The sequence below is a fragment of the Rhodococcus aetherivorans genome, from assembly GCF_011058165.1.
In the GTDB taxonomy this organism is placed as follows: Bacteria; Actinomycetota; Actinomycetes; order Mycobacteriales; family Mycobacteriaceae; genus Rhodococcus; species Rhodococcus aetherivorans.
The window spans coordinates 1-53,827 of record NZ_JAALEG010000033.1 but is presented as its reverse complement, the minus strand read 5'-3'; the positions used below and the strand labels follow the sequence as shown (position 1 = coordinate 53,827).

Annotated in this window: 49 protein-coding genes, 1 tRNA gene and 2 pseudogenes; 40 read left to right on the top strand and 12 right to left on the bottom strand. The window is 70.6% G+C overall.

The window, feature by feature from the left end; translation table 11 throughout:
* The first annotated feature begins 109 nt into the window (after window positions 1-109).
* Window positions 110-946 (top strand): sulfurtransferase, encoded by an 837-nt coding sequence (locus tag G6039_RS14980; RefSeq protein WP_029542891.1) that lies wholly within the window; start codon window positions 110-112, stop codon window positions 944-946.
* A 10-nt stretch (window positions 947-956) separates the two neighbouring features.
* On the opposite strand, the gene G6039_RS14975 is transcribed toward G6039_RS14980, so the two are convergent.
* From G6039_RS14975 to G6039_RS14965, 3 genes and pseudogenes are all read right to left on the bottom strand, one after another.
* On the bottom strand, window positions 957-1,781 hold the full coding sequence (locus G6039_RS14975; RefSeq protein WP_029542894.1) for a shikimate 5-dehydrogenase: 825 nt from the start codon (window positions 1,779-1,781) through the stop codon (window positions 957-959).
* 140 nt (window positions 1,782-1,921) lie between these two features.
* Window positions 1,922-2,587 (bottom strand): annotated as a pseudogene (locus tag G6039_RS14970) (HNH endonuclease family protein); the annotation flags it as partial.
* Between the two features lie 81 nt (window positions 2,588-2,668).
* Window positions 2,669-2,995, bottom strand: coding sequence for a hypothetical protein (locus tag G6039_RS14965; RefSeq protein WP_006940172.1), 327 nt, complete (start codon window positions 2,993-2,995; stop codon window positions 2,669-2,671).
* A gap of 189 nt (window positions 2,996-3,184) precedes the next feature.
* Here G6039_RS14965 and G6039_RS14960 point away from each other — a divergent pair, with 189 nt between their 5' ends.
* From G6039_RS14960 to G6039_RS14930, 7 genes are all read left to right on the top strand, one after another.
* Entirely contained in the window at window positions 3,185-5,989 is a 2,805-nt protein-coding gene (locus tag G6039_RS14960; protein ID WP_029542896.1) for a DEAD/DEAH box helicase, read from the top strand.
* A complete protein-coding gene (locus G6039_RS14955; protein WP_029542898.1) occupies window positions 5,986-6,744 on the top strand; it encodes an SWIM zinc finger family protein in 759 nt (252 codons plus the stop codon). Before G6039_RS14960 ends, G6039_RS14955 begins: the two co-directional genes overlap by 4 nt.
* A gap of 189 nt (window positions 6,745-6,933) precedes the next feature.
* Entirely contained in the window at window positions 6,934-8,439 is a 1,506-nt protein-coding gene (locus G6039_RS14950) for a CoA-acylating methylmalonate-semialdehyde dehydrogenase (RefSeq protein WP_006940176.1), read from the top strand.
* A gap of 12 nt (window positions 8,440-8,451) precedes the next feature.
* Complete coding sequence (locus tag G6039_RS14945) at window positions 8,452-9,606, top strand: isobutyryl-CoA dehydrogenase (protein ID WP_029542900.1); 1,155 nt, start codon at window positions 8,452-8,454, stop codon at window positions 9,604-9,606.
* On the top strand, window positions 9,603-10,664 hold the full coding sequence (locus G6039_RS14940; RefSeq protein ID WP_029542902.1) for an enoyl-CoA hydratase/isomerase family protein: 1,062 nt from the start codon (window positions 9,603-9,605) through the stop codon (window positions 10,662-10,664). Before G6039_RS14945 ends, G6039_RS14940 begins: the two co-directional genes overlap by 4 nt.
* A 1-nt stretch (window position 10,665) precedes the next feature.
* Window positions 10,666-11,574, top strand: coding sequence for a 3-hydroxyisobutyrate dehydrogenase (gene mmsB, locus G6039_RS14935; RefSeq protein ID WP_006940179.1), 909 nt, complete (start codon window positions 10,666-10,668; stop codon window positions 11,572-11,574).
* Window positions 11,571-12,347, top strand: a complete 777-nt coding sequence (locus G6039_RS14930) for an enoyl-CoA hydratase (protein WP_006940180.1) — start codon at window positions 11,571-11,573, stop codon at window positions 12,345-12,347. Before mmsB ends, G6039_RS14930 begins: the two co-directional genes overlap by 4 nt.
* 54 nt (window positions 12,348-12,401) lie before the next feature.
* Here G6039_RS14930 and G6039_RS14925 read toward each other — a convergent pair whose 3' ends face one another.
* Window positions 12,402-12,929 carry a MarR family winged helix-turn-helix transcriptional regulator gene (locus G6039_RS14925; protein ID WP_006940181.1) on the bottom strand — a complete coding sequence of 176 codons (528 nt, stop codon included), beginning with the start codon at window positions 12,927-12,929 and terminating at the stop codon, window positions 12,402-12,404.
* A 189-nt stretch (window positions 12,930-13,118) separates the two neighbouring features.
* Here G6039_RS14925 and G6039_RS14920 point away from each other — a divergent pair, with 189 nt between their 5' ends.
* The gene (locus tag G6039_RS14920) at window positions 13,119-13,664 is read left to right on the top strand and encodes an arsenate reductase/protein-tyrosine-phosphatase family protein (protein WP_006940182.1); all 546 of its coding nucleotides are present in this window, start codon (window positions 13,119-13,121) and stop codon (window positions 13,662-13,664) included.
* Here G6039_RS14920 and G6039_RS14915 read toward each other — a convergent pair.
* From G6039_RS14915 to G6039_RS14905, 3 genes are all read right to left on the bottom strand, one after another.
* Entirely contained in the window at window positions 13,649-14,797 is a 1,149-nt protein-coding gene (locus G6039_RS14915) for a sulfotransferase family protein (RefSeq protein ID WP_006940183.1), read from the bottom strand. The genes G6039_RS14920 and G6039_RS14915 overlap by 16 nt on opposite strands.
* Window positions 14,798-14,858: 61 nt before the next feature.
* On the bottom strand, window positions 14,859-15,662 hold the full coding sequence (locus G6039_RS14910; protein WP_029542907.1) for an SDR family oxidoreductase: 804 nt from the start codon (window positions 15,660-15,662) through the stop codon (window positions 14,859-14,861).
* Window positions 15,659-16,825 carry a hypothetical protein gene (locus G6039_RS14905; protein ID WP_043797220.1) on the bottom strand — a complete coding sequence of 389 codons (1,167 nt, stop codon included), beginning with the start codon at window positions 16,823-16,825 and terminating at the stop codon, window positions 15,659-15,661. Before G6039_RS14905 ends, G6039_RS14910 begins: the two co-directional genes overlap by 4 nt.
* 83 nt (window positions 16,826-16,908) lie before the next feature.
* On the opposite strand from G6039_RS14905, the gene G6039_RS14900 reads away from it, so the two are divergent.
* The 8 genes and pseudogenes from G6039_RS14900 to G6039_RS14870 all read left to right on the top strand — a co-directional run.
* On the top strand, window positions 16,909-17,823 hold the full coding sequence (locus G6039_RS14900; RefSeq protein WP_043797219.1) for an IclR family transcriptional regulator: 915 nt from the start codon (window positions 16,909-16,911) through the stop codon (window positions 17,821-17,823).
* 213 nt (window positions 17,824-18,036) lie between these two features.
* On the top strand, window positions 18,037-18,954 hold the full coding sequence (gene cysD / locus G6039_RS14895; RefSeq protein ID WP_029542913.1) for a sulfate adenylyltransferase subunit CysD: 918 nt from the start codon (window positions 18,037-18,039) through the stop codon (window positions 18,952-18,954).
* Window positions 18,954-20,789, top strand: a complete 1,836-nt coding sequence (gene cysC / locus G6039_RS14890; protein ID WP_043797218.1) for an adenylyl-sulfate kinase — start codon at window positions 18,954-18,956, stop codon at window positions 20,787-20,789. Before cysD ends, cysC begins: the two co-directional genes overlap by 1 nt.
* Window positions 20,786-21,901: a 3'(2'),5'-bisphosphate nucleotidase CysQ gene (locus tag G6039_RS14885; protein WP_006940198.1), complete on the top strand. Its 1,116-nt coding sequence runs from the start codon at window positions 20,786-20,788 to the stop codon at window positions 21,899-21,901. The genes cysC and G6039_RS14885 overlap by 4 nt, the downstream gene beginning before the upstream one ends.
* A 53-nt stretch (window positions 21,902-21,954) precedes the next feature.
* Window positions 21,955-22,950, top strand: coding sequence for an MBL fold metallo-hydrolase (locus tag G6039_RS14880; protein WP_043797217.1), 996 nt, complete (start codon window positions 21,955-21,957; stop codon window positions 22,948-22,950).
* 13 nt (window positions 22,951-22,963) lie between these two features.
* Complete coding sequence (locus G6039_RS14875) at window positions 22,964-23,344, top strand: limonene-1,2-epoxide hydrolase family protein (protein WP_006940201.1); 381 nt, start codon at window positions 22,964-22,966, stop codon at window positions 23,342-23,344.
* A gap of 211 nt (window positions 23,345-23,555) precedes the next feature.
* Window positions 23,556-23,774, top strand: a complete 219-nt coding sequence (locus G6039_RS30610) for a YbfB/YjiJ family MFS transporter (RefSeq protein ID WP_231385889.1) — start codon at window positions 23,556-23,558, stop codon at window positions 23,772-23,774.
* Window positions 23,762-24,655 (top strand): annotated as a pseudogene (locus G6039_RS14870) (MFS transporter); the annotation flags it as partial. The gene G6039_RS30610 and the pseudogene G6039_RS14870, both read left to right, overlap by 13 nt.
* A 169-nt stretch (window positions 24,656-24,824) precedes the next feature.
* Here G6039_RS14870 and G6039_RS14865 read toward each other — a convergent pair.
* A tRNA-Arg gene (locus G6039_RS14865) sits at window positions 24,825-24,900 on the bottom strand.
* A 244-nt stretch (window positions 24,901-25,144) separates the two neighbouring features.
* On the opposite strand from G6039_RS14865, the gene G6039_RS14860 reads away from it, so the two are divergent.
* Complete coding sequence (locus tag G6039_RS14860; protein ID WP_043797215.1) at window positions 25,145-27,535, top strand: phosphoketolase family protein; 2,391 nt, start codon at window positions 25,145-25,147, stop codon at window positions 27,533-27,535.
* A 79-nt stretch (window positions 27,536-27,614) separates the two neighbouring features.
* On the opposite strand, the gene G6039_RS14855 is transcribed toward G6039_RS14860, so the two are convergent.
* Entirely contained in the window at window positions 27,615-28,325 is a 711-nt protein-coding gene (locus G6039_RS14855) for a DUF305 domain-containing protein (protein ID WP_029542924.1), read from the bottom strand.
* A gap of 1 nt (window position 28,326) precedes the next feature.
* Complete coding sequence (locus G6039_RS14850; RefSeq protein ID WP_006944388.1) at window positions 28,327-29,160, bottom strand: DUF3105 domain-containing protein; 834 nt, start codon at window positions 29,158-29,160, stop codon at window positions 28,327-28,329.
* A gap of 180 nt (window positions 29,161-29,340) precedes the next feature.
* Here G6039_RS14850 and argS point away from each other — a divergent pair, with 180 nt between their 5' ends.
* The 8 genes from argS (at window position 29,341) to prfA (ending at window position 39,757) form a co-directional block, all read left to right on the top strand.
* Complete coding sequence (argS, locus tag G6039_RS14845; RefSeq protein WP_043797213.1) at window positions 29,341-31,053, top strand: arginine--tRNA ligase; 1,713 nt, start codon at window positions 29,341-29,343, stop codon at window positions 31,051-31,053.
* Window positions 31,050-32,471 (top strand): diaminopimelate decarboxylase, encoded by a 1,422-nt coding sequence (gene lysA / locus G6039_RS14840; protein WP_006944385.1) that lies wholly within the window; start codon window positions 31,050-31,052, stop codon window positions 32,469-32,471. Before argS ends, lysA begins: the two co-directional genes overlap by 4 nt.
* Entirely contained in the window at window positions 32,468-33,793 is a 1,326-nt protein-coding gene (locus tag G6039_RS14835; RefSeq protein WP_006944383.1) for a homoserine dehydrogenase, read from the top strand. Before lysA ends, G6039_RS14835 begins: the two co-directional genes overlap by 4 nt.
* Window positions 33,790-34,884, top strand: a complete 1,095-nt coding sequence (gene thrC, locus G6039_RS14830) for a threonine synthase (protein ID WP_006944382.1) — start codon at window positions 33,790-33,792, stop codon at window positions 34,882-34,884. The genes G6039_RS14835 and thrC overlap by 4 nt, the downstream gene beginning before the upstream one ends.
* Window positions 34,885-34,919: 35 nt before the next feature.
* Window positions 34,920-35,849: a homoserine kinase gene (gene thrB / locus G6039_RS14825; RefSeq protein WP_029542933.1), complete on the top strand. Its 930-nt coding sequence runs from the start codon at window positions 34,920-34,922 to the stop codon at window positions 35,847-35,849.
* Window positions 35,850-36,205: 356 nt separating this feature from the next.
* Window positions 36,206-38,191: a transcription termination factor Rho gene (rho, locus tag G6039_RS14820; RefSeq protein WP_080688446.1), complete on the top strand. Its 1,986-nt coding sequence runs from the start codon at window positions 36,206-36,208 to the stop codon at window positions 38,189-38,191.
* Between the two features lie 141 nt (window positions 38,192-38,332).
* A complete protein-coding gene (gene rpmE / locus G6039_RS14815) occupies window positions 38,333-38,566 on the top strand; it encodes a 50S ribosomal protein L31 (protein WP_006944378.1) in 234 nt (77 codons plus the stop codon).
* Window positions 38,567-38,677: 111 nt separating this feature from the next.
* Window positions 38,678-39,757, top strand: a complete 1,080-nt coding sequence (prfA, locus tag G6039_RS14810; protein ID WP_006944377.1) for a peptide chain release factor 1 — start codon at window positions 38,678-38,680, stop codon at window positions 39,755-39,757.
* 24 nt (window positions 39,758-39,781) lie between these two features.
* Here prfA and G6039_RS14805 read toward each other — a convergent pair whose 3' ends face one another.
* Window positions 39,782-40,252 (bottom strand): hypothetical protein, encoded by a 471-nt coding sequence (locus G6039_RS14805; RefSeq protein WP_006944374.1) that lies wholly within the window; start codon window positions 40,250-40,252, stop codon window positions 39,782-39,784.
* Between the two features lie 119 nt (window positions 40,253-40,371).
* Between G6039_RS14805 and prmC the strand changes: the two genes are divergently transcribed.
* From prmC to G6039_RS14740, 13 genes are all read left to right on the top strand, one after another.
* The gene (prmC, locus tag G6039_RS14800) at window positions 40,372-41,292 is read left to right on the top strand and encodes a peptide chain release factor N(5)-glutamine methyltransferase (protein ID WP_029542938.1); all 921 of its coding nucleotides are present in this window, start codon (window positions 40,372-40,374) and stop codon (window positions 41,290-41,292) included.
* A 36-nt stretch (window positions 41,293-41,328) separates the two neighbouring features.
* Window positions 41,329-41,991, top strand: a complete 663-nt coding sequence (locus G6039_RS14795) for an L-threonylcarbamoyladenylate synthase (protein ID WP_029542940.1) — start codon at window positions 41,329-41,331, stop codon at window positions 41,989-41,991.
* Window positions 41,992-42,009: 18 nt separating this feature from the next.
* Window positions 42,010-43,215 (top strand): MraY family glycosyltransferase, encoded by a 1,206-nt coding sequence (locus tag G6039_RS14790; RefSeq protein WP_006944360.1) that lies wholly within the window; start codon window positions 42,010-42,012, stop codon window positions 43,213-43,215.
* A gap of 62 nt (window positions 43,216-43,277) precedes the next feature.
* The gene (locus G6039_RS14785; RefSeq protein ID WP_206531054.1) at window positions 43,278-43,694 is read left to right on the top strand and encodes a Cg1360 family ATP-synthase-associated protein; all 417 of its coding nucleotides are present in this window, start codon (window positions 43,278-43,280) and stop codon (window positions 43,692-43,694) included.
* 259 nt (window positions 43,695-43,953) lie between these two features.
* A complete protein-coding gene (gene atpB, locus G6039_RS14780) occupies window positions 43,954-44,802 on the top strand; it encodes a F0F1 ATP synthase subunit A (RefSeq protein WP_170914067.1) in 849 nt (282 codons plus the stop codon).
* An 89-nt stretch (window positions 44,803-44,891) separates the two neighbouring features.
* On the top strand, window positions 44,892-45,143 hold the full coding sequence (locus G6039_RS14775) for an ATP synthase F0 subunit C (protein ID WP_003935756.1): 252 nt from the start codon (window positions 44,892-44,894) through the stop codon (window positions 45,141-45,143).
* A gap of 10 nt (window positions 45,144-45,153) precedes the next feature.
* Complete coding sequence (locus G6039_RS14770) at window positions 45,154-45,714, top strand: F0F1 ATP synthase subunit B (RefSeq protein ID WP_006944352.1); 561 nt, start codon at window positions 45,154-45,156, stop codon at window positions 45,712-45,714.
* A gap of 5 nt (window positions 45,715-45,719) precedes the next feature.
* Window positions 45,720-46,559 (top strand): F0F1 ATP synthase subunit delta, encoded by an 840-nt coding sequence (locus tag G6039_RS14765; protein WP_006944350.1) that lies wholly within the window; start codon window positions 45,720-45,722, stop codon window positions 46,557-46,559.
* A gap of 64 nt (window positions 46,560-46,623) precedes the next feature.
* Window positions 46,624-48,267 carry a F0F1 ATP synthase subunit alpha gene (gene atpA / locus G6039_RS14760; RefSeq protein ID WP_006944348.1) on the top strand — a complete coding sequence of 548 codons (1,644 nt, stop codon included), beginning with the start codon at window positions 46,624-46,626 and terminating at the stop codon, window positions 48,265-48,267.
* Window positions 48,268-48,315: 48 nt separating this feature from the next.
* Window positions 48,316-49,299 (top strand): F0F1 ATP synthase subunit gamma, encoded by a 984-nt coding sequence (locus tag G6039_RS14755; RefSeq protein ID WP_006944337.1) that lies wholly within the window; start codon window positions 48,316-48,318, stop codon window positions 49,297-49,299.
* 4 nt (window positions 49,300-49,303) lie between these two features.
* Window positions 49,304-50,755 (top strand): F0F1 ATP synthase subunit beta, encoded by a 1,452-nt coding sequence (gene atpD / locus G6039_RS14750; protein WP_006944336.1) that lies wholly within the window; start codon window positions 49,304-49,306, stop codon window positions 50,753-50,755.
* Between the two features lie 6 nt (window positions 50,756-50,761).
* On the top strand, window positions 50,762-51,127 hold the full coding sequence (locus G6039_RS14745; protein ID WP_006944335.1) for a F0F1 ATP synthase subunit epsilon: 366 nt from the start codon (window positions 50,762-50,764) through the stop codon (window positions 51,125-51,127).
* A gap of 47 nt (window positions 51,128-51,174) precedes the next feature.
* Window positions 51,175-51,597 (top strand): DUF2550 domain-containing protein, encoded by a 423-nt coding sequence (locus G6039_RS14740; RefSeq protein WP_037200752.1) that lies wholly within the window; start codon window positions 51,175-51,177, stop codon window positions 51,595-51,597.
* A 19-nt stretch (window positions 51,598-51,616) separates the two neighbouring features.
* On the opposite strand, the gene G6039_RS14735 is transcribed toward G6039_RS14740, so the two are convergent.
* Window positions 51,617-52,189, bottom strand: coding sequence for a cob(I)yrinic acid a,c-diamide adenosyltransferase (locus tag G6039_RS14735; RefSeq protein WP_006944333.1), 573 nt, complete (start codon window positions 52,187-52,189; stop codon window positions 51,617-51,619).
* 56 nt (window positions 52,190-52,245) lie between these two features.
* Between G6039_RS14735 and murA the strand changes: the two genes are divergently transcribed.
* Window positions 52,246-53,508, top strand: a complete 1,263-nt coding sequence (murA, locus tag G6039_RS14730) for a UDP-N-acetylglucosamine 1-carboxyvinyltransferase (protein WP_006944332.1) — start codon at window positions 52,246-52,248, stop codon at window positions 53,506-53,508.
* The last annotated feature ends 319 nt before the right edge of the window (window positions 53,509-53,827 follow it).

Below are 53,827 nucleotides of genomic sequence, written 5' to 3'. Positions count from 1 at the left end.
CGGGTGGGCGCGGGAGCATCTGACACGGGCGGCATTCTGCCGCAGTGGACGCCGCCGCACCTCCCGTGTCGCGCGGCGCCCACCGCGCGGGCGTGCCAGGATCGGAGCCATGGTTGCGAATCCCGTGCTGATGACCGTGCGCGAACTGGCCGATCTCGTCGAGGTGGGCAGGCCGCCGGTTCTGCTGGACGTGCGCTGGTCGCTCGACGACCCGAACGGCGAGGACCGCTACCACGAGGGTCACATCCCCGGAGCGGTGTACGTCGACCTCGAGACCGAGCTCGCCGATCCGGGCTCGCCCGAGCGAGGCCGTCACCCCCTGCCGGACGTGGTGCGGCTGCAGGACCACGCGCGACGGTGGGGGATCGACGACGGCGACACCGTCGCCGTCTACGACGACACCGGGGGCCTCGCCGCCGCCCGGGCCTGGTGGCTGCTGCGCTGGGCGGGCCTTCGGGACGTGCGCCTGCTCGACGGCGGGCTGTCGCTGTGGACGGCGGCGGGACATGGCCTCGCGGCCGGGCCGGGGGAGGCCGTGAAGCCGGGATCGGTGACCCTGCGCGGCGGCCGGATGTCCACCGTCGGCATCGACGAGGCGGCCGAGTTCCCTTCGCGGGGAACCCTGCTCGATGCGCGGGCCGCGGCGCGGTACCGGGGCGACGAGGAGCCCGTCGATCCGCGCGCCGGCCACATCCCCGGCGCGGTCAGCGCCCCCGCCACGGACAACCTCCGCGAGGACGGCACGTTCCGGACCGCCGAGGAACTCGCCGACCGCTTCGCGACCGTGTGCGGGGACGGTCCCGTCGCCGTCTACTGCGGATCCGGGGTGACCGCGACCCATCAGATTGCGGCGCTCGCCCTCGCCGGGATCGACGCAGCCCTGTTCCCGGGGTCGTGGTCGCAGTGGTGCCGGGACCCGGCCCGGGAGATCGCCACCGGGGCGTGAATGCCGGGGCTCAGGCCGCGGATCGGGAGAACTCCGACGCGCGGCGCACCTGCTCGGGCGTCGGAGTCACGCCGGTGTACAGCGCGAACTGCTGCGCCGCCTGCAGGGCGATGACCTCGGCGCCGGTGATCACGGGCAGTCCCCGCTCCTGGGCCGCGCGGATCAGCGGCGTCTGCGGGGGCATCGCCACCACGTCGAACACCGTCGTCGCCGCGCCCACCGTGGCTTCGGGGAACGGCAGCTGCCCGGATTCCGGCCCGCCCGCCATCCCGATCGGCGTGGCGTTGACGAGCAGGCCCGGAGCGAGCTCGCCGAGCTCGGGCCGCCAGTCGAACCCGTACTGCTGCGCGAGCGGGCGACCGGTCTTCTCGTTGCGGGCGATCACCGACACGTTCGCGAACCCGCTGTCGCGCAGGGCCGCCACAACCGCCTTTGCCATCCCGCCGCTGCCGGCGACGGCGGCCGGCAACGCGGGGTCGACCTCGTGCTCGCGCAGCAGATCCACCACCGCCTGGTAGTCGGTGTTGTAGGCGTGCAGCACCCCGTTCTCGTTGACGACGGTGTTCACCGACTCGATGGCCCGCGCCGAGTCGTGCAGCTCGTCGATCAGGGGAATGACCGCTTCCTTGAACGGCATCGACACCCCGCACCCGCGGATGCCGAGGCCGCGGATCCCGGCCACTGCCGCCGGCAGGTCGGTCGTCGTGAACGCCTTGTACACGAAGTCCAGGCCGAGTTCGTCGTAGAGGTAGTTGTGGAAGCGGGTGCCGATGTTGCTCGGGCGGCCCGACAGCGAGATGCACAGGCGGGTGTCCTTGGTGATGCGCGAAACCATGAGTGCCACGCTAGTTCCCTGCGCCCGGATGCGGGGCACGGCGCCGGAGGGCGGCAGCCGCGCGACCACCGGGCGTCCGCGCGGGCAATTCGTGGATGGGTCCGACCGACGAGCGGGCGATCGCCGCGACGACGGGCTCGGCACGCGGAGATCGTCGACGCCAGCGCCCGCCGGTCGGCCACCGTGATCGGCAGCCCGTAGCGCACCGCCACCGACAGGTACTTGCCCGCGAACCAGCAGCGATACGCCGCCGCCGGCGGCAGCCACTCGGCCGGGGTGTGATCGCGCTTGTCCTCGTTCGCCGGGCCGTCCACCGCGATCAGGTTGTAGGCGACGTCGTTGGCGAACTGCCGGCGCCGTTCGGCCGGCCAGGCCGCCGCCCCGAGGTCCCACGCCGCCGCCAGGGGGTAGATGTGGTCGATCTGGACGGCCCGGCCCTCGGCGCGACGGAATTCGAGCCGCGCCCCGGTGTACGGGTCGGTCAGCGTGCCCGACAGGACGACACAGTCGCCGGTGCCGGGCCGGAACGCCACGTCGCGCAGATCGCGGGCGAGCACGTTGTTGCGGGTGTCGCACCCGTCGCGGCCGCCTGGTCCCGGATGGTCGTCGGACCACGCCTCCCCGAACACGCACCCCTCGCCCGGTCCGCACCCCCGCTCGTACCCCGGCACCTGCGGCCGGTGCGGCACCACCGCCGCCCGCGCCAGCAACTGTTCGAGCTCGCCGCGGCCGGGGCTGCCCGGTGCCGGTGGTGCGTTCGACTCGATCCGGTCCCAACCCCACGACACGGCGATCGCGACCGCCACCACCAGCCCCCAGAACGCTGCGCCCCCTCGCACGCGGACATTCTCACCGACCGCACCGACAGCGGCGGCGCCGGTGCCCGCTCAGCCGTCGGTCGTCAGCGGAAACCGCGTCGCGTGGATGGACTCGATGGTGCGGCCGTCGTGCCCGACGATCCACGACCCCCCGTGCTGCCTGCACTCGGCGATCCGGTCGAACACGGTCAGCAGGAAGAACACCGCCTGCTCCGCGGTGGCGGTGGCGGCGAGCCGGTGGGACTCACCGTGTTTCGTCCCGTCGAGCCACACGCCGCACTGGCCGTCGAGCCGCATCGTGGTGATGTGCTCGGAGTCGACGAACGCGTACTTGACCTGCTCCCAAGGGGTGTGGGCGCTGTAGGCCTGTTCGAGGACCTGGATCATGATCGACATCGCAGTCTCCTGGTGGGTGCACCTGCAGCCCAGTGTCCTCCGGGGAGCGAGCCCGATCCAGGGCCGATCGTCACCGGCGCTCGGCGCACGCTCGGCACGACCGTCCCGCGCGGGCCCACCCGCCACGACGGCGGGCGTGCGCCCCAGCCCGTCACGACGGTGTCGGTCGCGGCTGGCACCATGGTGGGCATGCTGCACGGGCTGTGGTCACCGGGAGCGGGCCTGATGCTGTGGCGCGACGGCGACGACCCGCCCGACGACACACCCGCTGTACTGCGACGATGGATCGACCGGCCGTTCCGGCACCGCGTCGAGCTGCGTCTGCCCGGCGACGACGCTCCGCGGCGGATCCCCGCGGTGGCGGTCGCGCCGCCCGACGCCGCGGAGCTGCTGCTGGCGCTGCCGCGGCACGCCGAGGGGGTGGCCGGGGACCTGCGCTACCTCGCCCACGTCGCCCGCGGCATCGAGCGCTGGGCGCAGGCCGGGCGGGTGGCCCCGGAACTGCACCGCGCCGACGGGCAGTGGTGGGCCCGGTGGCGCCTGCTCGGCGGCGACCGGATCCGGGCCTGGACGGCCGAGCTGTCCGCCGCGATGCCGCCGGTGCAGCGGCAGGCCGGCCGGCCCGCGGCGCTCCTCGACGACCTCGCCACCGAGCTCACCGATCCGATCACCCGGGCGTTGATCGGCAACGTGGGTACCTCGCTGCATCCGCTGATCGCCGCCCTGGCCGAGGGGCAGCCGCACCACAGCGGCTCCCAGCGCATGGCCGAGGCGCTGGACGAATGGCGGGCCTCGCTCGCCGGAAACGAGCCCGACCTGGTGCTGCGGCTCGTCGAACCGGACGACGAGGAGGACGGCATCGGCGCCGACACGCTGTGGCGGCTCGAGGTGTGCCTGCGGTCGGAGGGGCAGGCGCCGGTGCCGGTGCCGGTGGACGGCTCCGACGCGCAGCTGCTGCAGATCGGGATCCGCAAGCTCGGCGCCGCCCTGAAGGCGTATCCGCGGCTGCAGGACGTGCCGCGCGACCCGGACAGCCTGGACCTGCTGCTGCCGACGGGGGTCGTGACCGACCTCGTGGAGCACGGTGGCCGTGCGCTGGGTGAGGCCGGCGTCGCGTTGCTGCTGCCGCGCGCGTGGGCGCGGCTCGAGCCGTCGCTGCGGCTGCAGGTGTCCTCGCCGGTCGCACCCGTCGCCGCCGAGGACGACACCGTCGGCATGAACGCGCTCGTCTCGTTCGAGTGGCAGCTTGCCGTGGGCGACATGCTGCTCACCCCCGCCGAGATGGAACGGCTGATCGCGGCCAACAGCGACCTGGTCAAGCTGCGCGGCAAGTGGGTGCAGGCGGATCCGATCGCGCTCGCGCGGGCCGCCCGCTACGTCGCCGGCCAGGGCGCGACGGACGCGACGCTGGCGACGTTGTTCGGCAGGTTCACCGGCGACGAGCCGCCCCCGGTGGAGGTCACCGACGTCGCCGCGACCGGCTGGGTGGCGACCCTGCTCGACGGGCAGGTCCGGCCCGAACCGGTGTCGCCCCCACCCGGCCTGCACGCGACCTTGCGTCCGTACCAGCAGCGCGGCCTGGAGTGGCTGGCGTTCATGAGCGGCCTCGGGCTGGGCGCGGTGCTGGCCGACGACATGGGCCTCGGCAAGACCGTGCAGGTGCTCGCGCTGCTCGCCCACGAACGGGCGGGCGGCGACGACGTGCCCCCGACGTTGCTGGTGTGCCCGATGTCGGTGGTGGGCAACTGGCAGCGCGAGGCCCAGCGGTTCGTCCCGGGCCTGCGCGTGCACGTCCACCACGGCCCGGCGCGGTTGCGCGACGCCGCGCTGGCCGCGGCGGTCGCCGACAGCGACCTGGTGATCACGACGTACGCGCTCGTCGCGCGTGACGTGGCGCCGTTGAGGTCGCTGCGCTGGGGCCGGGTGGTGCTCGACGAGGCCCAGCACGTGAAGAACGCCGCGACCGCGCAGTCCCGCGCGACGCGGGCGATCCCCGCGCGGCACCGCGTCGCGCTCACCGGCACCCCCGTGGAGAACCGGCTCGAGGAACTGCGATCGATCCTCGACTTCGCCAATCCCCGCCTGCTGGGTTCGCCGTCGACGTTCCGGGCCCGGTTCGCCGTCCCGATCGAGCGGGAGCGCGACGCGGCCGCCGCCGCGCGGCTGCGGGCGTTGACGTCGCCGTTCGTGCTTCGCCGCGTCAAGACCGATCCGTCGGTGATCTCGGACCTGCCGGAGAAGTTCGAGCAGACGGTGCGGGCCAACCTGACCGCCGAGCAGGCGGCGCTGTACCGGGCGGTGGTCGACGAGATGATGCGGCAGATCCGGGACAAGGAGGGCATGGCCCGCAAGGGCGCGGTGCTCGCCGCGCTGACCCGGCTCAAGCAGGTGTGCAATCACCCCGCGCACTACCTGGGCGACGGCTCCGGGGTGCTGCGGCGGGGCCGGCACCGTTCGGGCAAGCTCGGGCTGGTGGAGGACATTGTCGAGTCGATCCTCGCCGACGGCGAGAAGGCGCTGCTGTTCACCCAGTTCCGGGAGTTCGGTGAGCTGATCGCCCCGTATCTCGCCGAGCGGTTCGACACCACGGTGCCGTTTCTGCACGGCGGGGTGTCCAAGGGCCGGCGCGACGCGATGGTCGCCGCGTTCCAGGGCGACGGTGGCCCGCCGATGATGCTGCTCTCGCTCAAGGCCGGCGGCACGGGCCTGAACCTGACGGCCGCGAATCACGTGGTGCACCTGGATCGTTGGTGGAATCCGGCGGTGGAGAACCAGGCCACCGACCGGGCGTTCCGCATCGGCCAGCGCCGCGACGTGCAGGTCCGCAAGCTCGTGTGCGTCGGCACGCTGGAGGAACGGATCGACGAAATGATCGCGGGGAAACAGGAATTGGCGGAGCTTGCGGTGGGAGCGGGCGAGAACTGGATCACCGAGCTGTCCACCGAGCAGCTGCACTCGCTGCTGTCCCTGGGCGACGAGGCGGTGGGCGAGTGAGCCCGGCCGGCGGGTTCGACCGTTACGGCAAGCGCCGGCGGGTCGTCGGCGGCATCGAGGCGCGGACGAAGCGCGGGTCGATCGGACGCACCTGGTGGTCGAAGGAGCTGGTCTCGGCGATGGAGCAGGTCGCCGACAAGGGCCGGCTGGCGCGTGGCCGGACCTACGCCCGGTCGGGACAGGTGGTCTCGATGCGGCTCGAGCCCGGCGTGGCGGTGGGGGAGGTGCAGGGCAGTCAGCTGCGCCCGTTCACCTCGACGGTCTCGATCCGCACGCTCGACGAGGAGGCGGTCGCGGAGCTGATCGACCGGGTGCGGTCGGCTCCGGGCATGCTGGTCCGGCTCGCGGGTGGTGCGCTGCCGGAGGAACTGGGTCCGCTGCTGCTGCCGCGGCGCGCCGGTGAACTGGACTTCGACTGCACGTGCCCGGACGACGGGTGGCCGTGCAAACACGCGGCGGCGGTCGGGTACCTGCTGGCCGAGCACGTCGACGAGCAGCCGCTGGCGGTGCTCACCCTGCGCGGGGTCGACCTGAACGCATTGATCGGCGGGGTGGACGCCGCCGAGACCGACGACGAGGACTTCTACGGGGACGCGATCCGGTTGCCGGATCTGCCGGCCGAGCCGTACCGGCCCGCGCTGGACGATCTCGATCCGATGCTGTTGCGGCGGGTCCTGCGGGCCGGCGGCACCGACGAGTCGGTGGTCATCCGCGGTGCCGCCGACCTGGAAGAGATGTACCGGCGGCTGCGATAGGCCGCTCCTCGGCCGGTGCGTCCTTTGGGCGGCTGGAGCGACCCGAAGGACGCACCGGCGGCGCAGCCGCCTATGGACATACGTGGACTTCCAACTATAGGATGAGCACACATTGCCGGGGGTGTCGTCCGCTGCCCCCGATCATCCCACCGAAACACGAGAATTCGACCAGTTAGGACGGATCCGGACATGAGCGTTCGAGAACTCACCCACTTCGTCGGGGGCAAGCACATCCCCGGTGCCTCCGACCGGTTCGCCGACGTCTTCGACCCCAACACCGGCGAGGTGCAGGCCCGGGTTCCGCTCGCCGACGTCGCCGAGGCAGAGGCCGCCATCGCGAACGCCGTCGAGGCTCAGAAGGAATGGGCCGCGTTCAACCCGCAGAAGCGCGCCCGCGTGCTGATGAAGTTCCTGCAGCTCGTGCAGGACGACATGGACAACCTCGCGCGGCTGCTGTCCTCCGAGCACGGCAAGACCGTCGCCGACGCCAAGGGCGACATCCAGCGCGGCCTCGAGGTGATCGAGTTCGCCACCGGCATCCCGCACCTGCTCAAGGGCGAGTTCACCGACTCCGCCGGCACCGGCATCGACGTCTACTCGATGCGCCAGCCGCTCGGCGTCGTCGCCGGCATCACCCCGTTCAACTTCCCCGCGATGATCCCGCTGTGGAAGGCCGGACCGGCCATCGCGTGCGGAAACGCGTTCGTGCTCAAGCCTTCCGAGCGCGACCCGTCGGTGCCGCTGCGCCTGGCGGAGCTGTTCATCGAGGCCGGGCTGCCCGCCGGCGTGTTCAACGTCGTCAACGGCGACAAGACCGTCGTCGACGTGCTGCTGACCGACGAGCGCGTCAAGGCCGTCGGCTTCGTCGGCTCCACGCCGATCGCCCAGTACATCTACGAGACCGCCGCCGCCCACGGCAAGCGCGCCCAGTGCTTCGGCGGCGCCAAGAACCACGCGATCGTCATGCCCGACGCCGACATGGACCAGGTGGCCGACGCCCTCGTCGGCGCCGGCTACGGCTCCGCCGGTGAGCGCTGCATGGCCATCTCCGTCGCGGTGCCCGTCGGCGAGGAGGCCGCCGAGGCTCTCGTCGCCAAGCTGAAGGAACGCGTCGCCGAGCTGAAGGTCGGCCGCAGCGACGACCCGAACGCCGACTTCGGCCCGCTCGTCACCGCCGAGGCTCGCCAGCGGGTGCACGACTACATCCAGTCCGGCATCGACGAGGGCGCAGAGCTCGTCGTCGACGGGCGCGACTTCGTGCTCGAGGGCCACGAGAACGGCTTCTTCTCCGGCGCCACCCTGTTCGACAACGTCACCGCGGAGATGAAGATCTACCGCGAGGAGATCTTCGGTCCCGTCGTGATCGTCGTCCGCGCGCACGACTACGAGGAGGCCCTGCGGCTGCCCTCGGAGCACGAGTACGGCAACGGCGTGGCCATCTTCACCCGCGACGGCGACACCGCCCGCGACTTCACCAACCGCGTCAACGTCGGCATGGTCGGCGTGAACGTGCCGATCCCGGTGCCGATCGCGTACCACACCTTCGGCGGCTGGAAGCGGTCCGGCTTCGGCGATCTCAACCAGCACGGCCCGGACTCGATCCGCTTCTACACCAAGACCAAGACCGTCACGCAGCGCTGGTTCTCCGGCCTGAAGGAGAACGCCGACCACTTCGTCATCCCGACGATGGACTAGGACGAGATACCGATGTTCACCCTCACCGACGACGACCGGGCGATCCGCGACACCGCCCGCGACTTCGCCGCCGAGTTCCTCGCCCCGAACGCGGTCGAATGGGACCAGACCAAGCACTTCCCGGTCGACGTCCTGCGCAAGGCCGCGGCCCTCGGGATGGGCGGCATCTACGTCCGCGAGGACGTCGGCGGGTCGGGCCTGCGTCGCCTCGACTCCGTCCGGATCTTCGAGGAACTCGCCAAGGGCTGCCCGTCCATCGCCGCCTACATCTCCATCCACAACATGGTCACGTGGATGATCGACCGGTTCGGCAACGACGAGCAGCGCCGCCGTTGGGTCCCCGGGCTCTGCTCGATGGACCAGCTCGCGAGTTACTGCCTGACCGAGCCCGGCGCCGGCTCCGACGCGGCGGCCCTGAGCACCAGGGCCGTCCGCGACGGCGACGAGTACGTCCTCACCGGCGCCAAGCAGTTCATCTCCGGCGCGGGCACGTCGGACGTGTACGTGGTGATGGCCCGCACCGGCGAGCCCGGCCCGCGCGGCATCTCCGCGATCATCGTCCCGAAGGACACCCCCGGGCTGTCCTTCGGCGCCAACGAGAAGAAGATGGGCTGGAACGCCCAGCCCACCCGGCAGGTGATCTTCGACGGTGCCCGGGTGCCCGCCGAGAACCTGCTCGGCGAGGAGGGCAGCGGTTTCCGCATCGCCATGCACGGGCTCAACGGAGGCCGGCTCAACATCGCCGCGTGCTCGGTCGGCGGCGCTCAGGCCGCGCTCGACAAGACCGTCGGCTACCTCGCCGAACGCAAGGCGTTCGGCGAGCGGCTGCTCGACTCGCAGGCCCTGCAGTTCCGGCTCGCCGACATGCGCACCGGCATCGAGGCCTCCCGCACCCTGCTGTGGCGCGCGGCCGACGCGCTGGACCGGAATGCCGACGACGTGGTCGAGCTGTGCGCCATGGCGAAGCGATTCGCCACCGATGCCTGCTTCGACGCCGCCAACGACGCGCTGCAACTGCACGGCGGCTACGGCTATCTTGCCGAGTACGGGCTCGAGAAGATCGTGCGGGATCTGCGGGTGCATCAGATCCTCGAAGGAACCAACGAGATCATGCGGGTGGTCGTCGCGCGCAGCGTGGTGGCCGCGGCGCAGAACGGAGCAAAATGACCGAGACGGAAGACGTCCTCGTCCGGGTCTCCGGCGGCATCGGCCGGATCACCCTGAACCGGCCCAAGGCCATCAACGCCCTGAACTACGACATGGTGAAGGTGACGGCCGCCGCGCTCGGCGAGTGGGCCGGGGACGACTCGGTCCGTGCGGTCGTCGTGGACGGGGCGGGGGAGCGCGGCCTGTGCGCCGGCGGTGACATCGTCTCGATCTACCACGACGCCCGCGACGGGGGCACCGGCTCGCAGGACTTCTGGCGCGACGAGTACATCCTCAACGCCGCCATCGGCCGCTACCCGAAGCCGTACGTGGCGCTCATGGACGGCATCGTCATGGGCGGCGGCGTCGGGATCGCCGCCCACGGCAACGTCCGCGTCGTCACCGAACGCTCCACGATCGCGATGCCCGAGGTGGGCATCGGCTTCGTCCCCGACGTGGGCGGCACCTGGCTGCTCTCGCGCGCACCGGGCGAGCTCGGCACCCACCTCGCCCTGACCACCGGCCGGATGACGGCCGGCGACGCCATCGCCCTCGGTTTCGCCGACCACTTCGTGCCGTCCGAGGCGCTCGACAAGTTCGTCGCCGCCCTCGAATCCGGCACGGTCGACGAGGCGCTCGCCGAATTCGCCCAGCCGGCCCCGGAGTCGCCGCTGCTCGCGCAGCGCTCCTGGATCGACGCCGCCTACTCGGCGCCGACCGTCGAGGAGATCGTCGCCCGACTGCAGGACGCCGAGGAGCCCGAGGCCCGCGCGGCCGCCGAGCAGATCCTCGGCAAGTCGCCCGTCGCGCTGAAGGTGACCCTGCGATCGGTGCGCCACGCCCGCGAACTCGGCAGCCTCGAAGAGGTGCTGAACGAGGAGTACCGGGTGTCCCTGGCGTCGTTGCGCTCGCACGACCTCGTCGAGGGCATCCGCGCGCAGGTGGTCGACAAGGACCGCAACCCGGCGTGGTCGCCGGCGACCCTCGCCGACGTCACCGACGCGGACGTCGACGCGTACTTCCAGCCACTCGGCGAGCTCGAACTCGGGCTCGTCGCACCCGAGAAGGAAACCGCCTGACATGAGCACACTGCCGAACGTCGCCTTCCTCGGTCTCGGCCACATGGGCGGGCCGATGGCCGCGAACCTCGTCAAGGCCGGCTACCCGGTCACCGGTTTCGACCCGGTGCCGGCGGCCCAGGAACAGGGCCGCGCCGACGGCCTCACGATCTCCGAGTCCGCGACCGACGCGGTCCGCGACGCCGACGTCGTGATCACGATGCTGCCCAACGGCGCCCTCGTGCTGAAGCTGTACGACGAGGTCCTGCCGGCCGCCCGGCCGAACACGCTGTTCGTCGACAGCTCCACCATCGACGTCGCCGACGCGCGCGCCGCCCACGAGAAGGCCGTGCAGGCCGGGCACCGCGCCATCGACGCGCCCGTCTCCGGCGGCGTGGCCGGTGCGGCCGCCGGCACCCTCGCCTTCATGGTCGGCGGGTCGGAGGAGGACTTCGAAGCCGCAAAGCCGCTGCTCGAGGTGATGGGTCGCAAGGTCGTGCACTGCGGCGGGTCCGGCGTCGGCCAGGCCGCCAAGATCTGCAACAACATGATCCTCGGCGTGTCGATGATCGCCATCAGCGAGGCCTTCGTGCTCGGCGAGAAGCTCGGACTGACCAACCAGGCCCTCTTCGACGTCGCGTCCAACGCCTCCGGCCAGTGCTGGGCGCTGACCAGCAACTGCCCGGTGCCCGGGCCGGTGCCCACCACCCCCGCCAACAACGACTACCAGCCCGGGTTCGCCGCCGCGCTCATGGACAAGGACCTCGGTCTGGCCGCGAACGCGTTGCGCGCCAACGGCGTCGACGCCGAGCTGGGGCTTCGGGCCGCGGAGATCTACCACCGCTTCAACGAGTCGGGTGGCGGCGGACTGGACTTCTCGGCCATCATCACCGAGATCCGCAACCGCTCGACAGAACAGGAAACCCAGTGACGGACTTCGAGACGATCCTGCTCGACCGCAAGGACCGCGTCGGCATCATCACGCTGAACCGGCCCAAGGCGCTCAACGCCCTCAACAGCCAACTGATGCGTGAGGTGGTGGCGGCCGTCGAGGAGCTCGAGGCGGATGCCGGTATCGGCGCCATCCTGCTCACCGGCTCCGAGAAGGCGTTCGCCGCGGGCGCGGACATCAAGGAGATGGCGCCGAAGACGTTCTCCGAGGTGTACGCGGAAGACCTGTTCTCGCAGTGGGATCGGCTCTCCTCGGCCCGCAAGCCGATCATTGCCGCCGTCTCCGGGTACGCCCTCGGCGGCGGCTGCGAACTGGCCATGCTGTGCGACTTCATCATCGCCGCGGACACCGCCAAGTTCGGCCAGCCCGAGATCAAGCTCGGCGTCATCCCCGGCATCGGCGGCTCGCAGCGGCTCACCCGCGCCGTGGGCAAGGCCAAGGCGATGGACATGTGCCTGACCGGCCGGAACATGGACGCCGAGGAGGCCGAGCGCGCGGGCCTGGTGTCGCGCATCGTGCCGGCCGCGGACCTGTTCGACGTGGCGCTCGAGGCCGCGACCACGGTGGCGTCGATGTCGCTGCCCGTCGCGATGATGGCCAAGGAAGCGGTCAACCGGTCCTTCGAGACCACCCTCGCCGAGGGCGTGAAGTTCGAGCGGCGGGTGTTCCACTCGACGTTCGCCACCGCCGACCAGAAGGAAGGCATGGCCGCGTTCGTCGAGAAGCGCGCGCCGGAGTTCAAGCACGCCTGATCGTCGTCCTCGACCGGGGCCGTTCCGCATCCTGCGGGACGGCCCCGATCCGTGTCACCACCTGGTGGGATCGCCTCCGGTGTCGAAGTCGCCGGCGTCGCGGCGCAGGCCGGCCAGGATCCGCAGCAGCGTCTCGAGCTGGTCGTCGGGCACGCCGGGCCGGGCGAACACCTCGGCGTTGAGCTTCTCGGTGGTCTCGACGGCCAGCGCCCGCCCCTCGTCGGTCAGTTCGACCAGTGTGGCGCGACGGTCGCTCGGGTGCGGGGTGCGGCGCACGAGCCCCGCGGTCTCGAGCCGGTCCACGGCATTGGTGACGCTGGTGGGGTGGACCTGCAGCCGGGCGCTGGCCTTCGCCATGGGCAGCGCCCCGGTCCTGGTGAAGTGCAGCAGGGTCAGCAGTTCGTACCGGGCGAACGTGAGCCCGAACGGTTTGAGAACCTCCTCGACCCGCGCCATCATGATCTGCTGCGCGCGCATCACGGAGGTCACCGCGGCCATGCCGTCCGCGACCTCACCCCAGCCGTGGGCCGTCCACTGGCGGTGGGCCTCGGCGATCGGATCGAGCGGTAGGGGTGCGGGCATACGTCGATCATCCCATGTCGCACGGTCTGGACGTGACGTGGACACGGCTTCCGGACCCCGCCGGGGCGGCCCGCGAACCGGCCGCCGTGAGTGAACGACACGCGGCGCGCGTGCGAACGGCACGTGAACATCGCACGGCGCCGAAAATCGCGTCCCCTCCGCCCGATTCGCGGCGGCTAGAGTGCGCGCGTGCACATCCTGTTCGTCTGCAGCGGCAACGTCTGCCGGTCCGTGATCGCGGAGCGGCTGACGCGGGCCTACGCGTGCGAATCGGGGTGGGCCGACCTGACCGCCGAGAGCGCGGGCACGCGGGCCCTCGTCGGGTATCCCGTCGAACCCCGGGCGGCCGCGGTCATCGCCGGTCTCGGCGCCGACGCGAGCGACTTCCGCGCCCGCCGGGTGACCGCGACGATGGTCGAGGGCGCCGACCTGGTCCTGACCATGAGCGAGGAGCAGCGCGACCGGGTCGCCGGCCTGACCGCCGGCGCCGCGGCGAAGTCGTTCACCCTGACCGAGGCGCACCGCATCGCGACCGTCACCGGTGCGGAGACGATCGCCCGGCTCGACGCCTGCCGGGATCCCAGCGGCGCGGCCCGCACCCCGAACATCCCCGACCCGATCGGCCTGTCCGAGCAGGCGTTCGTCGAGACCGGAGATCTCATCGCCGCCGCGCTGTTCCCGCTGCTCGACGTCCTCGCCGCCGCGGCGGTAGCCGCGGGTCAGCGACAGGCGTAGTCCGGGAACCGCTCGTCCACCTCGGCGTCGCTCAGACCGAAATCCTCGAGCCGGTAGCGGTGCGCCGGCCGGCGATCCCCGCTGCGGCTCTCGGCGTGCAGCGCGGCCATCGCCTGTTCGGCGCCGGCGGTGAGCGGGATGCCGAACCGGTCGTAGATCGCGCCGACCGTGCCGAGGGGATCGGCGACGAAGTCGCGGTAGTCCACGTCGACGAACCGATCCGGGTGGTGCCGGCTCCGTGCCGCGGTGAACGTGTCGAGCCCGCGCGCCCACAGGTCGAGCTGGCTGCGCCCGAGGCTCGCGCCCCGGAAGGTGTGCGACCAGCCGTCGGTGGCGTGCGCGGCCAGGCTGCACACCGACGGGATCACGGTGCGCGGGTCGCGGTGGGTGACGACGATCAGCGCGTCGGGGTAGACGGTGAGCAGTTCGTCGAGTGCGAACAGGTGGCTCGGGTTCTTCAGGACCCAGCGCTTGCCGGCGTCGGGCAGCCCGATCAGCTGCAGGTTCCGGCGGTGCCGGGCGTACGCTCCGGTCCAGTCCTGCCGCGCGAGCCAGCGCGAGTAGGTGGGCAGGTGCGCGAGGCATTCGTAGGACACCGATCGGAAGGACTGCCGCAGCAGCTGCCAGCACTCCTCGACCTCGCCGGCGGACATGTAGTGCACACCCATGAACTCCGGGTGCTCGACGTGGTGCTGCGCGAACCCGGCCTCGATGGCCGCGAACGCCGGGTTCCCGGCCCACGTCTCGCGCGGCGGCCGTGGCTGCGGCAGCTCGGTCAGCCACATCTCGAGTCCCTGGTGGCCGGGGTCGGCGGTGAGCAGGCGGTGCAGCGCGGTGGTGCCGGTGCGGGGGAGGCCGGTGACGAAGATCGGCCGTTCGATCGCGACGTCGGCGTGCTCGGGGTGCGCGCGCCAGGCCGATTCGCTCAGCAGCCGCGCGACGAGGGCGCCGCGCAGGAACACCCGCGACATCTTGCTGCCGAGCGGGGTGAGGTGTTCGTCGCGCGCATACGAGTCGAGGAGGACGCCGAGGGCCCCGGTGTAGTCGTCGTCGCCGAAGTCGGTCAGGCCGGTCAGCCGCGTCGCGGAGGCGTGCAGGTCCTCGACGGTGCCGACGCTGGTGCGTTCACTCATGGATCTCCCTTCCCTGTGCGCGCTTCTGGTAGTGCCGGCTACCGAAAACGCGCATGGCCGGTCAGTGGTGGTATTCGCCGCAGTTCACGTCCAGGCACTGGCCGGTGACGGCCCGCGCCAGCGGGGAGGCGAGGAAGATCACGGCGTCGGCCACCTCCTCGGTGGTGGGCAGGCGTTTGAGGTCGGTGCCCGCCGCGGTGTGCTGGTAGATCTGTTCGACGGTGGTGCCGTACTTCTCTGCCTGGTGCTCGAAGTACGCCTTCAGGGTTTCTCCCCAGATATAGCCGGGGGCAACGGAATTGACTCGGATTCCGTGAGGGCCGAGCTCGGTGGCGAGGGACTGTGACAGCGCGAGCAGGGCCGACTTGGCCAGCTTGTAGCTGCCGTAGCGCTCCTGCGAGTGTCGCAGCACCATCGAATTGATGTTCACCACCGAGCCCTTCGTCTCGGTCAGGGCGTCGGTGAACAGTTGGGTCAGGCGCAGCGCGCCGAGGACGGTGAGTTCCACGCTGTCGCGGATGTGCTGGAAGTCGGTGCGTGCCAACGGTTTCATCGACGGAACCGAGAAGGCGTTGTTGACCAGGGTGTCGACCCGGCCGAACTCGCGGAGGGCCGTCTCGACCAGCCGGGACGCGGAGCCGGTGTCGGTGATGTCGGTCGGGACGGACAGGGCGCGCCGGCCCAGGGCGGTGATCTCGGCCGCGACGTCGTCGAGGCGGGCGGCGGTGCGGGCGGCGAGCACGACGTCGGCGCCGTGCTCGGCGCACCGCACCGCAAGGGTGCGGCCGAGTCCGGGCCCGACGCCGCTGACCACGACGGTCTGTCCGGCGAGCAGGGGGCTCGGGGTGGTGGTCACGGCGCTCACCCGAGCATCCGGTCGGCGATCGCGGTCTGGCGGGCGGCGATCCGCGCGGACCACTGCTGGGGCGTGACCCGGTTGTGGTCGAGGAACGGCAGTGCCGCGGCCAGGTCGTCGAACGGGACCACCCGGGCCGTCGGGCCGTCCGCGGTCGTGAGGTCGCGGGAGAGGCGCTGCCAGCGGAACTGCAGGAACCCGCGGCTGCGGCCCAGGGTCTCGACCCAGTTGGCGACGCCGGGATTGCGGGCGGAGACGACCATGCGGATCATCCCGTCCGGATCGACCTGGGCCTGTGTGTTGTTCAGCGACGTCTGGTGGTGGATGTAGTCGAGCGAGATATACCAGAGGCTGCCCAGCTGGAAGCCCTGGTAGGGCGCGTCGGAGGCGGGGACGGTGAGGATCATCGCCTCGTCGTCGCGCAGGTCGAAGTGTCCGACGGACGAGTACTGGGTGGCCAGGCCGCCGGGCGTCGGCCGCGGTTCGGTGACCGTGTTGACCGGAAGGTCGAGGTAGAACCACTGCGGGAACTGCAGCCACGTCCGCACCCGGGACACGAGCGCGCGCCCGGCCCGCCGGTAGCGAGCGGCGGCGTCGTCCTGCGTCGGCTCGGGCGGCGGTGTGCCGAGCGCGTCGACCCGGTCGATGCGCAGGGTGCCGCGCCGCTGGGACCAGTCGCTGTAGACCTCCCGGACGACGAGCTGGGACGAGCCGGGGGCGAGGGTGAAGTAGTTGTTCCCGGGGTCGGCAGGGCCGGGACCGAACCGGGCCTCGAAGGTGCCGTCGTCGGCGATGCGCAGCTCGCGGTCGTCGAACGCGGTGACGTTGCCGGGTACCTCGGCGTCGGTGTAGTTGCCGGCGAGCACCTGGAAGCTCAGGTCGCAGGTGGTGCCGCGGCGGCCGGTGACGACGTACTCGGCGTCGTCGCGGATGCGCGCCCCGAAGTAGAGGGTGTCGGGGTTGTCGAGCCCCATCTTCGTGTAGGGCCCGGTGCCGGTGACGAACGTGGGGTGGGGGCTCTCGGCCGCCCACGCCGAGTGGACGCAGGCGGTGATCCCGCCGGCGAGGTAGCGGTACCCCTCGATCAGGTCCTGCTCGGTGCGGATGTGCGGCGCCGTCGCGACGAGCTTCTCGGCCTCGGCGATGGCGGATGTGAGCGGATCGGTGAGCACACGATCTCCTTGCGGTTCAAATATGTACCGGTGCGGTAGGCTCTCGGTGCAGCGACGATAGAACGTGTTCCAAGGAGGCGTCAATGACCGAGGCCGCCGCGACGTCGTCCGCTCGGCGTTCGCCGCCGACCGATCGGGTCGTGCAGGTCCTGGACCACCTGGTCGCGCACCCGGAGACCCGGTTCGGGCTCTCCGAGCTGGCGCGCCGGCTGGGCATGAGCAAGCCGACGTGCCTGGGGATCCTGACCGCCCTGACCGAGGCCGGCTACCTGATGCGCCATCCCGCCGACAGGACGTACGGCCTCGGTCCCGCGCTGATCGTCGCGGGCCGCGCCGCGCAGCGCGGCTTCGCCGTCGGTCCCGTCACCCACCGGCACCTGGCCGCGCTCGGCGCCGAGTTCGGTGCCACCTGCGCCGCGTCGGCGGTGGTGGGCGACCGCATCGCGGTCCTCGACGTCGCCGGGGCCGATCCGGACGGTGCCGGGGCGCGGGTGGGAGAGGTCTATCCGTTCGCGCCGCCGGTGGGCCTGATGTACGTGCTGTGGGACTCCGACGAGCGGCTCGAGCAGTGGCTCGCGCGCGAGCCGACGCTTCCGGTGCGGCTGGACCGGGACCGCCTGCGGGACGTGGTCGACGAGTGCCGCACCGCGGGATACCTGGTCGAGTCGCTCACCGCGGGCGGGCGGCGGTTGCACGCGCTCATGGCGGGCGTCGCCGCGCACGACCTGCCGTCCGAGCTGCGCGAACTGCTGGGGGAGATGGTGTCCAGCCTGGGGGAGCGGGTGCTGCTGACCGGGGCGGAACCGGCCGACGCCGAGCATCCGGTGAACCTGCTCGCCGCCCCCGCTTACGACGCGGACGGGCGGCAGTCGGTGGTGCTCACGCTCCACGTGGGCGCGACCCTGGCCAACCGGGAGATCGCCCGGCGCGGGGCGGCCCTCGTGGCCACCGCCGAGGCCGTCACGCGCGAGCTCGGCGGGCGTCGCCCGGCCCGGTGACGCGGGCGTCGCCCGGCCCGGTGACGGCCGGGTGTTGCGGCCCCGGGGGACCGAGCGAATGGATCATGCCGTCGGTCTGATCGAGTGGGCGATACATTCGCTCGCACCCCGCGAGGCGTTGACCCGGAACTGAAACTCGTTCTATTGTTCGGGGCGAAACCTTTCGACCGAGCCGGTACATATTTGGACCGGCGCTCGTGAGCTGGAGCCCCGATGACCCTCACGCCGTCGTACGAACTGTCCCTGCTGCGCGCGCTCGAGGCCGAGTCCGTGCACATCTTCCGGGAGGTGGCGGCCACCTTCGAACGTCCCGTGCTGCTCTTCTCCGGAGGCAAGGACTCCGCGGTGATGCTGCACGTGGCGGCCAAGGCGTTCTGGCCGGCGCCGATCCCGTTTCCGGTGCTGCACATCGACACCGGCCACAACTTCCCCGAGGTCCTCGCCTACCGCGACGCCGAGGCGGCCCGCCGGAGGGTGCGCCTGCTGGTCGCCTCGGTGCAGGACGACATCGACGCCGGCCGGGCCGTCGAGGACGTCGGCCCGCGCGCGAGCCGCAACCGGCTGCAGACCCGAACGCTGTTGCGCGCCATCCGCGAAGGCGGATTCGACGCGGTGTTCGGCGGCGCCCGCCGCGACGAGGAGAAGGCCCGCGCCAAGGAACGCGTGTTCTCCTTCCGCGACGAGTTCGGGCAGTGGGATCCCAAGGCGCAGCGTCCCGAACTGTGGCAGCTGTACAACGGCCGGCACCGCCGCGGTGAGCACATCCGCGTGTTCCCGCTGTCCAACTGGACCGAACTCGACGTCTGGAACTACATCCGCGACGAAGGCATCGAGCTGCCGTCGCTCTACTACGCCCATCGCCGCACCGTCGTCGAGCGCGACGGAATGCTGCTGGCGCTCAACGAGTTCCTCGCTCTGCTGCCGGACGACGAGCCGCGCGACGCGCTGGTGCGGTTCCGCACGGTGGGCGACGCCACCTGCACGGGGTGCGTCGAATCCGCCGCCGCCACCCCCGACGAGGTGGTCGCCGAGGTCGCCGTCAGCCGCGTCACCGAGCGCGGCGCCACCCGCGCCGACGACCGCATCTCCGAGGCCGGCATGGAAGACCGCAAGAAGGAGGGCTACTTCTGATGACCCGGTTGCTGCGCATCGCCACCGCCGGCAGCGTCGACGACGGCAAGTCCACGCTGATCGGCCGGTTGCTCCACGATTCCAAGGCCGTGCCCGAGGACCAGCTCGACGCCGTCACCCGCACCAGCCGCGAGCGCGGCATGGACACCCCCGATCTGGCGCTGCTCACCGACGGACTGCGGGCGGAGCGGGAACAGGGCATCACCATCGATGTCGCCCACCGCTACTTCTGTACCCCGCACCGCGCCTTCGTCGTCGCCGACACCCCCGGCCACGAGCAGTACACCCGGAACATGGTCACCGGCGCCTCGACCGCCGACCTCGCCCTCATTCTCGTCGACGCCCGCAAGGGCATCGTCGAGCAGACCCGCCGGCACGCCTTTCTCGCCAGCCTGCTCGGCGTCCCCCACCTCGTGCTGTGCGTCAACAAGATGGACCTGGTCGACTGGTCGCAACAGCGCTTCGACGAGATCTGCGCCGAATTCTCCTCGTTCGCAGCCAAACTCGACATCCACGACCTGACGTTCGTGCCGGTGTCGGCGCTGCTCGGCGACAACGTCGTCACGCGCACCACCACCATGACCTGGTACGAGGGCGCCTCGTTGCTGCACCGTCTCGAGCAGGTGCACATCGACTCCGATCGCAACCTCATCGACGCGCGATTCCCCGTCCAGTACGTGCTCCGCCCCGGTCACGGGGAGCACCGCGACTTCCGCGGCTACGCCGGCACCGTCGCGAGCGGGGCGTTCGCCCCCGGCGACGAGGTGGTGGTGCTGCCCTCGGGCTACGGCACGCGTGTGCGCGCCGTCCACGGACCGGGCGGCGACCCGGTGCCGAGCGCCTTCGCGGGCAGCGCCGTGTGCCTCGAACTCGAGGACGACCTCGACGTGGGCCGCGGTGACATGCTGTGCCGCCCGGGGAACCGCCCGCTCGTCGGGCACGAGCTCGACGCGATGGTGTGCTGGCTCGCCGAGGGCCCGGGTCTCGCACCCGACGCCACCTACACCCTGCTGCACACCACCAACGCCACCGCCGCGCACGTGGTGCGGCTCGACTACCGGCTCGACGTCACCACCCTCCACCGCGACGGGACGGCACGATCGCTGACCCTCAACGAGATCGGACGGGTGCAGCTGCGGACCCGCCGTCCCGTGCTGTTCGACCCCTACCGGCGCAACCGGACCACCGGCAGCTTCGTGCTCGTCGACGACGCGACCGGCAGCACCGTCGCCGCCGGGATGATCACCGGACCCACCCTCGCCGCCGCCCCCGTCGTGTGGCACGCGGCGGAGGCGACCCGCGCCGAACGCCTCTCGCGCGGCGCGACGGTGTGGCTGACCGGCCTGTCGGCGTCGGGCAAGTCCACCGTCGCCGCGGCGCTCGAGCGGCGCCTGCTCGCGGCCGGTGTCCCGGCCTACCGGCTCGACGGCGACAACCTGCGCCACGGCCTCAACGCCGACCTCGGCTTCGGGCCGCGGGACCGCGCGGAGAACGTCCGGCGCGTCGGCGCGGTGGCGCAGCTGATGGCCGACGCGGGCCTGGTGACGATCTGCGCGCTCATCAGCCCGTACCGGTCCGACCGGGACCGGATCCGCGAGCAGCACCGGGAGGCCGGGCTGCCGTTCCTCGAGGTGTTCGTCGACACCCCGCTCGCCGACTGCGAGGCCCGCGATCCGAAGGGCATGTACGCCCGGGCCCGGGCCGGGGAGATCACCGGGTTCACCGGTATCGACGACCCCTACGAGGCGCCCACCCGGCCGGACCTGGTGCTGCGGCCGCAGGACGGCGATCCGGTCGCACAGGCCGGGCTGGTCATGGAATTGTTGGCCCCATGACCGATGACGCCGCCCTCGCCGCCGAGATCGCCACCGCTGCAGGCGAACTGTTGCTGACCGTCCGCGCGGCCGAGGCCGACACGCTCACCGGTCGCGAACTCGGCCGCCGCGGCGACCGCGCCGCCGATACGTACATCCTCGAGCGGCTCGCCGCCGAGCGCCCCGGCGACGCGGTGCTCTCGGAGGAATCCGCCGACGATCCGGTGCGGGTGCACGCGAAGCGGGTGTGGATCGTCGACCCGTTGGACGGGTCCAAGGAGTACGGCATGCCGGACCACGAGGACTGGGCCGTGCACGTCGCGTTGTGGGAGGCCGGCAGGGGTATCACCGCCGCCGCCGTCGCTCAGCCGGCCGTCGGTGCCGTCTACGGCACCGACGACGTCCGTCCCGCCGAACTGCGGCCGCTGGCCGGCCGACGGCCCCGGATCGTCGTCAGCGGCAGCCGGCCGCCGGCCTTCGTCGCCGACGTCGCCCGGGCCGTCGGCGCCCACGTGGTGCGGATGGGTTCGGCCGGGGCCAAGGCCATGGCGGTGGTGCGTGGCGACGTCGATGCCTACGTGCACGCCGGCGGGCAGTGGGAGTGGGACTCCGCGGCGCCGGTGGGGGTCGCGCAGGCGGCGGGGCTGTACTGCGCCCGCATCGACGGCAGCGAGCTCGAGTACAACCGCCCCCACCCCTACATGCCGGACCTGGTGATCTGCCGGCCGGACTGGGCGCCGACCCTGATGGCCGCGATCGCCGAGCATGCCGGCGCGCCCACCGACAGCGCCCGCGTCGCCATGGCCCGCTCCTACATCCGCTCCCTCGTCGGACACGACGCATCACACGTGCGGCTCGCGGCCGACGCGTGGCGGGTCGAGAACGGCGTGCGCACCGGCGACAGCGGCGTCGAGATCCGCGACCGGCTCGAGCAGGGCCCCGAGTACCGCTCGATCCGTCGTGTGCGGGAGCTGACGTTTCGCGAGTGGGACGACAACGTCGTCGCGCGGTTCCTGCTCGACCTCGACGCCGGCGACGGCACCCTCACCGTGGCGGTCACCGAGCACTTCGCCATCCCAGCGGGGGAGATCCGGTCGATCATGGCGATCATCGAGCCGCACGAACCCAAATAGTTTACTGTTTGTGTTCATTGAATGGCTAACGATCGAGTAGCTCGGAGGACCCCATGGACCACGCCCGCGACATCGGCGACGGCATCTACCGCATCCCCGTACCGGTGAGCGACCTGCCGGTCGGCGACACCCAGGTGTATGCGATGGAGTCGCCGCGCGGGCTGGTCCTCGTCGACGTGGGCTGGAACGACGACACGTCCTGGGCCGCGCTGCAGGACGGCCTCGCCGCCGTCGGCGCCTCCGTCGCGGACGTCGAGGGGGTCGTCGTCACCCACTTCCATCCCGACCACGTCGGTCTGACCGGCCGGATCCGGGAGGCGTCGGGCTGCTGGGTCGGCATGCACGAGGACGACTTCGGCCAGCTCGAGCTCATGATCTCCGGCGACGGCAACGCCGAGTGGGAGGCCGAGCAGTGGCGCCGCGCCGGCGCCCCGGACGACGAGATCACCACCTACCTCGACCGGGTGAACGGGGAACGCGCAACCGGCAAGCCCGACGTCCATCCCGACCGCAAGCTCGCCACCGACGAACGGATCACGCTCGCCGGCCGCACCCTGCGCACAGTGTTCACCCCCGGGCACACCCCCGGCCACGCCTGCTTCTACATCGAGGAGCACGACATCCTCTTCAGCGGCGACCACGTCCTCGCCACCACGACCCCGCACGTGGGCGACTTCGATTTCCCCCTCCCCGAACGCGACGCCCTCGGCGAATTCATCGACTCCCTGCGCGCCGTCGGCACGCTCCCGGCCCGGCGCACCCTGCCCGCGCACCGGCAGCCGATCGACGACCTCGCGGCCCGCACCGACGCGCTCGTCGAGCACCACGAGCGACGCCTCGACGATCTGTACGCGGCGTTCGGCGACGAGGAGCTGACGCTGTGGCAGGCTGCCGAGCGGATGACGTGGTACCGCCCCTGGGACCAGACTCCGCCCACGGGCAAGCAGATGGCGCTGTCCGAGGCCTCGGCGCACGTGCGGCACCTCATCGAGAGAGGCCGGGCGCGCCGGGTCCCGGGCACCGATCCGGCGCGCTTCGCCCGGGCCTGACGGAAGGAACCGCATGACCCCCGACGAGCTCGTCACCGAATTCTGCCGCCGTTGGGCCGATCCCGACCCGGCCGTGCTCGCGTCCTACTTCACCGACGACGCCGTCTACCACAACATCCCGATGGAACCGGTGCGCGGGCGCGCGGCGATCGAGGAGTTCATCGCCGGGTTCGTCGCCTCGTTCGGCGGCATCGATTTCCGCATCCGGCACCAGGCTGTCCACGGCGGCGTGGTGCTCAACGAGCGGGTCGACGTGTTCACGCTCGGGGGACGGACCGTCGAACTGCCGGTGATGGGGACTTTCGAGGTCGTCGACGGCAGGATCGCCGGCTGGCGCGACTACTTCGACATGGCGCCGATCACCGAGGCCGCCCAGCAGGATCCGGCGGACTGACACCCGGTCTCGCGGTCGTCGGCCGCAGGTGACCGAGTTGATCCGGCCGTGGGAGAGTCGGTGCATGCACGCAGTGAGTGCCGATGCTCCCGGGAGTCGGGCCGAGGTCCGTGACGTAGCCGGGCCCACGGCATGAAGGGGAATTCATGACGCTCTCCCCAGGCGGGCGGATCGGCCTGGCCGGAGCTGCGGTGGTCGGAGTCGCTTCGGCATGGCCCGCTACGCCTACGGCCTGACACTGCCCGATATCCGGGAAGACCTGCGGCTCTCCGAGCTGGTGCTCGGCCTCGTCGCCAGCGCAACGTTTGCGGGCTACCTGGCCGGTCTGTTGCTCGCCGGACGGCTCGCCGCTCGCCGCGGCTCGCCGCTCGCCGCGGGTCGCGCGCGCCGACGACAGCGGGCGGGGCCTGCGGCGCTGCGGGGGCGGTGATCGTGACTTTCGCGCAGTCCCCGGGGCTGCTTGCCGTCGGTGTCGTTTTGGCCGGCAGCGCCGGTGGCTGGGTCTGGGCGCCTTACTCCGACATAGTGACGCGATCGGTGCCCTCGCGGCAGCAGCCCCGAGCGTTGGCGATCATCACCACCGGCACCAGCGGCGGACTGGTGCTGCTGGGCGCGCTGGCCGTCCTGGCTGCGGTGGGCTTGTGGCGCCTGGTGTGGGCCGGCATCGCCCTCGCTGCCGTGGCCGCCGCACTCGTGAACCTGCGCCTGGTGCCGCGGACCGGGTCGGCCCCACGTCCGGAGGGGCGAGCCGGTGCCTCCTCGCTGGTGGCAGCGCTTCGGGTCCCGGTAGCCTACTCCGTTGTCTACTTCGCGGTCGTGGTCGTCTACTTCCCCTATGCCGCCGACGTCCTGGACAGCGGCACCCTCCCGGCGGCGGCCGTCCCGGCTCTCTACGCGGCCCTCGGTCTCACCGGCATGGTGGGGGTGGCGACCGGAACCCTCGGGCAGCGACTGGGCAGCGTCCGGGTCGCCGCGCTGTGCCTTGCAACGGTCGGTGCGGCGCTGGTGCTGCTCGGGCTGGCAGGTGGCTCCGTAGCCACGACCGCACCCTCGGCGGGCATCTTCGGCATGGGGTACATGACAGGATCCGCGGTGCTCGCGGTCTGGACCGCCGAGCTGGTACCCGAGCGCGCCGGTGCGGCGTTCACAGCCTGCCTGGTCGTGGGAGCCCTCAGCCCGGTCGCAGCACGCCGGTGCCGCGATACCCGCCCTCGGTCTGGGGTCGCTGCTCGTCGTCACCGCGGCGGTGTCACTGCTCAGCGCGGTGGCGCTGATGCTGTACGGGTTCTCGCACGGGGCGGCAGTCGGTGACATCGGACGATGAACACAGAATCTCTGGGCGTGGACGATGCGCACATCCTGCTTCGTGACGAGTCCGCGTTTCACAACACCTGGTCTCGACGTCCTGCCGCTCTGCGCCAGGTCCGGGCCGCAGAACGGGAACGGCCCCGCGTCGCACTGCGACGCGGGGCCGTTCCCGTGGTGCCCTCGGCAGGATTCGAACCTGCGACTTCTTGCTCCGGAGGCAAGCGCTCTATCCCCTGAGCTACGAGGGCGTTCCGGACTCCACCGGTTGCTCGGTGGGGCGGGAGTTAGCGTAGCGCATTGTCGGCGATACGCCACATCGCCTGGTCGGAGGGGGTTTCTCCGGCGCTCGTCGGGTATCCGGCAGGCACGGATGCGCCGTCCGGGAGGAACTCTTCGGCGAGTGTTTCCCGGAACGGCCGGCGTGGGCCACCCGCCCGGGGCAGGCTCGAACCCGAGACCGGACCACACCGCACCCGCAGGAGAGGACCGTACGTGGACGCAGAATCCGACACGGCAACTCGGACCGGACCGCTGAGCTCCGAGGAGCTCGCCGCGCTCGACACCTGGTGGCGAGCCGCGAACTACCTGTCGGTGGGGCAGATCTACCTCATGGGCAACCCCCTGCTGCGCGAGCCGTTGCGTCCCGAGCACATCAAGCCCCGGCTGCTCGGACACTGGGGCACCACCCCGGGGCTGAACTTCGTCTACGCCCACCTCAACCGGGCCATCGTCGCCCGCGAGCTGGACATGATGTACGTGATGGGCCCCGGCCACGGCGGGCCCGGGCCGGTCGCCGCAGCCTGGCTCGAGGGCACCTACAGCGAGATCTATCCGGACATCTCCCGCGACGCGGACGGCATGGCGCGGCTGTTCACCCAGTTCTCGTTCCCCGGGGGGATTCCCAGCCACGTCGCCCCCGAGACGCCCGGATCCATCCACGAGGGCGGCGAGCTCGGGTACGCCCTGTCGCACGCCTACGGGGCCGCGTTCGACAACCCGGACCTGATCGTCGCTGCCGTGGTGGGCGACGGCGAGGCCGAGACCGGCCCGCTGGCCACCAGCTGGCACTCCACCAAGTTCGTCGACCCGCGCCGGGACGGCGCCGTGCTGCCGATCCTGCACCTGAACGGGTACAAGATCGCCAATCCGACCGTCCTCGCCCGCATCGAACACGAGGAACTCGAGCACCTGCTCCGCGGCTACGGCCACGATCCGGTATTCGTCGAGGGCTCCGATCCCGAGCGCATGCACCAGGCGTTCGCGGCGGCCCTGGACCACTGCGTCGATGCGATCCTCGAGATCCGGCGCCGCGCCCGCCGCGACGGGGTCACCGAGCGACCGCGCTGGCCGATGATCGTGCTGCGTTCCCCGAAGGGCTGGACCGGACCGAAGGAGGTCGACGGTCTCCCGGTCGAAGGGTACTGGCGCTCGCACCAGGTGCCCTTCGCCAATGCCCGCGACGACGAAAGCCACCGCAAGATTCTCGAGGAGTGGCTGCGCAGTTACCGGCCCGAGGAACTGTTCGACGACCACGGTGCCCCCGTGCCCGCGATCCGCGACCTGCACCCGGCGGGGGAGCGGCGGATGAGCGCCAACCCCCATGCCAACGGCGGGCCGCTCGTACGAGACCTGGCGTTGCCGGACTTCCGCGACTACGCCGTGCCGGTCGAGGCGCCCGGTACCGGCAGCGTCGAATCGACCCGCGTGCTCGGTACCTTCCTGCGCGACGTCATGCGCGAGAACGCGACCACCTTCCGTGTGTTCTCCCCGGACGAGAACAACTCCAACCGGCTCGGTCCCGTCCTCGAGGCCACCGCACGCACCTGGAACGCCCGCATCCTGCCCACCGACGACCGGCTCGCCCCCGACGGGCGGGTGATGGAGATCCTGTCCGAGCACACCTGCCAGGGCTGGCTCGAGGGCTATCTGCTGACCGGCCGGCACGGCTTCTTCTCCTGCTACGAGGCCTTCGTCCACATCGTCGACTCGATGTTCAACCAGCACGCCAAGTGGCTGCGCACCACCAACGGCATCGACTGGCGCCGGCCGATCCCGTCGCTGAACTACCTGCTCACCTCGCACGTGTGGCGGCAGGACCACAACGGCTTCTCGCACCAGGACCCGGGCTTCATCGACCACGTGGTCAATAAGAAGGCCGACGTCATCCGCGTGTACCTGCCGCCGGACGCGAACACCCTGCTGTCGGTGGCCGACCACTGCCTGCGCACCCGGCAGTACGTCAACGTGATCGTCGCCGGCAAGCAACCGCAACTGCAGTACCTCGACATGGATGCGGCAATCGTGCACTGCACCAAGGGAATCGGGATCTGGGACTGGGCGGGTACCGACAAGGGGGCCGAACCCGACGTGGTGCTCGGCTGCGCCGGCGACGTGCCCACCATGGAAACCCTCGCCGCCGTGGAGATCCTGCTCGAATGGTTCCCCGACCTGAAGATCCGCGTCGTGAACGTCGTGGATCTGATGCGGCTGCAGGACCACACGGAGCATCCGCACGGACTGTCGGACCGCGAATTCGACTCGCTGTTCACCACGGACAAGCCGGTGATCTTCGCCTACCACGGCTACCCGTGGCTGATCCACCGCCTGACGTACCGGCGAACCAACCACGACAACATCCATGTGCGCGGGTACAAGGAGGAGGGCACCACCACCACGCCGTTCGACATGTGCGTGCTCAACCAGATCGACCGGTTCGACCTCGCCATGGACGTCGTCGACCGGGTGCCCCGTCTGTATCCGATCTCCGCGTACGCGCGCGAGCACCTGAAGAACCGGCTGGTCGAGCACCACCAGTTCATCCGCACCCACGGGGAGGACATGCCCGACATCCGCGACTGGGAGTGGGGCCGGGCCGGACGGTAGACACCGACGGGGGACCCGGACGGTAGACACCGACGGGGGACGGCCCGGTGGGCCGTCCCCCGTCCGCGGGTCCGGTCGGTCAGTTCATCGGCAGCGGCTGCGCGCCCCGCTCCGCCAGCATCGACGTCATGAGTTCCGACTCGCTGGTCTGGGTGTCGACCATCGTCTGCGCCAGGGTCCGTACCGCCGGCTGGCCCGCGTACTGCGCGCCGTACTCCATCATCGGCAGCCCGCCCTCGTGGTGGCGCAGCATCAGCTGCAGGAACAGCACGTCGAGTTCCGGGCCGGTGGCGCGGCGCAGGTTCGCCAGGTCCTCGGACGTCGCCATGCCGGGCATCCGGCCGGCGCCGCCGCCGTCGGAGTGGCTCGTGCTCCCGTGGTCGTGGCCGGACTCCTCGGTCATCCACGTCATGTAGTCACCGGTGGGCAGCAGCGGCTGCCCCCACAGCGACAGCCAGCCCTGCATCTGCCCGACCTGGTTCTGCTGGGTGGTGAGAATGTCGTACGCGAGGTTGCGCACCCGCTGGTCGCCCGACACCGTCAACGCGACGGTGGCCATCTCGATCGCCTGGCTGTGGTGGACGGTCATGTCCTGGGCGAATCCCACGTCGACGGAGCCGGCGGCCGGCGTCGCCGGCGGCGAGTCCTCGAGCGGGATTCGGGCGAGGAACCCGAGCAGGAAACCGATCGCGACGGCGGCGACGAGACCGAGGATCAGCAGCGCCCTGCGTCGGCCCGTCTCCTGGGGGGTGGGAGTCCCCTGGGCGGTGGGAGCGGAATCGTGCGTCACGTCAGCTCCCCGCCGGGGCCTGCATGTCGGCCGGCACCTGCTCGGTGCCGTCCACCGTGCCGCCGTCCATCGGCACCGCGTCCGGACCGGGGGCGGAGGGATCGAACGGCGGCGGATTGCTCGGGTCGTACGAGCCGGGCAGCGTGGAGCAGCTCGCGCCGACCTCCGGGTAGGCGTAGCGGTTCAGCCGCAGCGACGCGATGAAGTGGTCGATCCGCTCGTCGTCGGCGGCGTCCACCTTCAGCTGATGCCCCCACGACTGCAGGGCGATCGGAGCGTCGAGGCCCGGGTACGGCGACATCATCAGGTAGGACTTGCCGTCCACCTTCGCCGCGAGCGCGTCGACGCCCGCCTGGTCGACCAGGTCGGGGTTGTACGTGATCCACACCGCGCCGTGCTCGAGCGAGTGCACGGCGTTCTCGGTGCGGATCGCCTCCGGGTACACGGTGCCGGTGCACGTGGCCCAGATCGCGTCGTGCGGCCCGCCGAACGGCGGGCTCTGGTCGTACGCGACGCGCTGCGTGGACCCGATGTGCTGACCGGCGGGGTAGTCGACCGTCACGACCCCCTCGATCGCAGTCGACGGGTCCTGATTCGACTCGGACGGCGTCCACTCCGCGAGCGCCTGGGAGTCCTGGTACTTCGGGATGATGCTGGCGGCGATGACCGCGACCAGCGCGACCACCGCGACCACGCCGCCGATCAGAAGCCACGGAATCTGCCGCTGCTTGGGCAGGCCGCGACCGCCGCTCTTCTTCTGGGCGGCCTTGATCGCCTTCGCAGACTTGGCACCGGACTTCTTGCCGGAACCGCCACTTACCGAACCGCTGGGCATCGTTGGGTGCTCTTTCGACGGATGGACAACAGAGGGCGCACGACGCTCGGTCCGCGCGTGCTCTGTCAACTCTACGGGCGGGCGGCGGGCAGGCATCCCCGCGGCGGGCGGGCCGTGACCGCGACAACAGGCCGGACCGGCGTCACGCCGGGTGGGACGGAGCCAATAGGATAGAGACCCGTGACTCCTGCCGACCTTGCCGAATTGCTCCACGGAACCGCTGCGAGGGTGCTCGCCGAGCGCGACCTCGACGTGTCCGTCCTGCCCGAGACCCTGACGGTCGAGCGGCCGCGCAACCCGGAGCACGGCGACTACGCGACCAACGTCGCGATGCAGGTCGCGAAGAAGGCCGGCGTCAATCCGCGGGAACTCGCGGGCTGGCTCGCCGAGGCCCTCACCGCCGCCGACGGCATCGAGTCCGCCGAGGTGGCCGGCCCGGGCTTCCTGAACATCCGCCTCGCCGCCGACGCCCAGGGCGCGATCGTCGCCCAGGTGCTCACCGAGGGCGCCGCGTACGGCAACTCGGACGCGCTGGCCGGAACCCGCATCAACCTCGAGTTCGTCTCCGCGAACCCCACGGGGCCCATCCACCTCGGCGGCACCCGCTGGGCCGCGGTCGGCGACGCCCTCGGCCGGATCCTCACCACGCAGGGCGGCGACGTCACCCGCGAGTACTACTTCAACGACCACGGCGCCCAGATCGACCGGTTCACCCGCTCGTTGATCGCCGCGGCACAGGGGCAGCCCGCGCCGGAGGACGGCTACGCCGGCGCGTACATCGCCGACATCGCGCAGGCCGTGCTGCAGCAGCGCCCGGACGCGCTCGCGCTGCCCGAAGAGGAGCGGCACGAGGTGTTCCGCTCGATCGGCGTCGAACTGATGTTCGCGCACATCAAGCGCACCCTGCACGAGTTCGGTGTCGACTTCGACGTGTACTTCCACGAGAACTCCCTGTTCGAGTCCGGCGCCGTGGAGAAGGCCGTCGAGACACTCAAGACCTCCGGGAGCCTGTACCACCAGGACGGCGCGTGGTGGCTCAAGAGCACCGACTTCGGCGACGACAAGGACCGCGTCGTCATCAAGAGCGACGGCAACGCCGCCTACATCGCCGGTGACATCGCCTACTTCCAGGACAAGCGGTCGCGCGGCTTCGACCTGTGCATCTACATGCTCGGCGCGGACCACCACGGCTACATCGGCCGGCTCAAGGCCGCGGCCGCCGCGTTCGGCGACGACCCGGACACCGTCGAGGTGATGATCGGGCAGATGGTCAACCTCGTGCGCGGCGGCGTCGCCGTGAAGATGAGCAAGCGCGCCGGCACGGTCATCACCCTCGACGACCTCGTCGAGGCGATCGGCGTGGACGCCGCCCGCTACGCGCTGGTGCGCTCGTCGGTGGACCAGAGCATCGACATCGACCTCGAGCTGTGGGCCAGCACCACCAACGAGAACCCGGTCTACTACGTCCAGTACGCGCACGCCCGGCTCTCGTCCATCGCCCGGGGCGCCGCCGAGCTCGGTCTCGGCGCCGAGAACACCGCCGAGCTCGGTCTCGGCGCCGAGAACACCGCCGAGCTCGGTCTCGGCGCCGAGAACGCCGACCTGGCCCTGCTCACCCACGAGCGCGAGGGCGACCTGATCCGCACGATCGGCGAGTACCCGCGCGTCCTCGCCAAGGCCGCCGAACTGCGGGAACCGCACCGCGTCGCGCGGTACCTCGAGGAACTCGCCGGCACCTACCACCGCTTCTACGACTCCTGCCGCATCCTGCCGCAGGGCGACGAGGAGCCCGGCCCGCTGCACGCGGCGCGGCTCGCGCTGTGCGCGGCGACCCGTCAGGTGCTGGCCAACGGGCTCGGACTGCTCGGCGTGAGCGCCCCGGAGCGGATGTGAACGCGCACCCCGCCGGTCCCCGGCACGCCGAGATCCCGCACGCACCGGGCCTGACCGAGCGGCCCGCGAACGCCGGCGAGCTGAACCTGCTGCACCCGAACGTGTGGCCCCGCAACGCGCGGCGCGGCGACGACGGCGTCGTGACGATCGCCGGCGTGCCCGTCACCGAACTCGCGGAGAGATACGGCACCCCGCTCTTCGTCGTCGACGAGGACGACTTCCGCTCCCGGTGCCGGGACATCGCGGCCGCGTTCGGGCCGGGCGCGAAGGTGCACTACGCGTCGAAGGCGTTCCTGTGCACCGAGATCGCGCGCTGGGTCGAGCAGGAGGGCCTGTCCCTCGACGTCTCGACCGGCGGTGAGCTCGCCGTCGCGCTGCGCGCCGGCTTCCCGGCGGGGAAGATCGCCATGCACGGCAACAACAAGTCCGTGGCCGAGCTGCGGACCGCCGTCGCCGCAGGCGTCGGGCACATCGTCCTGGACTCCATGTCGGAGATCGACCTGCTCGACGCGGTCGCCGCCGAACTCGACGTCGTGCAGGACGTGCTGATCCGCGTCACGGTCGGCGTCGAGGCGCACACCCACGAGTTCATCTCCACCGCGCACGAGGACCAGAAGTTCGGGCTGTCCCTGGCCGGCGGGGTGGCCATGGCCGCGGTCCGCAAGGTGTTCGCGAGCGATCACCTGCGCCTGGTCGGCCTGCACAGCCACATCGGCTCGCAGATCTTCGACGTCGACGGGTTCGAGCTCGCCGCGCACCGGGTCATCGGCCTGCTGCGCGATGCCGTCCACGAATTCGGCGTCGACAAGACCGCGCAGATGAACATCGTCGACCTCGGCGGCGGCCTCGGCATCTCCTACGTGCCCAGCGACGACCCGCCGCCCGTGGAGGAACTCGCTGCCAAGCTGCGGCACATCGTGCAGACCGAGTCCGCACTCGCCGGCCTGCCCGAGCCGACGCTCGCGGTCGAGCCCGGACGCGCGATCGCCGGCCCCGGCACCGTGACCCTCTACGAGGTGGGCACCATCAAGGACGTCGCGGTGGGGGCTCACCAGGCACGCCGCTACATCAGCGTCGACGGCGGCATGAGCGACAACATCCGCACCTCCCTGTACCAGGCCGAGTACGAGGCCCGCCTGGTGTCGCGGTCCAGCGACGCGGAGCCCGTCGTGTCCCGCGTCGTCGGCAAGCACTGCGAGAGCGGCGACATCGTCATCCGCGACGCCTGGATGCCCGCCGACCTCGAAGCCGGCGACCTGTTGGCCGTCGCCGCGACCGGTGCATACTGCTACTCGATGTCCAGCAGGTACAACCTGCTGCCCCGGCCCGCCGTCGTGGCGGTCAAGGACGGCGCCGCCCGCGTCGTCCTGCGTCGGGAAACCGTGGAAGATCTGCTCAGCTTGGAGGTTACGGAGTGACGACCGAAGCGGTGACCAACGAACCGGGGCAGCGCCCGATCGGTGTGGCTGTGCTCGGGCACGGCACCGTCGGAGCCGAGGTCGTGCGCATCATCCGCGACGATGCCACCGATCTCGAGGCGCGCATCGGCGCGCCGCTCGAGCTGCGGGGCGTGGCCGTGCGCACCGTCCGCGACGACCGCGGCATCCCGCAGGACCTGCTCACCACGGACGCCGAGGGCCTGATCGCCCGCGACGACGTCGACATCGTGGTGGAGGTCATCGGCGGCATCGAACTGCCGCGCAAGCTCGTCCGCACGGCCCTGGACTCGGGCAAATCCGTGGTCACCGCCAACAAGGCCCTGCTCGCGGAGTACACGGGCGAGCTCGCCGAGGCCGCCGAGGCCAAGCGCGTGGACCTGTACTTCGAGGCGGCCGTCGCCGGCGCCATCCCGGTCATCCGGCCCCTCACCCAGTCCCTCGCCGGTGACAAGGTGAACCGGGTCCTCGGCATCGTCAACGGCACCACCAACTACATCCTCTCGGCCATGGACGAGACCGGCGCCGACTACGCCGAGACCCTCGCCGAGGCGGTCCGGCTCGGATACGCCGAGGCCGACCCGACGGCCGACGTCGAGGGCTTCGACGCCGCGTCCAAGGCTGCGATCCTGGCCTCGATCGCCTTCCACACCCGCGTCACCGCCGGCGACGTCTACCGCGAGGGCATCTCGAAGATCACCGCCGCCGACCTGACCACCGCGCGGGCGCTGAACTGCACCGTCAAGCTGCTGGCCATCTGCGAGCGGATCACCACCGACGGCAAGGACCGGGTCTCGGCGCGCGTCTACCCGGCCCTGGTGCCGCGCGAGCATCCCCTCGCCGCCGTCAACGGTGCGTTCAACGCGGTCGTCGTCGAGGCCGAGGCATCGGGCCGTCTGATGTTCTACGGCCAGGGTGCCGGCGGTTCGCCCACCGCCTCCGCGGTGATGGGCGACCTCGTGATGGCCGCCCGCAACCGGGTGCACGGGGGCCGGGGCCCGCGCGAATCACGGTACGCCGACCTCGAGATCGCCCCGATGAGCGACATCGTCACCCGCTACTACGTCAACCTGCAGGTCGCGGACCGGGCCGGCGTGCTCTCGGCGGTGGCCGCGGAGTTCGCCAAGCGGGACGTGAGCATCGCCGCCGTGCGCCAGGAGGGCGCCGGCGACGGAGCCCGCCTGGTGGTGCTGACCCATTGCGCCACCGACAAGGCGCTGTCGGACACCGTCGCAGCGCTCGACCAACTCGAATCCGTGATCGCTGTGACCAGCGTCCTGAGACTGGAGGGATCCGCCGAATGAGCGCGCCCGAGAAGAACACCGCCACCCCCGTGCACACCCCGTGGCCGGGTCTGATCGAGGCGTACCGTGACCGGCTCCCGATCGGCGAAAACTGGAAGACCATCACCCTCCGCGAGGGCGGCACCCCGCTGCTGCCCGCGGCGCACCTGTCGGAACTGACCGGTTGCGAGGTGCACCTGAAGGTCGAGGGCCTGAACCCGACCGGCTCGTTCAAGGACCGCGGCATGACGATGGCCGTCACCGACGCCCTCGCCCGCGGCCAGCAGGCCGTGCTGTGCGCCTCCACCGGCAACACCTCCGCCTCGGCGGCCGCATACGCCGTCAAGGCCGGCATGGGCTGCGCGGTGCTCGTGCCGGACGGCAAGATCGCGATGGGCAAGCTGGCCCAGGCGGTCATGTACGGCGCGAAGATCATCCAGGTCCAGGGCAACTTCGACGACTGTCTCGAGCTCGCCCGCAAGACCACCGCCGAGTTCCCCACCATCGGGCTGGTGAACTCCGTCAACCCCGTGCGCATCGAGGGGCAGAAGACGGCGGCGTTCGAGATCGCCGACGCGCTCGGCGACGCCCCCGACGTGCACGTGCTGCCCGTCGGCAACGCCGGCAACATCACCGCCTACTGGCGCGGCTACACCGAGTACTTCGCGGACGGCCTCACCACCCGCAAGCCGCGCATGCTCGGCGTCCAGGCCGCGGGCGCGGCACCGCTGGTGCACGGCGCCCCCGTCAAGGACCCCGAGACCATCGCCACCGCCATCCGCATCGGCGCCCCGGCGTCGTGGAACGGGGCGATGACCGCCAAGGAGGAGTCCGGCGGCGCGTTCCGGGCGGCCACCGACGAGGAGATCCTCGAGGCGTACCGGCTCGTCGCCGCCACCGAAGGCGTGTTCGTCGAACCGGCGTCCGCCGCGTCGATCGCCGGTCTGCTCGCCGCCCGCAAGGAGGGCTGGCTCGATTCCGGGCTGAAGGTCGTGTGCACCGTCACCGGCAACGGCCTGAAGGATCCCGACACGGCGCTGCTCGGGATGCCGCAGGTGGAGCCGATCCCGGTCGATCCGGTCGCTGTGGCCGCGGCGCTCGAGCTGGCCTAGTGACCGCCGCGCCCTCCTCCGTTGGGAAAGACGACATGACGCAGACGCTGCCCGTAGGGATCTCCGTGACCGCCCGGGTCCCGGCCTCGAGCGCGAATCTGGGCCCCGGTTTCGATTCGCTCGGGCTGGCCGTCGGGTTGTACGACGAGATCACGGTCACCACAACCGCATCGGGCCTCGAGGTGCGCGTCGAGGGCGAGGGCGCCGAAGAGGTGCCGTGGGGACCGTCGCACCTGGTGGTGCGGGCGGTCGAGCGTGGCCTCGAGGCCGCCGGAGTGTGGGCCGACGGCCTGGACGTGTTGTGCCGCAACGTTATTCCGCACTCGCGCGGCCTCGGCTCCTCGGCCTCGGCGGTCGTCGGAGGCCTGGCGGCCGCCAACGGGCTGGTGCGCAAGGTGGCTCCGGAGCGCGTGCTCGACGAGGCGCAGCTCGTCCAGCTCGCCTCCGAATTCGAGGGCCACCCGGACAATGCCTCCGCCAGCATCCTCGGCGGCGCGGTCGTGTCGTGGAGCGAGTCGGTCGTCGGCGACGAACAGCGCACCTACCGCGCGGTGCCCCTCACGGTCCACCCGGCGATCCGGGTCGTCGTGCTGGTGCCGTCGTCGCGCTCGTCCACCGCGCACACCCGCGGGCTGCTCCCCGATCTGGTGCCGCACCGCGACGCGGCGTTCAACGTCAGCCGCGCGGCGCTGGCCGTCGTCGCCCTCACCGAGCGGCCGGACCTGCTGATGCCGGCGACGGAGGACCTGCTGCACCAGGCGCAGCGCGCCCCGGCCCTGCCGCTGACCACCAAGTGGATCGCCGCCCTGCGCGCGGCGGGCATTCCCGCCGCGGTCTCCGGTGCCGGCCCCACGGTCCTCGCCCTCACGACCGAGTCGTTCCCCGCGGACCTGCGCGCGGCCGCGGAGGCCGACGACATGACCGTGCTCGAACTCGACGTCGCGGACGGCGTGCAGGTCGTGTGAGCGAGCCCGAACCTCTCGAGTCGGGCGCGAACCCCCGGGCGACGCGCCCGGGGGCTTCTTCTTGCTCAACGTACAGTTCGTCGCTATTCTGTGCTTAGTCCGCACGTCGTGCGTTTCAGTCGCTGGCTTTTCCAGGGCATTCACTCCAGATCCATCGGGGCGATCGATCCTGGATCGATCCTCACCTGACCTCGTTTCGGGGAGATGGACCGACCGCACCTGCCGGAGGATGGCGTGATGGCGGACGTGCCGACCGTTCGATCCGTGAACACGTACGGCAATCCCAGATCGACGCAAGATCTGCGGAACGAACCCTCGACTCTGCGTGGCGCGAGTGAGGGAAGGAAAGGATCTCCGTGACAGATACGGACCTGATCGCTACGCCTGTTCTCGATACCACGGATTCGTCCGCGGGAGCGCAGGCCACCGATCCTGCACAGACTGCACCGCGTGCCGGTGGGCGGCGTGGCGCCGGTCTCTCCGGCATGGTGCTGGCCGAGCTGCGGACTCTCGCGGCCGAACTCGGCATCAAGGGAACCTCCGGGATGCGCAAGGGCGATCTCATCGCCGCGATCAAGGAGCGTCAGGGCGGCGGAGCCGCCGAGACGGCTCCTGCGCCGGAACAGCCGGCCCGGCCCGTCCGGGCTCGTCGCGCCCGTGGTGCCGCCCAGGACGCGGCCCCGGCCGACACCGCCGCCCCCGCCGCCGAGCCGGCCCAGGCGCGGCCCGCCGCGACGACGGCGCCCGAGCAGCCCGCCGAGGTGGCGGAGCAGCCCGCCGACGGCGAGGCCGAGGGTGGCCGCCGGGGTCGTCAGCGTCGCGGTCGCCGAGGTGGCGACCAGGCCGCCGAGACGACCACCGCCGAGGCCCCGAAGGACGCCGCCGAGGCGCGGACCGACGAGAAGCCGCGCGCCGAGGAGAAGACCGAGGAGAAGGTCGAGCCGTCCGACGGCGGTCGGCGCGAGCGCGGTCAGCGCGACGGCCAGCGCGACCAGCGCGACGGCCAGCGCGACCAGGGGGAACGCCGCCGCGAGGACCGTGGTCAGGGCCCCCGTCAGGACGGCCGCGACGGCCGGGGTGGCGAGGACGACGAGGACGGCCGCGGGCGCCGCGGGCGCCGCTTCCGTGAGCGTCGTCGCGGACGTGACCGCGGCGAGGCCGGCGGTGACACACGCGAGCCCGAGATCCGCGAGGACGACGTCCTGCAGCCGGTCGCCGGCATCCTCGACGTCCTGGACAACTACGCGTTCGTCCGGACCTCCGGGTACCTGGCCGGCCCCAACGACGTGTACGTCTCGATGAACATGGTGCGCAAGAACGGCCTGCGCCGGGGCGACGCCATCACCGGTGCGGTCCGCGTGCCGCGCGAGGGGGAGCAGGGCAACCAGCGCCAGAAGTTCAACCCGCTGGTCCGGCTCGACACGGTCAACGGCGGCGACGTCGAGGCCGCCAAGCGCCGCCCGGAGTTCAACAAGCTCACCCCGCTGTACCCGAACCAGCGGCTGCGGCTCGAGACCACCCCGAACATCCTGACCACCCGCGTGATCGACCTGATCATGCCGATCGGCAAGGGCCAGCGTGCCCTGATCGTCTCGCCGCCTAAGGCCGGCAAGACGACGGTGATGCAGGACATCGCGAACGCGATCACGACCAACAACCCCGAGTGCTACCTCATGGTCGTGCTGGTGGACGAGCGGCCCGAAGAGGTCACCGACATGCAGCGCTCGGTCAAGGGCGAGGTCATCGCCTCGACCTTCGACCGGCCGCCGTCGGACCACACGTCGGTCGCCGAGCTTGCGATCGAGCGGGCCAAGCGGCTCGTCGAGCAGGGCCGCGACGTGGTCGTCCTGCTCGACTCGATCACGCGCCTCGGCCGCGCGTACAACAACTCGTCGCCGGCGTCGGGCCGCATCCTCTCCGGTGGTGTCGACTCGACCGCCCTGTACCCGCCGAAGCGGTTCCTGGGCGCGGCTCGCAACATCGAGAACGGCGGCTCGCTCACCATCATCGCCACGGCCATGGTGGAGACGGGTTCGACGGGCGACACGGTGATCTTCGAGGAGTTCAAGGGCACCGGCAACGCCGAGCTCAAGCTCGACCGCAAGATCGCCGAGCGGCGCGTGTTCCCGGCGGTGGACGTCAACCCCTCCGGTACGCGCAAGGACGAGCTGCTGATGAGCCCCGACGAGTTCGCGGTGGTGCACAAGCTGCGCCGCGTGCTCTCCGGTCTGGACTCGCACCAGGCCATCGATCTGCTCATCGACCGGCTCAAGAAGAGCAAGAGCAACATCGAGTTCCTCCTGCAGGTGTCGAAGACGGCACCGGGAGCGCTCGACGACTGATCGCCGCGGCAGCGGCGCCGCATGCCCGGGGGCGGAATTTCTTCCCCCGGGCATGCGTTTGGCATAATCGAACAGCTCAGTCCGGTCCCGGTTCACGTCTCCGATCCGCGGAGGCGACCCGGCGGCCACGAAAGGGACACCATGAAGGCAGGAATCCACCCGAACTACGTGACGACCACCGTCGTCTGCGGTTGCGGGAACACGTTCGAGACGCGCAGCACCGCAGAGTCGGGACGGATCACCGTCGAGGTCTGCTCGCAGTGCCACCCGTTCTACACGGGCAAGCAGAAGATCCTCGACACCGGCGGACGCGTCGCCCGCTTCGAGGCCCGCTACGGCAAGCGCGACACCAAGAAGGCTGCTGCCGACAAGTAGCTGTCTCGCCGACGCCCGGTTCTGTCTCAGCCACAGACCGGGCGTCGGCCTTTTTCCATCCCGATCCGGGCGCGGCACGGATCGGCACGACGGACGAGTGGAGCGAATCACATGGCGGGGCAGACCAAGCCGTCGGCCATCGACGACATCCTGGCCGAACACGCCGGTCTCGAGCAGCAGCTGTCCGATCCGGCGCTGCACAACGACCCGGCGACGGCCCGCAAGGTCGGCAAGCGGTTCGCCGAGCTCGCTCCCGTCATGGCCACCTACACCAAGCTGCGGGCCGCGCGCGACGATCTCGAGGCCGCGCGTGAGCTCGCCGCGGACGACGCCGCCTTCGCGACCGAGATTCCCGCCCTCGAGGAGCGGGTGAGCGAACTCGACAAGGCGCTCACCGACCTGCTCGCCCCGCGCGATCCGCACGACGGCGACGACGTGGTGCTCGAGGTCAAGTCGGGGGAGGGCGGTGAGGAGTCCGCGCTGTTCGCCGCCGACCTCGCCCGCATGTACATCCGGTACGCCGAGCGCGCCGGCTGGCGCGTGGAGGTCCTCGGCGCGACCATCTCCGACCTCGGCGGTTACAAGGACGCGACACTGTCGATCAAGTCGAAGAGCGATGTGCGCGACGGCGTCTGGTCGCGCCTGAAGTTCGAGGGGGGCGTGCACCGCGTCCAGCGTGTCCCCGTCACCGAGTCCCAGGGCCGGGTGCACACCTCGGCGGCCGGCGTGTTCATCTACCCCGAGCCGGACGAGGTGGAGGAGGTCCAGATCGACGAGTCGGACCTGCGCATCGACGTGTACCGCTCCTCCGGCAAGGGTGGTCAGGGCGTCAACACCACCGACTCGGCGGTGCGCATCACGCACCTGCCCACCGGCATCGTCGTCACGTGCCAGAACGAGCGGTCCCAGCTGCAGAACAAGGCACGGGCGATGCAGGTGCTCGCCGCGCGGCTGCAGGCCGCGGCGGAGGAGGCCGCCGAGGCGGAGGCCTCCGCGGGCCGCGCCAGCCAGGTGCGCACGGTGGACCGCTCCGAGCGCATCCGCACCTACAACTTTCCCGAGAACCGGATCACCGATCACCGCATCGGCTTCAAGGCCCACAACCTCGACGGTGTGCTCGACGGCGACATGGACGCCCTGCTCGACGCCCTGGGCAAGGCCGACCGGGAGGCCCGGCTCGCCGCGGAGTGACGCCGTGAGCCGGGCCCCGGGCGGCTACTGCGCGGTCTCGCCGGGTTCGTCGCCCGGATCGTCGTCCCCGGGCACCTGCGAGATGTCGATGCCGGGAAGCAGGAAGCAGCTCTCGCCCTTCGCGTTCTGATGCGGTCCCCACACGGCGGACACGACGGTGCCCGGCCCGGTGTTCAGCAGCGCGACCGGGACGTCGCTGCTCTGCGGTGTCGCGGTCAACGAGGCGCCCCCCGTCTGCCAGGTGGCCGTGTTGACCCAGCCCACCTGACCGTTCTGCGCCTTCTGCTCGCCGACGGCGAAGAACAGCCGACCCTCCTCGAGGGCGTCGCTGTCCGTCTCGGTCACGCTGTGGATCGGCGCGACGTAGCTGCAGAGCAGCGGCGTGGGTTGGACGTCGATCGGCGATGCGGAGGCAAGTCCGGGCGCTGCGAGGCTGCCGGCGGCTCCGAGCGCGACGACGGCCGCTGCCCGAACCGCGAATCCCGACTTCGTCACAGGAAGATCCTTCCGTAGTTCCGTAGTGCTGCCTGACACGGACGATCTCGATCATGCCGCAGACCGGATGCGTGACCTGTCCGTTTCCGTGTGGTGACCGGCATGGCAGTCTGTACGCCGTGACTCGTCAACCCCTGCGCCTGGCGATCCTCGAAGCGGTGTCGGTGCTCGAGGAAGCCGGTGTCCCCAGCCCGCGTGTGGACGCCGAGCTGCTCGCCGCGCATCTGCTCGGCATCGAGCGCACCCGTCTCGGGCTCGTGCCGCTCGTCGACCCCGCCATGGTCGACGCGTACCGCGCGATGATCGCGCAGCGTGCCAAGCGGATCCCGCTGCAGTACATCACCGGCAGCACGGGGATGGGGGAGATCGACATCGAGGTCGGCCCCGGCGTCTTCGTCCCGCGGCCCGAGACCGAGCTGCTGCTGGCCTGGGCCCTGGCGTACCTGGAAGGACTCCAGGAGCATCCGCCGGTGGTGCTCGACCTGTGCACCGGCTCGGGCGCCCTCGCGCTGGCCGTTGCGCACGCCCGGCCCGACGCGGTCGTCCACGCCGTCGAACTCGAGCCCCACGCCCTGGCCTGGGCGCGGCGGAACGCGGAACGCTGCGCGGCGGCGGGGGACACGCCGATCCTCCTGCATCAGGGCGACGTGACGGACCGCAACCTGCTCACCTCGCTCGAGGGCCGGGTCGACATCGTGGTGTCGAATCCGCCCTACATTCCCGAGGGCACCGACCTCCCGCCCGAGGTGATCGAGCACGACCCGCACTCGGCGCTGTTCGGCGGTCCCGACGGGCTGTCGGTGATCAAGCCGATGGTGTCGAACATTGCCCGCTGGCTGCGGATCGGCGGTGCCGTCGGCGTCGAGCACGACGACACGAACGGTGCCCAGGTCGCGGAGCTGTTCGCGCAGCGCCGCGTGTTCGGTGACGTGACCGAGCACCCCGATCTGGCGGGCCGGCCGCGGTTCGTCGTCGCCCGCCGGGTGCCGACCGACGTGGAGGCGCGGCGCGGCGGATCCCAGGGCGGGACGGGTGTGTGATGCCGGACACGTTCGCGGCAGTGGAAGGATGAACCCGTGAGCACCGTCTACGACTGCAGTCGCCCCGATTCCCGCGCCGCCGGTCTGACCGCCGCCAAGGGTGCGCTCAAGGCCGGACGGCTCGTCGTCGTGCCCACGGACACGGTGTACGGGATCGCGGCGGATGCCTTCGACAGCGATGCGGTGACCAGTCTGCTGCGCGCCAAGGGCCGGGGCCGGGACATGCCGGTGCCGGTGCTGGTCGGCTCGTGGAACACGATCGACGGCCTGGTGAACACCGTTCGTCCGCAGGCGCGGGAACTCATCCGTGCCTTCTGGCCCGGCGGTCTCAGTCTCGTTGTGCACCAAGCGCCCTCGCTCGCATGGGACCTGGGGGACACGCGCGGCACCGTGATGCTGCGCATGCCGTTGCACCCCGTTGTGCTCGAGTTGCTGCGCGAGGTGGGCCCGCTGGCCGTGTCGAGCGCGAACGTCTCCGGCCGTCCGCCGGCCACCACGGTGGACGAGGCGCGCACCCAGCTCGGCGGGTCGGCGAGCGTGTACCTCGACGGCGGACCGGCCGAACACGCCGTCGCCTCCACCATCGTCGACCTGACCGCCGACCGGCCCCGCGTGCTGCGCGAGGGCGCCGTGGCGGTCGAGGACATCGCGGAGGTGCTGGGCGAGGACCCGGCGCAGCTGCGTGCCGGCGGGGAGTGACGGCGGGGACCGGGCGAAGTGACTGCCGCCGACACGGCATCCCTGGTGCTGGCCCAGTCGGGCCGCGGCGCCGGCGTGCCCATCCGTGAGCTGCTGCTCGTGCTCCTCACCGCCGCGGTCGTCACCTTCCTCTCGACCGGGGCCGTGCGGATCGCCGCGATCCGGTTCGGTGCCGTCGCGGTGCCCCGGGACCGCGACGTGCACGTCCAGCCGACGCCACGGCTCGGCGGCGTCGGCATGTACATCGGGCTGGTGGCGGGCCTGCTGTTCGCCCAGCAGCTGCCGGCGCTGACCAGAGGCTTCGAGTACACCCCCGACATGGGTGCGGCGCTGGTGTCGGGCACCATCATCGTGATCGTCGGGATCATCGACGACCGTTGGGGACTCGACGCCCTGACCAAGTTCGTCGGGCAGGTCACGGCGGCGGGCGTGCTCGTCGTGATGGGCGTGAGCTGGATCGTCATCTACGAGCCGTTCGGCGGCAGCACCCTCATCCTCGACCAGTTGCAGGCGGGGCTGTTCACCGTGCTGGTCGCGGTGGTGATGATCAACGCGATGAACTTCGTCGACGGCCTCGACGGGCTCGCGGCCGGCCTGGGACTGATCGCAGCCGTCGCGATCTGTGCGTTCTCCGTCGGGCTGTTGCACGACCAGGGCGGCGACGTCAGCGCGTATCCGCCCGCCCTGATCGCCGCGGCCCTCGCCGGCGCCTGCCTCGGCTTCCTGCCGCACAACTTCCAGCCGGCCCGGATCTTCATGGGCGACTCCGGATCGATGCTGATCGGCCTGATGCTGGCGGCGACCTCGACGAGCGCGTCGGGACGCATCCCCCTGGCCGCCTACGGCACCCGCGACCTGCTCGGCCTGCTCTCCCCGCTGATCCTCGTCGGGGCTGTCATGTTCATCCCCATTCTCGACCTGCTGCTGGCGATCGTCCGGCGCACCCGGGCCGGGGTCAGCCCCTTCAGTCCCGACAAGATGCACCTGCATCACCGGTTGCTGCAGATCGGGCACTCGCACCGCCGGGTGGTGCTGCTGATCTACCTGTGGGTCGGGGTGCTCGCGTTCGGGGCCGTCGGCTCCTCCCTGCTCGACCGGCGGGCCGTCGTGCTGCTCGTGGCGGGTGGACTGGTGTTCGCGCTGGTCGTCACGGCGGTGCCGTCGCTGCGTCACGAGGACGCCGACCGTCCCCGGCGACGCTGGGGCCGGCGCCGGGTCCGTTAGGCTTGATTCCCGTGACCTCCCCGGATCGGCCCCTGCCCGCCCTGCCCGACTCTTCCGCGCCGATGCGCGCCGCCGTCCGCTACGGCGTGCTCGGACTGATCGCACTGACGATCGTCGCGACGGTGATCGGCGGCCTCGTCGCCGGCCTGCCGGGCGTGTGGGGCGCGCTGATCGGCGCGGCCGTGGGAGGGGGGTTCATTCTCTTCACCGCTCTCGGCGTGCTGCTCACCGCCCGGCTCCCGGCGACGACGGCGGGCGCGGTGCTGCTGGGCACCTGGCTGCTCAAGCTGATCCTCGCGATCGTGGTGATGATGCTGCTCAAGCCGCTCGATTTCTACGACAAGGGTGCGCTGGTGCTCACCATCGTCTTCGCGCTGCTCATCGTCCTGGGGGCCGAGACCTACGGTGTGCTGTCGCAGCGGGCGCTGTACGTGGAGCCTGCCGGTAGCGCTGAGCAGGGGAACAACGACGAGCGGTAGTACCGCCGTTGTCAATGACCTGGCGGTACGGGCACCCGCCTACACAACGTCGTAGAAGTGTTGATAAGGTCGTCCCAAGCGAGTGCGACTGCCTGCGATTCCGGAGGAGTCGAGTGCGGTTGTGCCCTCGCAGGCGGTCGTGTTCGAATGGCCGCCGAGTCGACGAGAGTCGCCGACACCGACAGACGCTGGCCCCGATCGGGAGCCGACAGCAGCTGGCGAATACGCGAGCCGACCTGGTCGACTTGTTGGATCGTCAATGTCCGATCGAACCGCAGACGGCAATGCCTGCGGCCGACTACGGGAGAGAGCGCTGAGCGTCACCACCTTGGCTGCCGGAGAATTCCACGCGCCGTCACTAGCCGATTTCTTCCCCCCAGCAGTTCTGTTCGAAGGCACCCCCTTCGAAATGGACCGCCTGATGCTCATCCGCGTCGTCGTGGCCGTGCTCGTGGCGCTGTTCTTCGCGCTCGCGATGCGCAGCCCGAAGATTGTGCCCCGCGGTGTGCAGAACGTCGCCGAGATCATGATCGACTTCGTGCGGATCAACATCGCCGAGGACATCCTCGGCAAGCAGCAGGGCCGCCGATTCCTTCCGGTGCTCGTGACCATTTTCTTCCTCGTGGTCGGTCTCAACCTGACGTCGGTCATCCCGTTCCTGAACATCTCGTCGAACGCGCGCATCGGTATGCCGATCGTGCTGGCCGCGCTGGCCTACGTCGTCTTCAACTACGTGGGCATCAAGAAGTACGGGTTCTTCCGCTACGTCAAGAGCAGCATCGTCGTCCCGAACCTGCCCCCCGCGCTGCACGTGCTGGTCATCCCGATCGAGTTCATCTCGACGTTCCTGCTGCGCCCGTTCACGCTCACCATCCGTCTCATGGCGAACATGCTGGCCGGCCACATCATGCTGGTGCTGTTCTTCAGCGCAACCCAGTTCTTCTTCTTCAGCTCCGAAGGCGCGATGAAGATCTTCGGCATCGGCTCGCTGATCGGTGGCGTCGCGTTCACCTTCTTCGAGCTGCTGGTGATCGTCCTGCAGGCGTACATCTTCTCGCTGTTGACGGCGGTGTACATCGACCTGGCGCTGCACGCCGAAGAGCACTAGCGCGCCGACCGGCACTACCCACACAACACACAGACTGACTCGGTTGCCGATCCCCGGGGCCGAGCCACAAGAAAGGGAATGGAACACCAATGAGCGTTGCGCTTCAGGCAGTTGACGTCCTCGCCCAGACGGAGAGCACCATCAGCGGTCTCGGTGCGGTCGGCTACGGCCTCGCGGCCATCGGCCCCGGCATCGGCATCGGCATCGTCGTCGGCAAGGCGATCGAGGGCATGGCCCGCCAGCCCGAGATGGCCGGCCAGCTGCGCACCACCATGTTCCTCGGTATCGCGTTCACCGAGGCCCTGGCGCTGATCGGTATCGTCGCCGGCTTCATCTTCTGATCTGACGACCATGGCTGACAGCATCCTGTTGCTCGCGGCGGAGGCGGAGGACCAAAATCCTCTGCTCCCCGCGACGTATGACATCGTCTGGTCGCTGGTCGCCCTGATCATCGTCGGGCTCGTCTTCTGGAAGTACGTGCTTCCGCTGTTCCAGAAGGTGCTCGACGAGCGTTCGGAGCTGATCGAAGGCGGCATCAAGAAGGCCGAGGAAGCTCAGGCCGAGGCAAAGGCCGCGCTCGAGCAGTACCGCGCGCAGCTCGCCGAGGCCCGCACCGAGGCGGCGCAGATCCGCGAGGAGGCCCGTGCCCAGGGCCAGCAGATCATCGCGGACATGAAGGCCCAGGCCCAGGAGGAGAGCGACCGCATCGTCGCTGCCGGTCACAACCAGCTGCAGGCCCAGCGCCAGCAGATCGTGACCGAGCTGCGCGGCGATCTCGGACGCACCGCCGTGGATCTGGCCGAGAAGGTCATCGGGGAGTCCCTCTCCGACGACGTCAAGCGTGCCGGCTCGATCGACCGCTTCCTCAGCGAGCTCGACTCCCTCAGCGCTGACTCTGCATCCCGAAAGTGAGCACCATGTACGCAGCAAGCCGTGAGGCACTCGCTCAGACGCGTTCCGCGCTGCAGGGCGCGTTGGCGTCGAGCACCGCATCCGCTGCCGCGGGTGCCGCAACTGCAGCTGCGGCGCAGGCCGGCTCCGAGCTGTTCTCGGTGGTCGAGGTGCTCGACGATCAGCGCACCCTGCGGAGTGCGCTGGCCGACGCCTCGGCCCCGGCAGCCGGTCGGCAGGCACTGGCCGAGCGGGTCTTCGGGAGCAAGGTCTCGCCCGTCACCCTCGCGACCCTGAAGGCGGCGGCCGGGCAGGACTGGTCGACCCAGTCCGACCTGACCAACTCCCTCGTTCAGCTGGGCCGCGAAGCCCTCCTGTCGGCGGCGGCGGACCAGAACCAGCTCGACACCGTCGAGGACGAGCTGTTCCGGCTCGGTCGCATCGTGGCCGGCAACGCCGAACTCGAACAGGCCCTCTCCGATCGCACCAAGCCGCTGGCGGCCAAGCGGGAGTTCCTCTCGCGTCTGCTCTACGGCAAGTCCACGGCGATCACCGAGGCCCTGGCCGTGCAGGCCGTCGGACGGCTGAAGGACAAGGCCCCGGCCGACGCGTTCGACGCACTGTCGAACCTCGCCGCCACCCAGCGGGACCGCGCCGTCGCCCACGTGCGCAGCGCGGCACCTCTCAGCGCGGCGCAGGCCGAACGGCTCACCGGTATCCTGACCAGAACGTACGGGAAACCGGTCACGGTGCACGTCGAGGTGGTTCCCGAGCTTCTCAGTGGATTGGTCGTCCGGGTGGGCGACGAGGTCATCGACGGCACCGCCGCGGGTCGACTCGCCGCAGTGCGCAAGAGCCTCACGTAGTCCACTACCGAACACACACACATAGCGATCTTTTCGAAGACCAGATACCGAGAGCAGGAAGAACATGGCGGAGCTGACGATCTCCTCCGACGAGATCCGTAGCGCGATCGACAACTACACCGCGAGCTACTCCCCGGAGGCCTCCCGCGAGGAGGTCGGCGTGGTCGCCGACACCAGTGACGGCATCGCGCACATCAGCGGTCTGCCGTCGGCGATGGCCAACGAGCTGCTGGAGTTCCCCGGCGGTGTGCTGGGCGTGGCCCTGAACCTCGACGCCACCGAGATCGGTGCCGTCATCCTCGGCGACTACCAGGACCTCGAAGAGGGCCAGGAAGTCAAGCGGACCGGCGACGTTCTGTCGGTGCCGGTCGGCGACGGCTACCTCGGCCGCGTCGTGAACCCCCTGGGCCAGCCGATCGACGGCCTCGGCGACATCGAGGCGACCGAGAACCGGGCCCTCGAGCTGCAGGCCGCGACCGTGCTGCAGCGCCAGCCGGTCGAGGAGCCGCTGCAGACCGGCATCAAGGCCATCGACGCGATGACCCCGATCGGCCGCGGCCAGCGCCAGCTGGTCATCGGCGACCGCAAGACGGGCAAGACCGCCGTCTGCGTCGACGCGATCCTGAACCAGAAGGCCAACTGGGCCTCCGGCGACCCGAAGCAGCAGGTCCGCTGCATCTACGTCGCGATCGGCCAGAAGGGCTCCACCATCGCGGGCGTCAAGGCCGCCCTCGAGGAGCACGGCGCGATGGAGTACACCACCATCGTCGCGGCCCCCGCCTCCGACTCCGCCGGCTTCAAGTGGCTCGCCCCCTACACCGGCTCGGCCATCGGCCAGCACTGGATGTACCAGGGCAAGCACGTGCTCATCGTGTTCGACGACCTGACCAAGCAGGCCGAGGCGTACCGCGCGATCTCCCTGCTGCTGCGCCGCCCGCCGGGACGTGAGGCCTACCCGGGCGACGTGTTCTACCTGCACTCCCGTCTGCTGGAGCGCTCGGCCAAGCTGTCCGACGAGCTCGGTGGCGGTTCGCTGACGGCCCTGCCGATCATCGAGACCAAGGCCAACGACGTCTCGGCCTACATCCCGACCAACGTCATCTCCATCACCGACGGCCAGGTCTTCCTCGAGTCCGACCTGTTCAACAAGGGCATCCGCCCCGCCATCAACGTCGGTATCTCGGTGTCCCGAGTCGGTGGCGCGGCGCAGACCAAGGGCATGAAGAAGGTGTCCGGCTCGCTGCGTCTGGAGCTCGCGCAGTTCCGTGAGCTCGAGGCGTTCGCCGCCTTCGCCTCCGACCTCGATGCGGCCTCGAAGGCGCAGCTCGAGCGTGGCCAGCGTCTGGTCGAGCTCCTCAAGCAGGACCAGTACTCCCCGGTCGCCGTCGAGGACCAGATCGTGTCGATCTACCTCGCGGGTGAGGGCGTCTACGACTCGGTTCCCGTCGGCGACGTGCGCCGCTTCGAGGCCGAGCTGCTCGAGGACCTGCACCACAGCGCCTCGGGCGTCTACGAGCAGATCGCCGGCGGCAAGGCGCTGACCGACGACTCCGCATCCGCGCTGCTCGCCGCGACCAACAAGTTCAAGGAGGGCTTCATCGCCTCCGACGGAACCCGCGTCGTGAACGAGGCCGAGGCCGAGGCCCTGGGCGCCGACGAGGTCGAGCAGGAGCAGGTTTCCGTCAAGCGCACCACTGTTCGCAAGTGAGCGTGGAGACCATGACCCAGCGTCCTGTGAAGGGAGTGTGATCGACGAATGGCAAGCCTGCGCGAGCTCCGCTCGCGGATCAAGTCGGTCAACTCGACCAAGAAGATCACCAAGGCGCAGGAGCTGATCGCGACGTCGCGGATCACGAAGGCTCAGGCCCGAGTGGCTGCGTCCAAGCCGTACGCCGAGGAGATCACCAAGGTGCTCTCCGAACTGGCGAGCGCGTCCGCGTCGCTGGATCACCCCCTGCTCAACGAACGGCCCAACCCGAGGCGTGCCGCAGTCCTGGTTGTCACCAGTGACCGTGGCATGGCCGGCGGCTACAACGCCAACGTCCTCAAGGAGGCCGAGGAGCTGCGGCAGCTGCTGGTCAGCGAGGGCAAGGAGCCGGTGTTCTACGTGCTCGGTGCCAAGGGCCTGAGCTACTACACCTTCCGCGGCCGGCAGGTTGCGGGGGCGTGGACCGGCTTCTCGCAGGAGCCGCGCTACACGGATGCGGCCAAGGCGAGTCGTCACCTGGTGGAACTGTTCATGGCCGGGTCCGGCAACGAGGTGCCCGCGCCGAACGGTGAGGGCACGATCGAGGGCGTCGACGAACTGCACATCGTCTACACCCGCTTCGTCTCGATGCTGACCCAGACCCCCGAGGTGCGCCGGATGGCGCCGCTCGAGGTGACCGTCACCGAGGACGAGATCGACCTCGGCGAGGACATGCTCACCGACGGCCGGCACGTCGGCAGCAACGGCGGGCCCCGGCCCGGCTACAACTTCGAGCCGGAGGCCTCGACGCTGCTCGCGGCGCTGCTGCCGAAGTACATCAGCACCCGCATCTTCGCGTCGCTGCTCGATGCCGCGGCATCGGAGTCGGCTGCTCGGCGTACCGCCATGAAGGCGGCCACCGACAATGCCACGGAACTGGTGAACACCCTCAGCCGTCAGGCCAACCAGGCCCGCCAGGCGCAGATCACCCAGGAAATCAGCGAGATCGTCGGCGGTGCCAACGCGCTCGCCTCGAGTGCAGGAAGTGACTAAGCACATGACCGCAGCAGTAACCGATAACTACGGGGCGGGGGCGGCCTCGGCCACCGCCGGCCGCGTCGTTCGGGTCATCGGCCCCGTCGTGGACGTCGAGTTCCCGCGTGGTGCCGTTCCCGCTCTGTTCAACGCCCTGCACGCAGAGGTCACTCTGCCGTCCGTGGCGAAGACCCTGACCTTCGAGGTCGCGCAGCACCTGGGTGACAACCTGGTGCGCACGATCTCCATGCAGCCCACCGACGGCCTGGTGCGCGGCACCACGGTCGTCGACACGGGCCGTCCGATCTCCGTGCCGGTCGGCGACGTCGTCAAGGGCCACGTGTTCAACGCCCTCGGTGACTGCCTCGACGCCCCGGGCACCGGGCGCGACGGCGAGCAGTGGGGCATCCACCGCAAGCCGCCGGCCTTCGACCAGCTCGAGGGCAAGACCGAGATCCTCGAGACCGGCATCAAGGTCATCGACCTGCTGACCCCGTACGTCAAGGGCGGCAAGATCGGTCTGTTCGGTGGTGCCGGTGTCGGCAAGACCGTTCTGATCCAGGAGATGATCACCCGTATCGCGCGTGAGTTCTCCGGCACGTCGGTGTTCGCCGGCGTCGGCGAGCGCACCCGTGAGGGCACCGACCTCCACCTCGAGATGGAGGAGATGGGCGTCCTCCAGGACACCGCCCTCGTCTTCGGCCAGATGGACGAGCCGCCGGGAACGCGTATGCGCGTCGCCCTGTCCGCGCTGACCATGGCGGAGTACTTCCGCGATATTCAGGGCCAGGACGTGCTGCTGTTCATCGACAACATCTTCCGGTTCACCCAGGCCGGTTCCGAGGTGTCGACCCTGCTCGGTCGTATGCCGTCGGCCGTCGGTTACCAGCCGACGCTGGCCGACGAGATGGGTGAGCTCCAGGAGCGGATCACCTCGACCCGTGGCCGCTCGATCACCTCGCTGCAGGCGATCTACGTCCCCGCCGACGACTACACCGACCCGGCGCCGGCCACGACGTTCGCGCACCTCGATGCGACCACCGAGCTCTCGCGTCCGATCTCGCAGATGGGTATCTACCCCGCTGTGGATCCGCTGACGTCGACCTCGCGCATCCTCGAGCCCGGCATCGTCGGTGCCGAGCACTTCCGCGTCGCCAACGAGGTGAAGCGGATCCTGCAGAAGTACAAGGAGCTGCAGGACATCATCGCCATCCTCGGTATGGACGAGCTCTCCGAGGAGGACAAGGTCCTCGTCGGCCGCGCCCGTCGTCTGCAGAAGTTCCTCGGCCAGAACTTCATCGTGGCCGAGAAGTTCACCGGCGAGCCCGGCTCCGTGGTGCCGCTGCGCGACACCATCGAGGCATTCGACCGCGTCACCAAGGGTGAGTTCGACCACCTGCCCGAGCAGGCGTTCAACAGCTGCGGTGGACTCGACGACGTCGAGGCCGCTGCCAAGAAGATCGCCGGGAAGTAGTCCGCGATGGCTGAAATGACCGTGGACCTCGTTGCCGTCGAGGAGCGCCTGTGGTCGGGCACCGCCCGGCTGGTCAGCGCCCAGACGACCGAGGGCGAGATCGGTGTCATGCCGGGCCACGAGCCTGTCCTGGGCCAGCTCGTGGAGGGCGGCGTCGTCTCCATCACGACCGGCGACGGCGAGCGCGTCGTCGCGGCCGTGCACGGCGGCTTCCTCTCGGTGACCGCCACGACGGTGACGATCCTCGCCGAGGCCGCGGAGCTGACGGAGAACATCGACGTCGAGTCCGCGCGCGCCGTGCTGAGCGAAAGCCGGGACGAGGCCGAGATCGCCGCGGCGCGGGGCCGGCTCCGGGCTGTCGAGCGGGCCTGACCGGACACGAGAAGCCGCGACGGAGCCGACGAGCAGTGTCAGTTGGAATGATTGTTCTCATCGTTCTGGTGATACTGCTCGCGGCTGCCGTCGCGGCTTTTCTCTATCGCCTCGTCACCCTGCGGGGCGGCGGCACCGCCGCGATCCTGCGGCGCCTGCCCAACGGCGCCGGCGCCGGGTGGCGGCACGGCGTCATCCGTTACGGCGAGCGCACGCTCGTCTTCTACAAGCTCTCCAGCCTGCGCCCGGGCCCGGACTCGCGCCTCGCCCGGCAGGGAGTCGAGGTGCGCAGCCGTCGCGCGCCCGAGGGCAGTGAGCACGACATCATGACCGAGGACATCGTGATCCTCGAAATCCAGGACGGCGCAAACAACTTCGAGATCGCTCTCGACAGCGGTGCGCTCACCGCCTTCCTGTCCTGGCTCGAATCCCGGCCCTCGGACCGATCCCTGCGCGGCCGGCCGAACTGAGGTCCGGCCGACCGGGTCCTCACGCGCCCGCGCCCGGCTTCCAGAGCACGTCACCATCCGGGTTCGCGACGCGACCGAGGATGAAGAGCAGATCCGACAGCCGGTTGAGGTACTTCGCCGGCAGCACATTCGTGTCGTCCGGGTGGGTGGCCACCGCCGCCCAGGCGGAGCGCTCCGCCCGCCGTGCCACCGTCCGGGCCGTGTGCAGCAGGGCCGCCAGCGCGGTGCCGCCGGGGAGAATGAAGGAATCGAGCGGCGCCAGTTCCTCGTTGAACTCGTCGCACCAGCGCTCGAGCCGATCGATGTACCCCTGCGTGATCCGCAGCGGCGGATACTTCGGCTCCGGCACCACCGGCGTCGACAGGTCGGCTCCGGCGTCGAACAGGTCGTTCTGGATCTGGCGCAGGACCGGCACCATCCGTTCCGGTACGTCGCCCACAGCCAGCGCCACGCCGAGCGCCGCATTCGTCTCGTCGCAGTCCGCGTAGGCGATCAGCCTCGGGTCGTTCTTCGACACCCGCGAGAAGTCGCTGAGGCCCGTCGTACCGTCGTCGCCGGTGCGGGTGTAGATCCGTGTGAGATGGACAGCCATGCAGGTCACGGTACCGCTCCCGTATTCCCGCAGTGTGGTCGATAGGCTGTGGCGTTGTGAGTGATCGCTTTCTTGTCTCCGGTGGTAACCGGCTTGTCGGTGAGGTAGTCGTCGGGGGCGCCAAGAACAGCGTGCTCAAGCTGATGGCAGCCGCCCTGTTGGCGGAGGGGACGAGCGTCATCACCAACTGCCCGGACATCCTCGACGTGCCGCTGATGGCCGAGGTTCTCCGCGGGCTCGGATGCGACGTGGAGCTCGAGGGTGACGAGGTACGCATCACGACCCCCGCGCAGCCGAAGTACCAGGCAGATTTCGCCGCCGTCCGGCAATTCCGTGCGTCGGTGTGTGTCCTCGGACCGCTGGTGGCTCGGTGCCGCAAGGCCGTCGTCGCGCTGCCGGGCGGCGATGCGATCGGCTCGCGGCCGCTCGATATGCACCAGACGGGGCTCCGCCTGCTGGGGGCGCACAGCACGATCGAGCACGGCTGTGTGGTGGCCGAGGCCGACGACCTGCACGGCAACGCGATCCGCCTGGCCTTTCCGTCGGTGGGGGCCACCGAGAACATCCTGATGGCCGCCGTTCTCGCGAGCGGAGAGACCACGATCGACAACGCGGCTCGGGAGCCGGAGATCGTCGACCTGTGCACCATGCTGGTCCAGATGGGTGCCCGCATCTCCGGGGCCGGCACCTCGACGCTGACGATCATGGGCGTCCCCCGGCTCGAACCCACCACCCACCGCGTCATCGGGGATCGCATCGTCGCGGCGACGTGGGGGATCGCGGCGGCGATGACACGCGGCGACGTCCGCGTGCGCGGCGTCAACCCGAAGCACCTGAGCCTCGTCCTCGACAAGCTCCGTGCCGCCGGCGCGGAGGTGACGCCCGAGGTGGACGGCTTCCGGGTTGTTCAGCACGACCGTCCCCGGGCGGTCAACTTCGCGACCCTGCCGTATCCCGGCTTCCCGACCGACCTGCAGCCCATGGCGATCGGGCTCGCGGCGGTCGCCGACGGCACGTCGATGATCACGGAGAACGTCTTCGAGGCGCGGTTCCGGTTCGTCGAGGAGATGATCCGGCTCGGCGCCGATGCGCGCACCGACGGGCACCATGCCGTGGTCCGCGGTGTCGAGGAGCTGTCGAGTGCGCCGGTGTGGTCGTCGGACATCCGTGCCGGTGCCGGACTGGTCCTGGCCGGGCTGTGTGCGGACGGCGTCACCGAGGTGCACGACGTCTACCACATCGACCGCGGCTACCCGAGATTCGTGGAGATCATCGAGGAGCTCGGTGGCGTCATCGAGCGGGTCAACTCCGACTCCTGATGCGGAGCGCCGAAATCGGCTGTGCCTCAGTCATTTCGGGCTCAAACGGGCGGGTGGACGACATGGCTCGTCCGAATGTGCCGCGCATCACGGTGGAGTGACAGCGCGGAGGCGGGGCTGGGGGCGGCCCGCGAACTGGGAAAACAGTGCCGCATCGGAGCTTGACCAGCGGATTTGGCGCACGCTTGTTCCTCACGTAACTTATTCCAGGTCAGAGCGACACGGACACCGACCCGGCCCGCAGGGGCTCGGGACAACGAGGTTGGACGCAGGCGCCTGATTGTTCGGTTCGGAATCTTCTGGTAGGGTTCTGGGCCGT

Excerpts from the sequence above, each read along its gene's own strand:
- G6039_RS14980 (WP_029542891.1), top strand. The coding sequence starts at position 110 with ATGGTTGCGAATCCCGTGCTGATGACCGTGCGCGAACTGGCCGATCTC.
- G6039_RS14975 (WP_029542894.1), bottom strand. The coding sequence starts at position 1,781 with ATGGTTTCGCGCATCACCAAGGACACCCGCCTGTGCATCTCGCTGTCG.
- G6039_RS14965 (WP_006940172.1), bottom strand. The coding sequence starts at position 2,995 with ATGTCGATCATGATCCAGGTCCTCGAACAGGCCTACAGCGCCCACACC.
- G6039_RS14960 (WP_029542896.1), top strand. The coding sequence starts at position 3,185 with ATGCTGCACGGGCTGTGGTCACCGGGAGCGGGCCTGATGCTGTGGCGC.
- G6039_RS14950 (WP_006940176.1), top strand. The coding sequence starts at position 6,934 with ATGAGCGTTCGAGAACTCACCCACTTCGTCGGGGGCAAGCACATCCCC.
- G6039_RS14945 (WP_029542900.1), top strand. The coding sequence starts at position 8,452 with ATGTTCACCCTCACCGACGACGACCGGGCGATCCGCGACACCGCCCGC.
- G6039_RS14940 (WP_029542902.1), top strand. The coding sequence starts at position 9,603 with ATGACCGAGACGGAAGACGTCCTCGTCCGGGTCTCCGGCGGCATCGGC.
- mmsB (WP_006940179.1), top strand. The coding sequence starts at position 10,666 with ATGAGCACACTGCCGAACGTCGCCTTCCTCGGTCTCGGCCACATGGGC.
- G6039_RS14925 (WP_006940181.1), bottom strand. The coding sequence starts at position 12,929 with ATGCCCGCACCCCTACCGCTCGATCCGATCGCCGAGGCCCACCGCCAG.
- G6039_RS14915 (WP_006940183.1), bottom strand. The coding sequence starts at position 14,797 with ATGAGTGAACGCACCAGCGTCGGCACCGTCGAGGACCTGCACGCCTCC.
- G6039_RS14900 (WP_043797219.1), top strand. The coding sequence starts at position 16,909 with ATGACCGAGGCCGCCGCGACGTCGTCCGCTCGGCGTTCGCCGCCGACC.
- cysD (WP_029542913.1), top strand. The coding sequence starts at position 18,037 with ATGACCCTCACGCCGTCGTACGAACTGTCCCTGCTGCGCGCGCTCGAG.
- cysC (WP_043797218.1), top strand. The coding sequence starts at position 18,954 with ATGACCCGGTTGCTGCGCATCGCCACCGCCGGCAGCGTCGACGACGGC.
- G6039_RS14885 (WP_006940198.1), top strand. The coding sequence starts at position 20,786 with ATGACCGATGACGCCGCCCTCGCCGCCGAGATCGCCACCGCTGCAGGC.
- G6039_RS14880 (WP_043797217.1), top strand. The coding sequence starts at position 21,955 with ATGGACCACGCCCGCGACATCGGCGACGGCATCTACCGCATCCCCGTA.
- G6039_RS14875 (WP_006940201.1), top strand. The coding sequence starts at position 22,964 with ATGACCCCCGACGAGCTCGTCACCGAATTCTGCCGCCGTTGGGCCGAT.
- G6039_RS30610 (WP_231385889.1), top strand. The coding sequence starts at position 23,556 with ATGGCCCGCTACGCCTACGGCCTGACACTGCCCGATATCCGGGAAGAC.
- G6039_RS14850 (WP_006944388.1), bottom strand. The coding sequence starts at position 29,160 with ATGCCCAGCGGTTCGGTAAGTGGCGGTTCCGGCAAGAAGTCCGGTGCC.
- thrC (WP_006944382.1), top strand. The coding sequence starts at position 33,790 with ATGAGCGCGCCCGAGAAGAACACCGCCACCCCCGTGCACACCCCGTGG.
- thrB (WP_029542933.1), top strand. The coding sequence starts at position 34,920 with ATGACGCAGACGCTGCCCGTAGGGATCTCCGTGACCGCCCGGGTCCCG.
- rpmE (WP_006944378.1), top strand. The coding sequence starts at position 38,333 with ATGAAGGCAGGAATCCACCCGAACTACGTGACGACCACCGTCGTCTGC.
- prfA (WP_006944377.1), top strand. The coding sequence starts at position 38,678 with ATGGCGGGGCAGACCAAGCCGTCGGCCATCGACGACATCCTGGCCGAA.
- G6039_RS14785 (WP_206531054.1), top strand. The coding sequence starts at position 43,278 with ATGCGCGCCGCCGTCCGCTACGGCGTGCTCGGACTGATCGCACTGACG.
- atpB (WP_170914067.1), top strand. The coding sequence starts at position 43,954 with ATGTCCGATCGAACCGCAGACGGCAATGCCTGCGGCCGACTACGGGAG.
- G6039_RS14775 (WP_003935756.1), top strand. The coding sequence starts at position 44,892 with ATGAGCGTTGCGCTTCAGGCAGTTGACGTCCTCGCCCAGACGGAGAGC.
- G6039_RS14770 (WP_006944352.1), top strand. The coding sequence starts at position 45,154 with ATGGCTGACAGCATCCTGTTGCTCGCGGCGGAGGCGGAGGACCAAAAT.
- G6039_RS14765 (WP_006944350.1), top strand. The coding sequence starts at position 45,720 with ATGTACGCAGCAAGCCGTGAGGCACTCGCTCAGACGCGTTCCGCGCTG.
- atpA (WP_006944348.1), top strand. The coding sequence starts at position 46,624 with ATGGCGGAGCTGACGATCTCCTCCGACGAGATCCGTAGCGCGATCGAC.
- G6039_RS14755 (WP_006944337.1), top strand. The coding sequence starts at position 48,316 with ATGGCAAGCCTGCGCGAGCTCCGCTCGCGGATCAAGTCGGTCAACTCG.
- atpD (WP_006944336.1), top strand. The coding sequence starts at position 49,304 with ATGACCGCAGCAGTAACCGATAACTACGGGGCGGGGGCGGCCTCGGCC.
- G6039_RS14745 (WP_006944335.1), top strand. The coding sequence starts at position 50,762 with ATGGCTGAAATGACCGTGGACCTCGTTGCCGTCGAGGAGCGCCTGTGG.
- G6039_RS14740 (WP_037200752.1), top strand. The coding sequence starts at position 51,175 with ATGATTGTTCTCATCGTTCTGGTGATACTGCTCGCGGCTGCCGTCGCG.
- G6039_RS14735 (WP_006944333.1), bottom strand. The coding sequence starts at position 52,189 with ATGGCTGTCCATCTCACACGGATCTACACCCGCACCGGCGACGACGGT.